The organism is Chromobacterium aquaticum (assembly GCF_021129195.1).
GTDB lineage: Bacteria > Pseudomonadota > Gammaproteobacteria > Burkholderiales > Chromobacteriaceae > Chromobacterium > Chromobacterium aquaticum.
The window spans coordinates 1-46,540 of sequence record NZ_JAJOHW010000102.1 but is presented as its reverse complement, the minus strand read 5'-3'; the positions used below and the strand labels follow the sequence as shown (position 1 = coordinate 46,540).

At 61.9% G+C, this 46,540-nt stretch carries 40 protein-coding genes; 18 read left to right on the top strand and 22 right to left on the bottom strand.

Annotation, left to right across the window (positions count from 1 at the left end; translation table 11 throughout):
• From LQT98_RS16280 to LQT98_RS16240, 9 genes are all read right to left on the bottom strand, one after another.
• On the bottom strand, positions 1-305 hold a 305-nt coding region (locus LQT98_RS16280), incomplete at its 3' end, for a biotin/lipoyl-containing protein (protein WP_231463555.1).
• 52 nt (positions 306-357) lie between these two features.
• Positions 358-3,186, bottom strand: a complete 2,829-nt coding sequence (locus LQT98_RS16275) for a 2-oxoglutarate dehydrogenase E1 component (RefSeq protein ID WP_048411384.1) — start codon at positions 3,184-3,186, stop codon at positions 358-360.
• A 198-nt stretch (positions 3,187-3,384) separates the two neighbouring features.
• Positions 3,385-4,677, bottom strand: a complete 1,293-nt coding sequence (gene gltA, locus LQT98_RS16270; RefSeq protein ID WP_048411383.1) for a citrate synthase — start codon at positions 4,675-4,677, stop codon at positions 3,385-3,387.
• A 53-nt stretch (positions 4,678-4,730) separates the two neighbouring features.
• Positions 4,731-4,979, bottom strand: a complete 249-nt coding sequence (locus LQT98_RS16265) for an FAD assembly factor SdhE (RefSeq protein ID WP_048411382.1) — start codon at positions 4,977-4,979, stop codon at positions 4,731-4,733.
• Positions 4,976-5,686, bottom strand: a complete 711-nt coding sequence (locus tag LQT98_RS16260) for a succinate dehydrogenase iron-sulfur subunit (RefSeq protein ID WP_048411381.1) — start codon at positions 5,684-5,686, stop codon at positions 4,976-4,978. The genes LQT98_RS16265 and LQT98_RS16260 overlap by 4 nt, the downstream gene beginning before the upstream one ends.
• Before the next feature lie 13 nt (positions 5,687-5,699).
• Positions 5,700-7,472 (bottom strand): succinate dehydrogenase flavoprotein subunit, encoded by a 1,773-nt coding sequence (gene sdhA, locus LQT98_RS16255; RefSeq protein ID WP_048411380.1) that lies wholly within the window; start codon positions 7,470-7,472, stop codon positions 5,700-5,702.
• Positions 7,472-7,816, bottom strand: a complete 345-nt coding sequence (sdhD, locus tag LQT98_RS16250) for a succinate dehydrogenase, hydrophobic membrane anchor protein (RefSeq protein ID WP_231463553.1) — start codon at positions 7,814-7,816, stop codon at positions 7,472-7,474. Before sdhD ends, sdhA begins: the two co-directional genes overlap by 1 nt.
• Positions 7,810-8,184: a succinate dehydrogenase, cytochrome b556 subunit gene (sdhC, locus tag LQT98_RS16245; protein ID WP_048411378.1), complete on the bottom strand. Its 375-nt coding sequence runs from the start codon at positions 8,182-8,184 to the stop codon at positions 7,810-7,812. The genes sdhD and sdhC overlap by 7 nt, the downstream gene beginning before the upstream one ends.
• Positions 8,185-8,420: 236 nt before the next feature.
• Positions 8,421-9,155: a GntR family transcriptional regulator gene (locus tag LQT98_RS16240; protein WP_231463551.1), complete on the bottom strand. Its 735-nt coding sequence runs from the start codon at positions 9,153-9,155 to the stop codon at positions 8,421-8,423.
• Positions 9,156-9,365: 210 nt separating this feature from the next.
• Here LQT98_RS16240 and LQT98_RS16235 point away from each other — a divergent pair, with 210 nt between their 5' ends.
• The 3 genes from LQT98_RS16235 (at position 9,366) to lysS (ending at position 13,149) form a co-directional block, all read left to right on the top strand.
• On the top strand, positions 9,366-10,346 hold the full coding sequence (locus LQT98_RS16235) for a malate dehydrogenase (RefSeq protein WP_048411376.1): 981 nt from the start codon (positions 9,366-9,368) through the stop codon (positions 10,344-10,346).
• 116 nt (positions 10,347-10,462) lie between these two features.
• Positions 10,463-11,567 (top strand): peptide chain release factor 2 gene (gene prfB, locus LQT98_RS16230; RefSeq protein WP_231463557.1). Its coding sequence is split into 2 segments (ribosomal slippage): positions 10,463-10,543 and positions 10,545-11,567, totalling 1,104 coding nucleotides; the frame shifts between segments, so codons are not numbered across the junction.
• A gap of 76 nt (positions 11,568-11,643) precedes the next feature.
• Positions 11,644-13,149, top strand: a complete 1,506-nt coding sequence (gene lysS / locus LQT98_RS16225) for a lysine--tRNA ligase (protein ID WP_231463550.1) — start codon at positions 11,644-11,646, stop codon at positions 13,147-13,149.
• Between the two features lie 119 nt (positions 13,150-13,268).
• Here the strand turns inward: lysS and LQT98_RS16220 are convergent, their stop codons facing one another.
• Positions 13,269-13,601, bottom strand: a complete 333-nt coding sequence (locus LQT98_RS16220) for a monooxygenase (RefSeq protein WP_231463548.1) — start codon at positions 13,599-13,601, stop codon at positions 13,269-13,271.
• Positions 13,602-14,169: 568 nt separating this feature from the next.
• Between LQT98_RS16220 and LQT98_RS16215 the strand changes: the two genes are divergently transcribed.
• Positions 14,170-14,643: a hypothetical protein gene (locus LQT98_RS16215; protein ID WP_048411373.1), complete on the top strand. Its 474-nt coding sequence runs from the start codon at positions 14,170-14,172 to the stop codon at positions 14,641-14,643.
• A gap of 148 nt (positions 14,644-14,791) precedes the next feature.
• Here LQT98_RS16215 and LQT98_RS16210 read toward each other — a convergent pair whose 3' ends face one another.
• Positions 14,792-15,781, bottom strand: coding sequence for an aldo/keto reductase (locus tag LQT98_RS16210; protein WP_231463546.1), 990 nt, complete (start codon positions 15,779-15,781; stop codon positions 14,792-14,794).
• A gap of 103 nt (positions 15,782-15,884) precedes the next feature.
• Between LQT98_RS16210 and LQT98_RS16205 the strand changes: the two genes are divergently transcribed.
• The gene (locus LQT98_RS16205; protein WP_231463544.1) at positions 15,885-16,796 is read left to right on the top strand and encodes a LysR family transcriptional regulator; all 912 of its coding nucleotides are present in this window, start codon (positions 15,885-15,887) and stop codon (positions 16,794-16,796) included.
• A 22-nt stretch (positions 16,797-16,818) separates the two neighbouring features.
• On the opposite strand, the gene LQT98_RS16200 is transcribed toward LQT98_RS16205, so the two are convergent.
• Positions 16,819-19,629: a bifunctional diguanylate cyclase/phosphodiesterase gene (locus LQT98_RS16200; RefSeq protein WP_048411370.1), complete on the bottom strand. Its 2,811-nt coding sequence runs from the start codon at positions 19,627-19,629 to the stop codon at positions 16,819-16,821.
• Positions 19,630-19,873: 244 nt separating this feature from the next.
• On the opposite strand from LQT98_RS16200, the gene LQT98_RS16195 reads away from it, so the two are divergent.
• The 3 genes from LQT98_RS16195 (at position 19,874) to LQT98_RS16185 (ending at position 23,061) form a co-directional block, all read left to right on the top strand.
• Positions 19,874-21,193, top strand: coding sequence for a TRZ/ATZ family hydrolase (locus LQT98_RS16195; protein WP_048411369.1), 1,320 nt, complete (start codon positions 19,874-19,876; stop codon positions 21,191-21,193).
• A gap of 2 nt (positions 21,194-21,195) precedes the next feature.
• Entirely contained in the window at positions 21,196-21,894 is a 699-nt protein-coding gene (ubiG, locus tag LQT98_RS16190; RefSeq protein ID WP_231463542.1) for a bifunctional 2-polyprenyl-6-hydroxyphenol methylase/3-demethylubiquinol 3-O-methyltransferase UbiG, read from the top strand.
• A 498-nt stretch (positions 21,895-22,392) separates the two neighbouring features.
• A complete protein-coding gene (locus tag LQT98_RS16185) occupies positions 22,393-23,061 on the top strand; it encodes a GntR family transcriptional regulator (protein WP_048411367.1) in 669 nt (222 codons plus the stop codon).
• Here LQT98_RS16185 and LQT98_RS16180 read toward each other — a convergent pair.
• A complete protein-coding gene (locus tag LQT98_RS16180) occupies positions 23,044-23,949 on the bottom strand; it encodes a LysR family transcriptional regulator (RefSeq protein ID WP_231463540.1) in 906 nt (301 codons plus the stop codon). The two genes, LQT98_RS16185 and LQT98_RS16180, sit on opposite strands and share 18 nt — an antisense overlap.
• A gap of 87 nt (positions 23,950-24,036) precedes the next feature.
• Here LQT98_RS16180 and mdtH point away from each other — a divergent pair, with 87 nt between their 5' ends.
• Positions 24,037-25,239, top strand: coding sequence for a multidrug efflux MFS transporter MdtH (gene mdtH / locus LQT98_RS16175; RefSeq protein ID WP_231463538.1), 1,203 nt, complete (start codon positions 24,037-24,039; stop codon positions 25,237-25,239).
• Positions 25,240-25,324: 85 nt separating this feature from the next.
• On the opposite strand, the gene LQT98_RS16170 is transcribed toward mdtH, so the two are convergent.
• The gene (locus LQT98_RS16170; RefSeq protein ID WP_011137214.1) at positions 25,325-25,528 is read right to left on the bottom strand and encodes a cold-shock protein; all 204 of its coding nucleotides are present in this window, start codon (positions 25,526-25,528) and stop codon (positions 25,325-25,327) included.
• A 230-nt stretch (positions 25,529-25,758) separates the two neighbouring features.
• Between LQT98_RS16170 and clpS the strand changes: the two genes are divergently transcribed.
• Positions 25,759-26,067 carry an ATP-dependent Clp protease adapter ClpS gene (gene clpS, locus LQT98_RS16165; RefSeq protein WP_048411364.1) on the top strand — a complete coding sequence of 103 codons (309 nt, stop codon included), beginning with the start codon at positions 25,759-25,761 and terminating at the stop codon, positions 26,065-26,067.
• Entirely contained in the window at positions 26,067-28,343 is a 2,277-nt protein-coding gene (gene clpA, locus LQT98_RS16160; protein WP_048411363.1) for an ATP-dependent Clp protease ATP-binding subunit ClpA, read from the top strand. The genes clpS and clpA overlap by 1 nt, the downstream gene beginning before the upstream one ends.
• A gap of 201 nt (positions 28,344-28,544) precedes the next feature.
• Here clpA and xerD read toward each other — a convergent pair whose 3' ends face one another.
• Entirely contained in the window at positions 28,545-29,429 is an 885-nt protein-coding gene (gene xerD / locus LQT98_RS16155) for a site-specific tyrosine recombinase XerD (protein ID WP_231463536.1), read from the bottom strand.
• 637 nt (positions 29,430-30,066) lie between these two features.
• Here xerD and LQT98_RS16150 point away from each other — a divergent pair.
• Positions 30,067-33,999, top strand: coding sequence for a non-ribosomal peptide synthetase (locus LQT98_RS16150; RefSeq protein WP_231463534.1), 3,933 nt, complete (start codon positions 30,067-30,069; stop codon positions 33,997-33,999).
• Positions 33,983-34,180: an MbtH family protein gene (locus tag LQT98_RS16145; protein WP_231463532.1), complete on the top strand. Its 198-nt coding sequence runs from the start codon at positions 33,983-33,985 to the stop codon at positions 34,178-34,180. The genes LQT98_RS16150 and LQT98_RS16145 overlap by 17 nt, the downstream gene beginning before the upstream one ends.
• Before the next feature lie 79 nt (positions 34,181-34,259).
• On the opposite strand, the gene LQT98_RS16140 is transcribed toward LQT98_RS16145, so the two are convergent.
• From LQT98_RS16140 to LQT98_RS16115, 6 genes are all read right to left on the bottom strand, one after another.
• On the bottom strand, positions 34,260-34,730 hold the full coding sequence (locus LQT98_RS16140) for a methylated-DNA--[protein]-cysteine S-methyltransferase (protein ID WP_231463531.1): 471 nt from the start codon (positions 34,728-34,730) through the stop codon (positions 34,260-34,262).
• Between the two features lie 206 nt (positions 34,731-34,936).
• A complete protein-coding gene (gene rplS, locus LQT98_RS16135) occupies positions 34,937-35,305 on the bottom strand; it encodes a 50S ribosomal protein L19 (protein ID WP_048411359.1) in 369 nt (122 codons plus the stop codon).
• A 4-nt stretch (positions 35,306-35,309) separates the two neighbouring features.
• The gene (gene trmD / locus LQT98_RS16130) at positions 35,310-36,077 is read right to left on the bottom strand and encodes a tRNA (guanosine(37)-N1)-methyltransferase TrmD (RefSeq protein ID WP_231463530.1); all 768 of its coding nucleotides are present in this window, start codon (positions 36,075-36,077) and stop codon (positions 35,310-35,312) included.
• A complete protein-coding gene (gene rimM / locus LQT98_RS16125; protein ID WP_231463528.1) occupies positions 36,077-36,559 on the bottom strand; it encodes a ribosome maturation factor RimM in 483 nt (160 codons plus the stop codon). Before rimM ends, trmD begins: the two co-directional genes overlap by 1 nt.
• Before the next feature lie 59 nt (positions 36,560-36,618).
• The gene (gene rpsP, locus LQT98_RS16120) at positions 36,619-36,867 is read right to left on the bottom strand and encodes a 30S ribosomal protein S16 (protein ID WP_019102878.1); all 249 of its coding nucleotides are present in this window, start codon (positions 36,865-36,867) and stop codon (positions 36,619-36,621) included.
• 107 nt (positions 36,868-36,974) lie between these two features.
• Positions 36,975-39,650: a bifunctional acetate--CoA ligase family protein/GNAT family N-acetyltransferase gene (locus tag LQT98_RS16115; protein WP_231463526.1), complete on the bottom strand. Its 2,676-nt coding sequence runs from the start codon at positions 39,648-39,650 to the stop codon at positions 36,975-36,977.
• Positions 39,651-40,099: 449 nt separating this feature from the next.
• Here LQT98_RS16115 and nadA point away from each other — a divergent pair, with 449 nt between their 5' ends.
• From nadA to rpoS, 5 genes are all read left to right on the top strand, one after another.
• Positions 40,100-41,017 carry a quinolinate synthase NadA gene (nadA, locus tag LQT98_RS16110; protein WP_231463524.1) on the top strand — a complete coding sequence of 306 codons (918 nt, stop codon included), beginning with the start codon at positions 40,100-40,102 and terminating at the stop codon, positions 41,015-41,017.
• Between the two features lie 128 nt (positions 41,018-41,145).
• On the top strand, positions 41,146-41,892 hold the full coding sequence (gene surE, locus LQT98_RS16105) for a 5'/3'-nucleotidase SurE (RefSeq protein ID WP_048409315.1): 747 nt from the start codon (positions 41,146-41,148) through the stop codon (positions 41,890-41,892).
• Positions 41,874-42,545 (top strand): protein-L-isoaspartate(D-aspartate) O-methyltransferase, encoded by a 672-nt coding sequence (locus LQT98_RS16100; protein WP_048409314.1) that lies wholly within the window; start codon positions 41,874-41,876, stop codon positions 42,543-42,545. The genes surE and LQT98_RS16100 overlap by 19 nt, the downstream gene beginning before the upstream one ends.
• Positions 42,458-43,729 (top strand): peptidoglycan DD-metalloendopeptidase family protein, encoded by a 1,272-nt coding sequence (locus LQT98_RS16095; protein WP_231463522.1) that lies wholly within the window; start codon positions 42,458-42,460, stop codon positions 43,727-43,729. Before LQT98_RS16100 ends, LQT98_RS16095 begins: the two co-directional genes overlap by 88 nt.
• Before the next feature lie 49 nt (positions 43,730-43,778).
• Complete coding sequence (gene rpoS, locus LQT98_RS16090) at positions 43,779-44,726, top strand: RNA polymerase sigma factor RpoS (RefSeq protein ID WP_048409312.1); 948 nt, start codon at positions 43,779-43,781, stop codon at positions 44,724-44,726.
• A gap of 48 nt (positions 44,727-44,774) precedes the next feature.
• Here the strand turns inward: rpoS and LQT98_RS16085 are convergent.
• The coding region (locus LQT98_RS16085; RefSeq protein WP_231463521.1) for a transglutaminase family protein at positions 44,775-46,540 on the bottom strand (1,766 nt) is incomplete at its 5' end.

Sequence of the window (46,540 nt, the reverse complement as noted above, 5' to 3'; positions counted from 1 at the left end):
GCGGGTGCCGGGGCGGCGGCAGGAGCCGGAGCGGCTGCAGCGGCCGGAGCCACGTCACCGGCCTTGGCGGCGGTGTCGATCTTGGCGATCAGTTGGCCGGACACCACGGTGGCGCCGTCTTCCACGATGATTTCAACGATCACGCCTGCCTGGGGCGCCGGCAGTTCCAGCACCACCTTGTCGGTTTCCAGGTCGATCAGGTTCTCGTCGCGGCTGACGGCTTGGCCAACCTTCTTGTGCCAGCTCATCAGCGTGGCTTCGGATACGGACTCGGGCAGTTGCGGGACGGTGACTTCAATCAGCATGTTCTTCTCCATGTAGAGGCAGCCCTCCGGCTGCCTCGAACTCATTCAGTGGTTATTTGGCGACCGACATGGCTTCTTCAACGAAAGCCTTGAGTTGGGCGACGTGTTTGCTCATATAGCCTACGGCCGGGGAAGCGGACGACGGACGACCGGCGAAGGACAGCGACTGCTTGGCGCCCAACAGGCCTTCCAGACGATGGCGGATCTGATACCAGGCACCCTGGTTGCGCGGCTCTTCCTGCACCCACATCACTTCGCGAGCCTGCGGGAAGCGCGCCAGTTCGGCGGCCACTTGCTCGGTCGGGAACGGATACAGCTGCTCGATGCGCACGATGGCGATATCGTCCTCCAGGCCGCGCTCCTTGCGGGCGGCGGCGAGGTCGTAATACACCTGGCCGGCGCACAGCAGCACGCGCTTGACCTTCTTGGCATCCTGCACCACCGCGTCGCCGATCACCGGGCGGAAGCTGCCATTGGTGAACGCTTCGATCGGGCTCATCGAATCCTTGAAGCGCAGCAGGCGCTTGGACAGGAAGATGACCAGCGGCTTGCGATACGGGCGCAGCACCTGGCGACGCAGCATGTGGAACATCTGCGAGGCTTCGGACGGCATCACCACCTGCATATTGTGCTCGGCGCACAGTTGCAGCCAACGCTCCAGGCGCGCGGACGAGTGTTCCGGGCCCTGGCCGTCGTAGCCGTGCGGCAGGATGGTGGTCAGGCCGCACAGACGGCCCCACTTGGTCTCGCCGGAGGAAATGAACTGGTCGATGGCCACCTGGGCGCCGTTGGCGAAGTCGCCGAACTGGGCTTCCCAGATCACCAACTGATCCGGAGCGGAACAGGCATAGCCGTATTCATAGGCCAGCACCGCTTCTTCGTTCAGGATGGAGTCGATCACCAGGAAATCGGCCTGGTTGTCGGACATATTGCGCAGCGGCACATAGCTGCCCTGGTCCCAGCTCTCGCGGTTCTGGTCGTGCAGCACCGAATGGCGGTGGGAGAAGGTGCCGCGGCCGGAGTCTTCGCCGGACAGGCGCACGCCGAAGCCGTTGGTCACCAGGCTGGCGTAAGCCAGGGTCTCGGCCATGCCCCAGTCCGCGTTCTGCTCACCGGCGGCCATCGCCTTGCGCGCGGTCAGCACTTTCTGCACCGTCGGGTGCAGCTTGAAGCCTTCCGGCAGCGAGGTGAACTTGTCGGTCAGGCGCTGGATGTCGGCCTGCGGCAGCGAGGTGTCGGTCGGATGCGCCCAGTGGGTGCCCAGGTACTGGCTGAAGTCCAGCGCGTGTTCGCGCTTGTAATTGGTCAGCGCGGTCTGCTCTACGTGCTCGCCCTTGTCCAGCGCGTCGCGGTAGGCCTGGATCTGCGCGTCGGTTTCTTCCGCCTTCAGCACGCCTTCCTGCACCAGGCGCTCGGCGTACATCGCGCGCACGCCCTGATGCTTGGCGATCTTCTTGTACATCATCGGCTGGGTCAGGAACGGGTCGTCGCCCTCGTTGTGGCCCAATTTGCGATAGCACACCAGATCGATGACCACGTCCTTCTTGAAGGTCATCCGGTAGTCCAGCGCGGCCTGCATCACATAGCAGACGGCTTCCGGATCATCGCCGTTGACGTGGAAGATCGGCGCTTCGATCATCTTGGCCACGTCGGTGCAATACATGGTGGAGCGGATGTCGCGGGTGTCCGAGGTGGTGAAGCCCACTTGGTTGTTGATCACGATGTGTATCGTGCCACCGGTGCCGTAGCCGCGGGTCTGCGACAGGTTGAAAGTGCCCTGGTTGACGCCCAGGCCGCCAAAGGCGGAGTCGCCGTGGATCAATACCGGCACCGCGGTCTTGCGTTCCGCGTCCTTGCGGCGTTCCTGACGCGCGCGCACCGAGCCTTCCACCACCGGGTTGACGATTTCCAGGTGCGAGGGGTTGAACGCCAGCGACACATGCATCGGACCGTCGGCGGTCGGGATGTCGGAGGAGAAGCCCATGTGGTACTTCACGTCGCCGGAGGCCATTTGCTGGGCGGCCTTGCCTTCGAATTCAGCGAACAGATCGCGCGGCAGCTTGCCCAGGGTGTTGACCAGCACGTTCAGACGGCCGCGGTGGGCCATGCCGATGATCAGTTCCTGCACGCCCTGACCGGTGGCGTTCTGGATCAGGTGATCCAGCGCGGCGATGGCGGATTCGCCGCCTTCCAGCGAGAAGCGTTTCTGGCCGACGTATTTGGTGTGCAGATAGCGTTCCAGCGTCTCGGCGGCGGTGATCTGCTTCAGGATACGCTGCTTCTTGGCCGCGTCGTAACGCGGCGTGGACAGATCGCCCTCGAAGCGTTTTTGCACCCAATGCTTTTCATCCGACTTGGTGATGTGCATGTACTCGACGCCGATATTGCCGCAGTAGGTCTGCTTCAGGCGCGCCAGAATGTCGGACAGCGGCATTTTCTGCGGGCCCACCAGCGAGCCGGCGTTGAACTGCACCGCCATGTCGGCGCCGGTCAGGCCGTGGGTAGCCGGGTCCAGTTCGCGCACCAGTTCCTGATCCATGCGCTTCAAGGGGTCCAGGTTGGCCTGGCGGCTGCCCAGCACGCGGTAGGCGGAAATCAGTTTCAGCACCCCCACCTGCTTTTGCATGGTCTCCCATTCCGCCCCGCTGCTGGCGCGCTGGCCGGCGGCCGGCTTCTTGGCCAGCTGAATGAAGGATTCCTGGATCGGCATGTGCGGCACATCGCGTTCGGCAGCGCCGGGCGCTTGCGCCAGCTTGTCGAAATAGTCGCGCCACTCATTCGGAACGGAATTGGCGTCAGCGAGGTACTGTTCGTACAGCTCCTCGATGAACGGTGCATTCCCACCGAACAGGTAAGAATGGCTGTACATGGATTGCATCATGGGGCTACCCTTTGTCGTTTCTGTGCGGAATCCGGCCAGCTACGCCCTGGCGCGAACTCCCTGTTGCTGCATGGGGAAAACGCTATCGGAAAAACTTGTTGTTGTGCTTCCCATAACATTCTGCCCTTGACCGGCCCTGGCTTCGGGCCGGAAAAAAAGGCTGGCTGAAGCCCTGCTCCAGCCAACCCTCGTTCCTGCTTACTTGCGTTTCTCCACCGCAGTGAAGTCTCGGCGCGGAGCGCCGGTGTACAACTGGCGCGGGCGGCCGATCTTCATCGCCGGGTCGGAGATCATTTCGCTCCAGTGAGCGATCCAGCCCACGGTGCGGGCCAGCGCGAAGATCGGGGTGAACATCGACACCGGGATGCCGATCGCCGACAACACGATGCCGGAGTAGAAGTCCACGTTCGGGTACAGCTTGCGCTCGATGAAGTAGGGATCGGACAGCGCGATCTTTTCCAGTTCCATCGCCAGCTTGAACTTGGGATCGTTGTGCAGGCCCAGCTCGTTCAGCACTTCGTCGCAGGTCTGCTTCATGATGGAGGCGCGCGGGTCCATGTTCTTGTACACGCGGTGGCCGAAGCCCATCAGCTTGTAACGCTTGTCCTTCACGCCCTGCATGAAGTCGGCCACGTTCTCCACGCTGCCGATCTCGTCCAGCATCTTCAGCACGGCTTCGTTGGCGCCGCCATGGGACGGGCCCCACAGGCAGGCGATGCCGGCGGCGATACACGCGAACGGGTTGGCGCCGGAAGAGCCGGCCAGACGCACGGTGGAGGTGGAGGCGTTCTGCTCGTGGTCGGCGTGCAGGGTGAAGATGCGATCCAGCGCGCGCGCCAGCACCGGGTTCACCTTGTACTCTTCGCACGGAGTGGAGAACATCATGTGCAGGAAGTTTTCCGCGTAGGTCAGGCCGTTTTTCGGGTAGGAGAACGGCAGGCCCTTGTTGTAGCGGTAAGCTTGCGCGGCGATGGTCGGCAGCTTGGCCACCAGGCGATGCGCGGAAATGCGGCGATGCTCAGGATTGGAGATGTCCAGCGAGTCATGGTAGAAGGCGGACAGCGCGCCCACCACGCCCACCATCACCGCCATCGGGTGCGCGTCGCGGCGGAAGCCCTTGAACAGGCTCATCAGCTGATCATGCAGCATATTATGACGCATGATGCCCCTCTCGAAGTCCTTGCGCTGCGCCGCGGTCGGCAGTTCGCCGTTCAGCAGCAGGTAGCAGACTTCCAGATAGTCGCTCTTCTCGGCGAGCTGCTCGATCGGGTAGCCGCGGTAGTAGAGCTGGCCCAGGTCGCCGTCGATGAAGGTGATGCCGGACTCGCAGCTGGCGGTGGCCAGGAAACCCGGGTCAAACGTGAACATGCCGGTTTTGGAAAAGGTGCGGATGTCGACAACATCCGGCCCCAAAGTGCCACTCTGGACCGGCAGATCCAGAGTGTCCTTACCCTCGTTGTATGTGAGCGTTACTTTGCGATCAGTTTCCACAGCAATACTCCCAGTCGGTTTATGGTCGTTGTAATTGGGGTGATGCACAGCCGTCAGAGCGAGCGGAGGATCGCCACGATGGCCATTTCTTCCGGATCGTCCAGATCGGCCTTGCCGCTGACGACATCCAGAAAATCGGTATCGGGCAAATCCAGCAACCGCCGATAAGCCTCAATCTCGACGGGGGTCAGCTGATCGAAGGGACCGGCGAAGAATTTCTCCAGCACCAGGTCCAGTTCCAGCAAGCCCCGCCGCGACCGCCAACGGATCCGCTTGAGTTCAATCGGATCGTAGGCGCTCATACTGCACGCTTGACCATCAGGTCCTTGATCTTGCCAATCGCCTTGGTCGGGTTCAGGCCCTTAGGACACACGTCCACGCAGTTCATGATGGTGTGGCAGCGGAACAGACGATACGGGTCTTCCAGGTTGTCCAGGCGCTCCTTGGTGGCTTCGTCGCGGGTATCCGCGATGAAGCGATAGGCGGCCAACAAGCCGGCCGGACCGACGAACTTGTCCGGGTTCCACCAGAACGACGGGCAGGAGGTCGAGCAGCACGCGCACAGGATGCACTCGTACAAACCATCCAGCTCCTTGCGGTCTTCCGGCGACTGCTTGCGTTCGCGTTCCGGCGGCGGCGTGTCGTTGACCACATAGGGCTTGATCGAGTGGTACTGCTTGAAGAACTGGGTCATGTCCACGATCAGATCGCGGACCACCGGCAGGCCCGGCAGCGGACGCAGCTCGATCGGCTGTTTCAGATCACGGAAGTCGGTCAGGCAGGCCAGACCGTTCTTGCCGTTGATGTTCATCGCGTCGGAACCGCAGACGCCTTCGCGACAGGAGCGGCGGAAGCTCAGCGTGTCGTCCTTCACCTTCAGCTTGACCAGCGCGTCCAAGAGCTTGTGCTCGGTGGAGTTCATGTCCACGCTGATGTCCTGCATATACGGCTTGGCATCGGTTTCCGGGTTGTAGCGGTAGATGCGGAATTTGACGGTTTCGGTAGTCATCTTGATGGCACCCTTAGTAGGAGCGGGTCTTCAGCGCGATCGTATCGACCGACAGCGGCTTCAGATTGACCGGCTTGTAGTCCAGACGGTTGGCTTCGCGATACCACAGCGTGTGCTTCAGCCAGTTCTTGTCGTCGCGGCCGTTCGGGGTTTCCTCGGTGTCCTTGGCATCGTCGCGCACATGGGCGCCACGGCTCTCGGTGCGGGCATTCGCCGAGATCATCGTGGCCTTGGCCACTTCGATCAGGTTCTCCAGCTCCAGCGCCTCGATGCGGGCGGTGTTGAAGACATTGGACTTGTCGGAGATTTCGGTGCGCTGCACCATCTTCTCCACTTCCAGAATCTTCTCCACGCCTTCGGCCAGCATGTCCTTGAAGCGGAACACGCCGCAGTGCGCCTGCATGGTGCGCTGCATCGCCTCGCGCGCGTCATTGACTTGCACACCGCCGGTCTGAGTGTTCAGGCGCTCGACGCGGGCGACGGAGCGCTCGACATCGGCCAGCGCCAGTTCCGGCAGATCCTCCGGATGCTGCTTGATGTACTCGATCATCGAGTTGGCCGAGCTCTTGCCGAATACCAGCAAGTCCAGCAGCGAGTTGGTGCCCAGGCGGTTGGCGCCGTGCACCGACGCGCACGCGCATTCGCCAGCGGCGTAGAAGCCCTGCACTTTTTCGCCATGCACCACCACTTCGCCGTGGTAGTTGGTGGGAATGCCGCCCATCTGGTAATGGCAGGTCGGCACCACCGGAATCGGGGCCTTGATCGGGTCCACGCCGGCGAACTTGATCGAGATCTCGCGGATGCCCGGCAACTTGGACATGATCACTTCCGGATCCAGGTGGGTGATGTCCAACAGCACGTGATCCTTGTTCGGGCCACAGCCGCGGCCTTCGTTGATCTCGGTCACCATCGCGCGCGACACCACGTCGCGGGACGCCAGGTCCTTGGCGTTGGGCGCGTAGCGCTCCATGAAGCGCTCGCCCTGCGCGTTGCGCAGAATGCCGCCTTCGCCGCGCACGCCTTCGGTGATCAACACGCCGGCGCCGGCCACGCCGGTCGGGTGGAACTGCCAGAACTCCATGTCTTCCAGCGGGATGCCGGCGCGGGAGGCCATGCCCAGGCCGTCGCCGGTATTGATGAAGGCATTGGTGGACGAGGAGAAGATGCGGCCGGCGCCGCCGGTGGCGAACAAGGTGGCCTTGGCCTGGAACACGACGATTTCCGAGGTTTCCATTTCCATGGCGATCACGCCCTGGACATTGCCTTCGGCATCGCGGATCAGATCCAGCGCCATCCATTCAACGAAGAAATGGGTGTTGGCACGCACATTGCGCTGGTACAGCGCGTGCAGCATGGCGTGACCGGTGCGGTCGGCGGCGGCGCAGGCGCGGCGCACCGGCTTCTCGCCGAAATTCGACATATGGCCGCCGAACGGGCGCTGGTAAATGGTGCCGTCGGCGTTGCGGTCGAACGGCATGCCGAAGTGCTCCAGCTCCACCACCACCTTGGGCGCTTCGCGGCACATGAATTCGATGGCGTCCTGGTCGCCCAGCCAGTCCGACCCCTTGACGGTGTCGTACATATGCCAGTGCCAATGATCTTCCTCGGAGTTGCCGAGCGAAGCGGACACGCCGCCCTGGGCGGCCACGGTGTGGGAACGGGTCGGGAACACCTTGGACAGCACCGCTGTCTTCAGGCCGGCCTCGGACAATTGCAGGGCCGCGCGCATGCCTGCTCCGCCTGCCCCAACGATAACGGCGTCGAAATGACGAACAGGAATACCCATTACAGCCCCCAGACCACTTTAACGGAATAGATAAAACAGGAAACCAGCCAGACGATGGTGAACACATGCAGCGCCAGACGGGTGCCCGCCGGCTTCACGTAATCCATCCACAGATCGCGGATGCCCACCCAGACGTGCAGGAACAGCGCGGTCAGGGTCACTTGGGTCAGCACCTGCACCCAGACCTGGCCGAAGAACGCTTTCCAGCCTTCGTAGCCGGACGGCATGGTCAGCAGGAACAAAGCCAAAGCCACGGTATAGATCAGCATGATCACCGCGGTCACGCGCTGCATAATCCAATCGCGCAGACCATAGCCGGCGCCGACGACATTGCGATTTACCATAGAGCGACTCCCAGAACCACGGTCAGCGCCAGGCTGACGGCCACGACGGTCTTGGCGGTGGCGCGGGCGGTTTGCAATTCGAGGCCCTTGTGAATATCAAGGAACAGGAAACGGATACCGGCACAGAAGTGGTGCATATAAGCCCACAACAGGCCCAGCAGCACCAGCTTCATCAGCGGGTGGCCGACCACGGCGCGGTAGGTTTCGAACGATTCGGCCGAACTCAGCGAACCGTGCAGCAGGTAAATCAACAGTGGGAGAGAAAAGAACAGCGCAACACCGCTGATCCGGTGCAAGATCGAGACGATGCCGGGAATCGGCAATCTGATCTTGGCCAGATCCAGGTGCTTTGGACGTTGCTTCTGCATATGGCTTCCTTGGATGTTTTTAGAACCAAGAGGTTACACAACAGACGGTCCGCTTCGAGACCGCCCGCTTGAGGGGCTCCGTTGTTGTTATGGCTGGATGCCCATCATTACCGCTCATGCCGCACCAGGAATATCGCGGTGCAATATGACCCGGGGATTCTAGCAAAACTAGACCGGCCGCGGCCCGTTTTTTGCCGCGCGCCAGTCTGGCGATACTGCTTCAAAAGCCCGCCGCTTCAAGCTCGGCGGGCGGTATAGGCCCAATTGTGGGTCAGACAATAACGTTGCCGCCACTCCAGCGGCGCTCCATCCATGGAGCCGGAAATACGCACCAGGCTCAAAGCCGGTACCTCGGCCACCATGCCGGTCACACCCAGCAGCGCGCTCTCCTCGCGCGGCAGCATCACCGCGCGAAACTGCTCGCACAACACCTTCAGGCGGATGCCGAAACGCTGCTGCAGCGCCTGGTACACGCCGGACGAACCGCGCAGCCAGCGCGCGTCCAGTCCATCGAACTCATCCGCCGGCAGAAAGGCCTCGTCCACCGCCACCGGAATGCCGTGCCAGCGCCACAGCTGCCGAACTCTCAGTAAAGGCGCCGCGCGCCGCATCCGCAACGCCGCCGCCATATCATCGCTGGCATTGCCGCGGGAAATACCCAGAAATTCTCGCGCCAGATCATCCGGCGGCTCATTGAACAGGCCCGGCGTCAGCATCAGGCCATCGCCCCACTCGCTGGGCGCCGGCGCCACGAAAGTGCCCTTGCCCTGCTCGCGATACAGCAGGCCGTCGACCACCAGCTCGCTCAAGGCCTTGCGCACGGTGCCCTGGCTTGCGCCCAGCTCGGCGGCCAGCTCCCATTCGCTGGGCAGCGCATCATTTTCCTGCCACTCGCCATCACCGATCCTGCGTTGCAGCAACTGCCGAATCTGGCTGTACAGCGGCTGTCTACGCAGCGGTCGATCTGTCATGTTCTCTGTTGTATCACCAAACAAATCAAGCGTAAATACAAGTCTTATATAAGACATAAGACTTTGAAGCGGCTATCAGCTTTTCTGATGAGGATTACACCCCCACATTGGCTATACTCCGTGATACACTCAGCCGCACAAAAGCATTCAATGCTGCAGAGCAATATCTGCCTATCATCATTATCGGATACATCAAAGGAGAGTCCGCCAATGAAAGCTCCCGTTCGCGTTGCCGTTACCGGCGCAGCCGGCCAGATCGGCTACAGCCTGCTGTTCCGCATTGCCAGTGGCGAAATGCTCGGCAAGGACCAGCCGGTCATCCTGCAATTGCTGGACCTGCCGCAAGCCCAGACCGCGCTCAAGGGCGTGATGATGGAACTCGAAGACTGTGCCTTCCCGCTGCTGGCCGGCATGGTCGCCACCGACGATCCGAACGTTGCTTTCAAGGACGTCAAGGTCGCGCTGCTGGTGGGCGCCCGTCCGCGCAGCAAGGGCATGGAACGCAAGGACTTGCTGGAAGCCAACGGCGCCATCTTCACCGTGCAGGGCAAGGCGCTGAACGACCACGCCGCCCGCGACGTGAAAGTGCTGGTGGTGGGCAACCCGGCCAACACCAACGCCTGGATCGCGATGAAGTCCGCTCCGGACCTGAATCCGAAAAACTTCACCGCCATGTTGCGTCTTGACCACAACCGCGCGCTGTCCCAGATCGCCGCCAAGACCGGCAAGCCGGTGGCCGCCATCGAAAAGCTGGCGGTATGGGGCAACCACTCGCCGACCATGTACGCCGACTACCGCTTCGCCAGCATTGATGGCCAGCCGGTCAAGGCCATGATCAATGACGAAGCCTGGAACCGCGATGTATTCCTGCCCACCGTGGGTAAGCGCGGCGCCGCCATCATCGAAGCGCGCGGCCTGTCTTCCGCCGCCTCCGCCGCCAACGCCGCCATCGACCATGTGCATGACTGGGTGCTGGGCAGCCAGGGCAAATGGGTGACCATGGGCATTCCGTCCGACGGTTCCTACGGCATCCCGGAAGGCGTGATGTACGGCTTCCCGGTTGTATGCGAAAATGGCGAATACAAGATTGTGCAAGGTCTGGAAATCGACGAATTCAGCCGCGAGCGGATGAACTTCACCCTGGCCGAACTGGAAGAAGAGCGCGCCGCCATCGCTCACCTGTTTGGCTGATCCATCCCAAGTCTTTTCAGCAAAAGCGCACCTTACGGTGCGCTTTTTTGTCTTTGATCAAGACCCGATTTCCCGACTGCCTATATTTAACAGACTGCCATTTGGAGTTGAGCATGATTGAAGTCGAAGTACTGAACCAAATCGCGGCCAAGATAGACGACCTGGCCACCCGTGGCGCCGACATCCGGGGGTATCTTTGACTACGACGGTAAAAAAGACCGTCTGGAAGAAGTATCCCGCCTGACCGAAGACCCGGATATCTGGAATGACCCCAAGCGCGCCCAGGAACTGGGCCGCGAGCGCAAACAGCTGGAAGACGTGGTGCTGGTGATCGACGAGATCAGCGCCATGGTCGGCGATAGCGCCGAGCTGTTCGAAATGGGCCGCGCCGAAAACGACGACGACACCATCCTGGCCGTGCAGGCCGATCTGGAAACCGCCGAAGCCAAGCTCGCGCAGCTGGAATTCCGCCGGATGTTCCACGACCCGATGGACCCGAACAACTGCTTCCTGGACATCCAGGCCGGCGCCGGCGGCACCGAGGCCCAGGACTGGGCCGGCATGCTGCTGCGCATGTATATCCGCTACGCCGAACGCAAGGGCTTCAGCGTGGAAGTGCTGGAAGAGTCCGAAGGCGAAGTGGCCGGCATCACCAGCGCCACGCTGAAGATCAGCGGCGAATACGCCTATGGCCTGCTGCGCTCGGAAGTGGGCGTGCACCGCCTGGTGCGAGTGTCGCCGTTCGACTCCAACGCGCGTCGCCACACCTCCTTCTCCTCGGTCTTCGTCTATCCGGAAGTCGACGACAGCTTCGAGATCGACATCAATCCGGCCGATCTGCGCGTCGACACCTACCGCGCCTCCGGCGCTGGCGGTCAGCACATCAACAAGACCGACTCCGCCGTGCGCATCACCCACAATCCCACCGGGATCGTGGTGCAGTGCCAGAACGACCGCTCCCAGCACCGCAACCGCGACGAAGCGATGCAGATGCTGCGCGCCAAACTGTACGAGCTGGAACTGAAAAAGCGCAACGAGGCCAAGCAGGCGCTGGAAGACACCAAGACCGATGTGGGCTGGGGCCACCAGATCCGCTCCTACGTCTTCGACCAGTCCCGCATCAAGGACCTGCGCACCAGCTACGAAGTGGGCAATATCAAGGGCGTCATGGATGGCGACCTGGACGGCTTTATCGAAGCCAGCCTGAAACAGGGCGTTTGAACCTAAAACCCGCTTAACCCGGCCGCCGTCGCCCGCGCGGCGGCCAACAGCCATTGCATTGAACTACGGAGTGAACATGTCTGAACACGAGCAAGCATCGCCCAGCCAGGACGAAAACCAGATCATGGCGGAACGCCGCCAAAAGCTGAAGAGCATCCGCGAACAGCGCATCGCCTTCCCCAACGACTTCAAGCGCAGCCACTTCGCGCAAGTCCTGCAGGACGCGCACGCCGGCAAGGAAAAGGAAGCGCTGGAAGCCGAAAAGATCGAGGTTGCCGTCGCCGGCCGCATGATGTTGAAACGTGTGATGGGCAAGGCCAGCTTCGCCACGCTGCAAGACGGCAGCGGTCGCATCCAGGCCTATATCTCCAATGACGGCGTGGGTGAAGAACAACACGCCGAGTTCAAGCACTGGGACCTGGGCGACATCGTCGCCATCAAGGGCGTGCTGTTCAAGACCAAGACCGGTGAACTGACGGTGCAGGCCAGCGAAGTGCGCCTGCTGTCCAAGAACATCCGTCCGCTGCCGGAGAAATTCCACGGCATCACCGATCAGGAAACCAAGTACCGTCAGCGCTACGCCGACCTGATCATGAACGAGGACAGCCGCCAGACCTTCATCAAGCGCTCCAAGATCATCCAGAAGGTGCGCGACGTGATGGTGGGCGAAGGCTATCTGGAAGTGGAAACCCCGATGATGCACCCGATTCCGGGCGGCGCCGCGGCCAAGCCTTTCGTCACCCACCACAATGCGCTGGACATGCCCTTGTACCTGCGCATCGCACCTGAGCTGTACCTGAAGCGCCTGGTGGTCGGCGGCCTGGAGCGCGTGTTCGAGATCAACCGCAACTTCCGCAACGAGGGGATGAGCACGCGCCACAACCCCGAGTTCACCATGATCGAATTCTACGAGGCTTACAGCGACTACCAGCGCATGATGGAGATGACCGAAGCCATCATCCGCGAATGCGCGCTGGTATCCTGCGGCTCCACCACCGTCAGCTATCAAGGCAAGGAAGTGGACCTGGGCAAACCCTTCGACCGCTTCACCATCGTCGGCGCGATCAAGCACTACAACCCGCAATACAGCGACGAGCAACTGGCCGACGCGGCCTGGGTGACCGGCGAGATCAAGCGCCTGGGCGGCAAGCTGCCGCCGGCGCCTGGCCTGGGCAGCCTGCAGCTGGCGCTGTTTGAAGAGTGCGCCGAAAGCCTGCTGTGGAACCCGACCTTCATCATCGACTACCCGGTGGAAGTGTCCCCGCTGGCGCGCGGTTCCGACAGCAAGCCGGGCCTGACCGAACGCTTCGAGCTGTTCATCGTCGGCCGCGAGCACGCCAACGGCTACTCCGAGTTGAACGATCCGGAAGACCAGGCCGCGCGCTTCCTGTCCCAGGTGGCGCAGAAGGACGCCGGCGACGACGAAGCGATGCACTACGACGCCGACTACATCCGCGCGATGGAATACGGCCTGCCGCCGACCGGCGGCTGCGGCATCGGCATCGACCGCCTGGTGATGCTGCTGACCGACGCGCCGTCCATCCGCGACGTCATTCTGTTCCCGCAGATGCGTCCGGAATAAGCGCCTAAAGCCTCCGGCACGATAAAGCCGCCCGCCTTTCGGCGAGCGGCTTTTTCTTTTTCCCCTCTGCCGTACCCTGCTTTTCAAACGCAGACAAGGACCTCGGCACGAGCTCTCGGCTACTCAGCCCCAAGCGGCTCCGGCCCGCGCGCAAAGCCCGCATGGTTGAGCTCGCTGAGCGCCACGTTCACATCAAAAATCCGGCCGCTCACCTCGGAAACGCCCAAGGCCTTCAGTCTGGCGCTGTGCATGCGCAGATAAGCTTGTGCCGTTTCTTCGCTGGCAAACAGATAGATGCCGCCAGCCTCTCGCCTATCCTGATTCTCCGTCCATATTTTCCAAATGAAACCGGGCTCCTGATTGATGGATGCCGCCAGCTCCCGCAACTGGCTGCTCATGGCCTCCCCGAAAGGTCCGGAGAAATCGAAGTGGATTTGCAGAAGTTTTTGCATGAAAGCGTTTCCTGTGGGACGTAAGAACCTGTTCATAGTCTGCTGCGCATCGGAGGGATGGATAGAAATGGGCGTTGAAACCGGCTTCGAAATGCTCATGTACCGTATGTACACTCCGCTTTCTCAGCCGTTTTCACCTTGTCTCACCTTAGAACCTGTTCAAAGTCTGCTGCGCTTCGGCGATACGGCGTTGAAACCAAGCTCAAAATGCTCATGTACCACGAGTACATTCCGCTTTTTCGCTCGTTTTCGCCTTGTCTCGCCCTTGCTCGCGAGACTTTGAACAGGCTCTTAGCTCGCGAGATCGTAAACAGGTTCTTAAGAGGTGTTTGAGACCTGGGCAGCGCGCCACCTCCTCAAACAGGGGAAATGCAGGGGCTCCTCCAATGGATCATCGGGCTTTTCGCTCTCGCGCGCCGTCAAGATCGGAAAGTTTTTGCGTTTGTTTGCAAAACCCCCTTTCCCGCCAACAATATACATAATTCATCTGTTGAAATTCGCGCATGCGCAATAGTGATGGACGATATTGGCAGTACAACACTCGCTTGTACTACAAAAGGACATTGCCATGAAACGCTTATTCGTCTTCGCTGCGCTCAGCGCCTCCGCCTGGCTCAGCGCCATGCCGGCCCAGGCCGGCGTATCCATCAGTGTCGGAGAGCCCGGCTTTTACGGCCAGCTGAATATCGGCGGCTTTCCGGTGCCGGAACTGATCTCGCCGCAGCCGGTGATCATCCAGCCCGCCCCCGTGGCCATCGCGCCGATCTATCTGCGCGTGCCGCCTGGGCATATCAAGCAATGGGGCCGCTACTGCGGCCGCTACAACGCCTGTGGCCGGCCGGTCTACTTCGTCCGCGACGACTGGTACCAACGGGTCTATGTGCCGCATTACCAGGACATCCACCGCGGCCATGAACATGAGCGCGATAAGGGCCGCGACAAGAACCACGACAAGGATCGCGATCACCGCGACTGGCATGACGAGCACGACCATGGCCACGACCATGAGCGGGATCGCCAGGACTGGCGGCGCGACCACTAAGAGCCTGTTCACGATCCGCTGCGCGTCGTCGGATGTGACGGGGTGAGCGCGTCTTCAACCGCAAGGCCTTGCCTCGCCCCCGCCCCATGATCGTGGACTCGCGCCCAACCCGGCGGCGGTCCCGTCTCTGCGGCGGGGCCTCGCGCGCTCAGCGCTGCACCATGGTCATCACGGTTTCGGCATAGCGAAGCCCGCTGACCGCGTCCGGCGGAAACACCGCGTCGATAGCCGCCAACTCCGCCGGGCTCAGACTCAGCTCCAAAGCCCCCAGATTGTCATCCAGATTGCGCTGCCGGCGCGCGCCGGGTATCGCGACGATATGCTCGCCATGCGCCAACACCCAGGCCAGCGCCAATTGCGCCGGACTGCAGCCCTTGTCCGCGGCCAGCGCCTTCACCTTGTCCACCAACGCCAGATTGCGCCGGAAATTGTCGCCCTGAAAGCGCGGGCTGCCGCGCCGGTAGTCATCGGCGTCGAAATCGTCCGGGCTCCTGATCGCTCCGGTCAAGAAACCACGCCCCAGCGGGCTGTAAGCGACGAAACCGACACCCAGCTCCCGACACAAGGCCAGCGCCTGCTGCTCCGGGTCTCGTGTCCACAAGGAATACTCGCTTTGCAGCGCATGAATGGGATGGACCGCGTGCGCGCGGCGCAAGGTGTCGGGCGCGGCCTCGGACAGGCCCAGATAACGGACCTTGCCGGCGCGAACCAGCTCCGCCATCGCGCCCACGGTATCTTCTATCGGCACCTCTGGATCGACCCGGTGCTGGTAGTAGAGATCGATGACATCGACGCCCAGCCGCTTGAGACTGCCTTCGCAGCTGCTGCGCACGTATTCCGGCCGGCCGTTGACGCCGCGTGCCGCCGGATTGGCCGAGTCCATCACGATGCCGAACTTGGTCGCCAGCACCACCTCGCTACGGCGTGACTTCAGCAGCTGCGCCAGCAATTCCTCATTGCGGTAAGGGCCGTACATATCGGCGGTGTCCAGCAGATTGACGCCGCGATCCAGCGCGTGATTGAGCGTGCGCAGCGATTCGGCGTCGTCGTGCGCGCCGTAGAAAGCGCTCATGCCCATGCAGCCCAGGCCCAGCGCGGAAACGGAAGGGCCGTTACGGCCCAGCATGCGTTGCTTCATGTCAGTCATCCTTGGTGGTCGGAGAAGATGCCTGAAGCATAGACGCTTGCCTCCCACGGAAAAATGGGCTTAATCTGCATTCATTGCGTAGAAAATCTTCATAATGAGCCAAGCCTCACTGCATGCCTTGCAAGCCTTCCGCCTGATCGCCCGGCACGGCAGCTTCACCCGCGCCGCCGCGCAGCTGGAGATCAGCGCTTCGGCGCTGAGCCAGACGCTGCGCCAACTGGAAGCGCAACTGGGCGTGCGCCTGTTGAACCGCACCACTCGCCGGGTGGGTCTGACCGAAGCCGGCCAGGCGCTGCTGGCACGGGTAACACCCTTGCTGGAACAACTGGACGGCGCGCTCGACGATGCGCGCCAATGGCAGGGCCAGGCCAGCGGCACGCTGAAACTGACGCTGCCGCACACCGCTGCCGCCCTGCTGCTGTATCCGCTATTGCCGGGCTTTATGCGCGCTTATCCGCAAGTGAAGCTGGAGCTGGATGTGAACAACAGCTTGGTGGATATCGTCGCCCACGGTCTGGACGCAGGGCTGCGTTTTGGCGAAAGCCTGCAGCAGGACATGCAGGCGGTAGCGGTCAGCCCGCCCATCCGCTTTTGCGTGGTGGCCAGCCCCGGTTATCTGCAAGCCAGGGGCGTTCCCGCCCATCCGGCCCAGCTGCAGCAGCATGACTGCCTGCGCTACCGTTTCTCCGGTAGCGGCCAGGTGTATCGTTGGCAGTTCGTCGAGGCCGGCCGGCCGCTGGAGGCGGCGGTGCAAGGACCGCTGACCGCCAACGACAGCCTGGCGGCGCTGCACGTCGCGCAGGCTGGACTGGGGCTGGCGTATCTGCCACAACCCATGGCCCAGCCCTATCTGGCGGATGGCCGCCTGAACGCGGTATTGGAGGAATGGATGCCTCCGGCTGAGGCGTTTTACCTGTATTACCCGCACCATCTGCATCAGCCGGCCAAGCTGCGGGTATTCATCGACTATCTGAGACAAGCCGCCGCGGCACAGCGCGGCGGATGAGACGCATGGCGCGCGGCCGGCCTTATTCCTGCGGCAGCAGGCTGTCCTGCGCCAACAGTTTGACGAACTCGTCCGCCGGCAGCGGCCGGGCAATCAGATAGCCTTGCACGTATTCGCAGCCCTCGCGCTGCAGGAAGTGCCATTGCTCTATCGTCTCCACCCCTTCCGCCACCACTTTCATGTTCAGGTTCTTGGCCATATTGATGATGGCGCGGGCAATGGCGGTATCGTCGGCGTCGTGCGGAATGTCACGCACGAAGGAGCGGTCGATCTTCAGCTTGTCCGCCTTGAAACGCTTCAGATAGGACAAGCTGGAATAGCCGGTGCCGAAGTCGTCGATCGACAGCTTCAAGCCCATATTCTTCATATTGTCTATCGCCTGGATGGTGGCTTGCGCGTCTTCCATCACCACGCTTTCGGTCACCTCGATGTCCAGCGCATGGCCGGGCAAGCCATTGACGGCCAGCGCCGAGGTGATCTGATCCGCCAGGTCGGACTGGCGGAACTGCAGCGCGGACAGATTGATGGCCAGCGTCAGCTCCGGCAGGCCCTGGCTGCGCCAGGCCGCCAGTTGGCGCGTGGCCTCCCCTATCACCCAATTGCCGATCTGCACGATGAAGCCGCGCTCTTCCGCCACCTCGATGAAGCGCACCGGCCCCAGCACGCCCAGCGACGGATGGTTCCAGCGGATCAGCGCCTCGGCGCCGATGATGCGGCCGCTGGCCATTTCCACTTGCGGCTGGTAATGCAGCACGAATTCCTCGCGCTCCAGCGCGAAGCGCAGCTGGCTTTCAATCGCCAGGATTTCACGGGCGCGGGCATTGAGGTCGGCGGTGTAGAACTTGTAGCTGTTGCGACCGGAGGATTTGGCGTGATACATCGCCGCGTCGGCGTTACGTACCAGGGTTTCGTAATCGCGGCCGTCGTCCGGGTAGACGCTGATGCCTATCGACGGTGTGATGGTGATCACATGGTTATGCAGCTCGATGGAGGCGGAGAAGGCATCGCGGATGCGCTCCGCCGCCAGCGCCGCTTCGCCGGGATCTGAAATCACCGGCAACAATACGATGAATTCGTCGCCGCCCTGGCGCGCCAGCATCTCGCCCGGCCCCAATACCCCCTTGATGCGATCCGCCGCCACTTGCAGCAGGGTGTCGCCAGCGGTATGGCCCAGCGACTCGTTGACGGTCTTGAAGCGGTCCAGGTCCAGCAGCAGCAAGGCCAGCCGCTCATTATCGCGGCCGGCGTTGTGGATCGCCAGTTCCACCCGGTCCTGCATGTGCACGCGGTTGGGCAGGCTGGTCAGCACGTCGAAATGCGCGAGGAACTGGATACGTTCGTCGGCGGCCTTGCGTTCGGTCAGATCGCTGAAGATGGCCACGTAATGGGTGACTTCACCCAGGCTGTTGCGCACCGCATTGATCGCCAGCCACTCGGGGAACACTTCGCCGTTCTTGCGGCGGTTCCACAATTCGCCCTGCCAGGAGCCGTGGTCGGCGATCGATTGCCACATCTGCTCATAAAACGGCTGGTCGTGACGGCCGGAGGACAAGACGCTGGTCTTTTGCCCCAATACCTCGTGCTGGGTGTAGCCGGTGATTTCGGTGAAGGCGCGGTTGACGCTGCGGATGCGCTTGTCGGCATCGGTGATCATGATGCCTTCCACGGTGTTCTCGAACACCTTGGCCGCCAGTTGCACCCTCTCCTCCGCCGCGCGCTTCTCGGAGATGTCACGCACCATGCGCCATACCGCATTGATGCGGCCGAAGGCGTCGCGCATCGCCACGGTCTTGACGCTGACCGGCACCGGATTGCCGAAGCGGTTGATGTAAGTGGCCTCGAACTCGTCGCAATAGCCGAAGCGCAGCACCTTGTTGTCCAGATTGAAGCGCTCCAGCGCCTCGCTCTCCTGTCCCACCAGGGTCCAGAAATTCTGTAGCTTGAGCTGGTCCAGGCTATAGCACATCAGATTGAGGAAGGCCGGATTGGCGTCTATCACCTGGCCGTCCAAGGAACTGATCACGATGCCATCGAGGTTGGACCAGAACAACTCGCGGTATTTGTTCTCGGAACGGCGCAGCGCGTCCTCCACCTCGCGACGGCGGGAAATGTCCGCCTCCAGCGCCAGGGTCTTGGCGCGCAATTCGTCCAGCAAGCGCTTGAGCTCGGCGCGCGTCCATTCCAGGTGCTTGCCGAGGTGGCCGATCTCGTCGCGGCGCTGCCATTCGAACGGCCGGTCCAGCTTCAACTCCGCCAGCAGCCGCGCCTGCTCGGTCAGCGCCTTCATCGGGCTGAGGAAGCGCGAATGCAGAATGCTCATGATCAGCAGGATGGACAACACCAGCTGCGCCACCAGAATCATCAAGATGTTCTTGATCTGATTATTCAGCGCGATCGCGAGGTGTTCATTGTCGAATTCCAGCGTCACCTGGCCGATTTCCTCGCCGCGGTAAATCACCGGCTTTTCCACGAAGGACACGCTGCCGATGCGGCGCTCGGCGCGCACCGATGACAGGAAGATCTGATTGGACTGGGTATCGGTGACGCGGATGGACACCACGCGGGCATCTTCCATCACCGAGGCGATCAGCGGATTGCCGGCCTGGCGGCTCAGATTCCACAAGGGCTCCTGCATGCCCAGCGCCACGATGTCCAGCAAGCGCTTCTGGTCGGTTTCCAATTGCGCGGTCAGCGCGTCCCGTTGAATATTGAAGCTCAGATAGCTAATGATGGACGCGGGAATCAGCAAGCCCAGCACCACGGCGATGAGAAAGACAGCCCTAAGGGAAAGGCCGGTACTGGCTGTGGATTTATCGTCAGCGTGGTGTGCCATGTTTGCGTTTATTATCGCTCGCCATTAGCCGCAGGCAATTTGAGCCCATGCGTCAGTTGTTCATATTTTCAAAAGTATACACCGGATAATCACCGCAAAATGCTGGAATATTCACTAGTCATCGCGATGTCAAGCCCGGTTGAAACAAGCCTTGCGTCTGCCTTGCGCGACGGCTTGCATCATTGCCTTGCCATTAGCCTCGGCCTACAATCCACCACACTTCAAATCGCGCCAGGATTGCCCCATGTCCCAGTCCCGTTATGACAAAATTATCACCGCCCGCTGGATTATCACTGTAGAGAAAGATGGTGAAATCCTGGAAAACCACGCCATTGCTTTGAAGGATGGCAGGATTGCCGCGATTATTCCAGCTAACCAAGCCAGCGCGCTGGAAGCGGATCAGCGCGTGGACTTGCCCAATCATGTGCTGATGCCGGGCCTGATCAATCTGCATGGCCACTCCGCGATGACGCTGTTGCGCGGCATGGCCGACGACAAGGCGTTGATGGACTGGCTGACCAACCATATCTGGCCGGCCGAGGGCAAGCACGTGCGTGACGACTTCGTGTTCGACGGCGCGCTGCTGGCAATGGGGGAAATGATCCGCTGCGGCACCACCACCATCAATGATATGTACTTCTATCATGGCGCGATGGCGCGTGCCGGCCTGGCCTCCGGCATGCGTACCTTCGTCGGCTGTTCCATCCTGGAGTTCCCCACCAACTACGCCAGCAATGCCGACGACTACATCAGCAAATCACTGGCCGAGCGCCGCCAATTCCTGGGCGAGGAGCTGATCACCTTCACGCTGGCGCCGCACGCGCCCTATACCGTATCGGACGACACCTTCGCCAAGGTGGTGACGCTGGCGGAACAGGAAGACATGCTGATCCACTGCCACATCCACGAAACCGCGGACGAGGTCGGCAACAGCGTCAAGGAACACCATCAGCGCCCGCTGGCGCGCCTGCAGCAACTGGGCCTGCTGTCGCCGCGGCTGGTGGCCGCCCACATGGTGCACCTGAACGATGAGGAAATCGAACTGGTGGCCAAGCATGGCGTGTCGGTGGCGCATAACCCGTCGTCCAATATGAAGCTGGCCTCCGGCATCGCTCCCATTCCCAAGATGCTGCAAGCCGGCATCGCCGTGGGCATAGGCACCGACGGCGCCGCCTCCAACAACAAGCTGGACATGCTGGCGGAAACCCGCCTGGCTGCGCTGCTGGCCAAAGTGGGCACGCTGGACCCCACCTCGGTGCCGGCGGCCACCGCCATCCGCATGGCCACCCTCAACGGCGCGCGCGCGCTGGGCATCGACGACAAGGTCGGCTCCATCGTCGCCGGCAAGCAGGCGGACCTGATCGCCATCGATCTGTCCGCCATCGAAACCGCGCCGGCCTTCGACCCCATCTCCCACGTGGTGTACGCGGCAGGCCGCGAACAAGTCAGCCATGTCTGGGTCAAAGGCCAGGCCCTCTTGGAACAACGCCAACTCAAGACCCTGGACGAAGCCGCGCTCAAGGCCCGCGCCGAAGACTGGCGTCACCGCATCCTGGCTAAATAATCATGATCAATGTAGACGAAACCGAAATCGATAAATTCAGCCAGCTGGCGCACAAATGGTGGGATATGAGCGGCGAATTCAAGCCGCTGCATGAAATCAACCCGCTGCGTCTGGACTTCATCGACAGCCGCGCCGCCATCGCCGGCAAGCAAGTGCTGGACGTGGGCTGCGGCGGCGGCATCCTGGCGGAAAGTATGGCCGTGCGCGGCGCCGGCGTCACCGGCATCGATCTGGCCAAGAAGTCGCTGAAAGTGGCGCAATTGCACAGCCTGGAATCCGGCGTGACGGTGGATTACCGCTGTGTGGCGGTGGAAGAGCTGGCGGCGGAAGCGCCGGCCAGCTTCGACGTGGTCACCTGCATGGAAATGCTGGAACACGTGCCGGACCCGCAAAGCGTGGTGCGCAGCTGCGCCAGCCTGGTGAAGCCTGGCGGCTGGGTGTTCTTCTCCACCTTGAACCGCAACGCCAAATCCTACTTGCTGGCGGTGATAGGCGCCGAATACGTGCTGAACATGCTGCCGCGAGGCACCCATGAATATGCGCGCTTCCTCAAGCCCTCCGAATTGTCGCGCATGGCCCGCAACGCCGGCCTGGAACTGGAAACGGTCTGCGGCATGGGCTACAACCCGTTGACGCGCATCTACGCGCTGGGCGAGGACACCGACGTCAATTATCTGATGGCCTGCCGCCGCCCCGAATAAACCGCAAGAAAAAAGGCCTTCGCCAATGGCGAAGGCCTGAATCACACTCCCGGTTCCACACCGGACACAACCCGCTTGAGTTCGCGAATGCCGCGCCTGCTCCCAGCGCCCCGCCGGATGACCCGCTTGGCGGCGTGAACGGCTTGCGCCTTTCATCACCTGCGAGCTGCTGTTCCAGCGCGGACCAGCGCCTGCCGGCTCCGCAAGACGACGCCGCGAAAACCCGCCGCCGCCTTTTGCTTATTTGAGATAGCCCCTCTCGTGTCAGCCATTTAAAACAAGCGTTTTAATCGTATGATTGATATGATGAATGCGCAAGTAAAAACTTCCCGATGCCCGATATGTGCGGCAAGTTGACAACAGTTTGCGCCGAAGTTATTGATAATGTTTTGACTATAACAATCTGTCGGACAAACTACTGCCAGACAAACATCACGGTTTGATTGCCGCCCGATATCAAACATAGGAAAATAATAATATTCTATTCCGGAGAGCAAGATGACGTTCAAGGCGAACGACTCACTGACTGAACAAATCGCCCAATACCTGGGCAAACAAATCATACAAGGTACGATGCAAGCCGGAGAGCGCATCCAGGAATTGCGCATTGCGTCGGAACTGGAAGTCAGCCGCGGGTCCGTGCGCGAAGCTTTGCTGATCCTGCAACGCCGCCACCTGGTGGAGATTTTCCCGCGCCGCGGCGCGGTGGTGTCCAGCATCACCGGCGACGATGTGCGCCACTTCTTCGAACTCTGGTTCCTGCTGCTGGACCAGGCGGTCTGTAATCTCGCCACCTCCTGGCAAAACGACGACCTGGCCCACTTCTTCGAAGTCACCACCCAGTTGGCCGAATGCAACCGCCGCGATGATCTGCAAGGCTTTTACGAACACGGCGTCGACTTTCTCGACACCTTGTACCGCTATGCCGGCAATCGCTATCTGGAGAGCACGCTGAAGGATCTGCTGCCGCTGACTCAGCGCTGCCTGTTCGCCATTCTGCGCGCCGGCAAAAGCCAGATGGACCAGACCCAGCAGTTCCTGGAAAACCTGCTCAAGACCATCATCGCCCGCGACACCGCCAAACTGCGCCAGATGGTGGCGGCCTTCGGCCAGCAATACAGCTTGCTGGCACAAGGCGCCGCCGAATCGCTAAGCGGCCGCCATTGACGCCCAGCGCTCTGCCAGCGCCCGGGCGGCTCGCAGCACCAATTCCTTGCCTGCATCCCGCCGTTTGCCGGTCCGCCATGCCATGGTGACCTCCCACTGCCAGGCCGGCAGATCGGCAATCCTCACCCTGCGCAGCACACCCTCGGCCAGATCGGACTGAATAGACAACTCCGGCAGGAAACACAGAAAGCCATGGCGCATGGCCAGCTCCCTGGCCGCCGACGCCGGCTGTACCGCATGAATGGGCTGCGCCACCGTGCGCGCCAGCCGCAGCCGGCGTATCAACTCATCACACTCCACGCCCCAGTATTGAGGCGCAATCCGGTAAGACGCCACTTCCTCCAGGCGCAGCGGCTGTTCCTTCTCCGCCAGCGGATGCCCGGCGGCCACCACTGCCACGATGGGCGAACGCCATAGTGTTTCCATCTGTATGCCCGCCATCGCCGGGCAGCGCAGCACAAAACCGACCTGCACCAGGCCGGACAACAGATTCTGCATGATCTGCTGCGAGTGATCGGTATCACAGCGGATTTCCAGCGGCGCCTCCGCCAGCGCCAGCAACAGCGGGCCGAACACCGATGAAGTCAGCGACGGCAAACAGGATAAGCGCAAGCAAGGCAGGGCCGGCGTGCCTTGCAGGATTTCCCGCCCCTGTTCCAAGGCCGACACCGCTTGCCGCGCCGATGGTAGAAAGGCCAGGCAGGCCGCGGTCGGCTCCGCGCCGCGGCGATGGCGCTGGAACAAGCCGATATTCAACTCCTGCTCAAGTTGCTGCACCCGCTGGCTGACCTGGGGCTGCGACCAGCCGCGCTTGGCCGCGGCCTGACTGAAGCTGCCAAGCTCGGCGATATCAAGCAACAGGCACAAATCGGCAAAAGAAATAGACATAATGAAATCCAATATTAACTATTACGGATTAGTCTCTTACACAATATCAGGGCGCCTCATAGAATGACATGAAAATAAGGAGATTTCATGGCGCTGCTAAAGCGGGCCCGGACCTTGGGCAAGGGCTTCATCCTGCTGGACAACCTGATTGTGGTATTTGGATTCTTCATGGTATTCCCGCTGATCAGCCTGCATTTCGTCGATCAATTGGGGTGGAGCGCCGCCGCGGTGGGCCTGGGTCTGGGCCTGCGACAATTCACCCAGCAAGGGCTGGGACTATTTGGAGGCTCGCTGGCCGATCGCTTCGGCGCCAAGCCGCTGATCGTCGCCGGCATGTTGATGCGCGCAGCCGGCTTCGCCACCATGGCGCTGGCGGACACACCCTGGCAATTGTGGCTGTCCTGCCTGCTGTCCGGCCTGGGCGGCACTCTATTCGATCCGCCGCGCTCCGCCCTGGTGGCCAAGCTGACCCGCCCGCGCGAACGCAGCCGCTTCTACTCGCTGCTGCTGATGCAGGACAGCGCCGGCGCGGTGGGCGGCGCCTTGTTTGGTTCCTGGCTGCTACAGTTTGATTTCCGCTGGGTGGGACTGGGCGGCGCGGTGGTGTTTCTGGCGGCGGCAGCAGCGAACGCCTGGCTGCTGCCCGCCTATCGGGTGGCTACTCGTCGCGCACCGGCATGGAACGCAATCCGCCTGGTGCTGGGCGACCGCCGCTTCCTCAAGCTGGTGCTCACCCTCAGCGGCTATTATCTGCTCAGCGTGCAGATCATGCTGCTGGTGCCCATCGCCATCAAGCACCTGACCGGCTCCGCGCAAGCCGTTGGCTGGATGTATGGGCTGGAAACCTTGCTGTCCTTGACCCTGCTCTACCCGCTGGCGCGCATAGGCGAGCGCCATTTCCGCCTGGAAACCCGGGTACTGGCCGGTCTTGCGCTGATGAGCCTGAGCCTGGCCTGCATGGCCGTGGTGCGGCAGCCCGCGTCCGCCTTCCTCGTCCTTGGGGTCTTTTTCCTCGGCACCATCATCACCGAGCCGGCGCGCGAAACCCTGGTGGCCAGCCTGGCGAAACCGGACGCGCGCGCCAGCTATATGGGCGCCAGCCGGCTGGGACTGGCCCTGGGTGGCGGCATCGGCTTTTTCGCCGGCGGCTGGCTGTACGACTTCGCCCAGCGCCAGCAGCAAGCCGGCTTGCCCTGGCTGCTGCTCTCCATCATCGGCGCCATCACTTTCATCGCCTTGGCGCGCCAGTTCGGCGTCTCCATGCCGCAGGCGGCCAAGCAAGCGGCCTGACAACAACAAAAGCCCGCCGGATGGCGGGCTTTTCATCAATCAGCTGGGCTGTTTGCCTTGCGGCAAGCAGACAGTAAAACCGGTATTACGCGTTCTGAATATTAGACGCTTGCTTACCCTTCGGACCGGACACCACTTCAAAGCTTACACGTTGACCCTCTTTCAGGGTTTTGAAGCCTTGCATGTTGATGGCCGAGAAGTGAGCGAACAAGTCTTCGCCGCCTTCGTCCGGAGTGATGAAACCAAAGCCCTTAGCGTCATTGAACCACTTAACGGTACCAAATGCCATTCTTACTTCCTTGCAAAAAAAGGCTGGTGAAGCCGACCAACTTAGAGCTTAATAGAGCTGTCGGGCCTGCCAAGCGCAAAAAAATGCCAAACAGTTAAGCCAAGCACCAGCTGCATTTCTACGCAAGCCGCAGCGCATCGTCAAGTGATAGAGGAAAAGTGCCAGTCCCCTTGAAAAAAACTCTTGGGGAACCCAAATTGAAGTAAGACGCAGATTCCACGAAAGCCGACATGTCTACGCAGTTCAAGGACGATGCCATACAAGAGGCGTCCCGGGTAAAGGACACACCGCCCGCGATGTATAAGGTCTTGTTATTGAACGATGATTTCACCCCTATGGATTTTGTGATCCAGGTCTTGCAGCAGTTCTTCCATATGAACCGCGAAAAGGCCACCCACATCATGCTGCAAGTCCACACGCAAGGTCACGGCGTGTGTGGCGTTTATACCAAAGACGTGGCTGCAACAAAGGTCGAGCAGGTGTTGCAATATGCGAAAGCACACCAGCATCCGCTCCAGTGCGTTATGGAGGAAAACTGATGATTGCCCAGGAGCTTGAAGTAAGCCTGCACATGGCGTTCATGGACGCAAGGCGCAAGCGCCACGAGTTCATCAGCGTGGAGCATCTGTTACTCGCGATGACCGATAACCCGTCGGCCGCCGAAGTACTGCGCGCATGTGGAGCCAATATCGACCAACTGAAAAAACAGTTGGGCGACTTCATCGATGAGCACACCCCCACCGTGCCAGGGGAGGCAGAGGTGGAGACTCAGCCCACGCTAGGATTCCAGCGCGTGATACAGCGCGCCATCCTGCACGTGCAGTCTTCCGGCAAGAAGGAAGTCACCGGAGCCAATATCCTGGTGGCCATCTTCGGCGAGAAGGATTCCCACGCGGTCTACTACCTGCATCAGCAAGGCATTTCGCGGCTGGATGTGGTCAACTTCATCTCCCACGGGATCACCAAGCAGCGCTCGCAGCAGCCGCCGCAGGAACCCCGCGACAGCAATAACGAGGCGGAGAGCGAAGAGCAGGCCACCGGTCCGGGCGGGGCGCTGGAGAACTACACCCAGAACCTCAACCAACAGGCGCGCGACGGCAGGATAGACCCGCTGATCGGCCGCGAGCCCGAACTGGAGCGCACGGTGCAGATTCTCTGCCGCCGCCGCAAGAACAACCCGCTGCTGGTCGGCGAGGCCGGCGTGGGCAAGACCGCCATCGCCGAAGGACTGGCGCGCCGCATCGTCAACGGCGAAGTGCCGGAAATCCTGGCCAAGTCCACCGTCTACGCGCTGGACATGGGCGCGCTGCTGGCCGGCACCAAGTATCGCGGCGATTTCGAACAGCGGCTGAAAGCGGTGATCAAGCAACTGACCGAGGACAGCAACGCCATCCTGTTCATCGACGAAATCCACACCCTGATCGGCGCCGGCGCGGCCTCCGGCGGCACGCTGGACGCGTCCAATCTGCTGAAGCCGGCGCTGTCCAACGGCAGCCTGCGCTGTATCGGGGCGACCACCTACAACGAATACCGCAGCATCTTCGAGAAGGACAACGCGCTATCGCGCCGCTTCCAGAAGATAGACGTCAACGAGCCAACGGTGGAACAGACCGTGGAGATCCTCAAGGGGCTGAAATCGCGCTTCGAGGCCCACCACGGCGTCAAGTACACGCAGTCGGCGCTGTCCACCGCGGCCGAACTATCCGCGCGCTTCATCAACGACCGCCACCTGCCGGACAAGGCCATCGACGTGATTGACGAAGCCGGCGCGGCGCAGAAGATTCTGCCCAAGTCCAAGCAGAAAAAGGTGATCAACAAGACCGAGATCGAGGACATCGTCGCCAAGATCGCGCGGATTCCGCCCAAGACCGTGTCCTCCGACGACAAGAACGTGCTGAAGAACCTGGAGCGCGATCTGAAAAACGTGGTGTTCGGTCAGGAAAAAGCCATCGAAGGGCTGGCCAGCGCCATCAAGATGACACGTTCCGGCCTGGGCAATCCGCAAAAGCCGATCGGTTCCTTCCTGTTCTCCGGCCCCACCGGCGTCGGCAAGACCGAAGTGGCGCGCCAGTTGGCCTACATCCTGGGCGTGGAGTTGATCCGCTTCGACATGTCCGAGTACATGGAACGGCACGCGGTGTCGCGACTGATCGGCGCGCCTCCGGGCTATGTGGGCTTCGAACAGGGCGGCCAGCTGACCGAGGCGGTCAACAAGCATCCGTACGCGGTGGTGTTGCTGGATGAGATCGAGAAAGCCCATCCGGACATCTACAACGTGCTGTTGCAGGTGATGGACCACGGCACGCTGACCGACAACAACGGCCGCAAAGCGGACTTCCGCAATGTGGTGATCATCATGACCACCAACGCGGGCGCCGAGTCGCTGTCCAAACCGACGCTGGGCTTCACCCAGACCAAGGTGACCGGCGACGAGATGGGCGACATCAAGAAACTGTTCAGCCCGGAATTCCGCAACCGCCTGGATGCCATCATCCCGTTCAAGATGCTGGACGAGCAGATCATCCTGCAGGTGGTGGACAAGTTCCTGATGCAGCTGGAGCAGCAACTGGCGGAGAAGCGGGTGGACATCCACTTCACCGACGAGCTGCGCCGCTACTTGGCGAAGAACGGCTTCGACCCGCTGATGGGCGCCCGGCCGATGGCGCGCCTGATTCAGGACACCTTGCGCAAGGCGCTGGCGGACGAGTTGCTGTTCGGCCGCCTGGTCACCGGCGGCGATGTCACCATCACCGTGATCGACGACAAGGTGGAACTACAGTTCGATCATCAGGCGCTGGCGCCCGAACCGGCCTGACACTCGTCTTGTCATCCATGACGCCCGCGCAAGCGGGCGTTTTTCTTTCTCGTTCTCAGAGCCTGTTTACGATCTCGCGAGCTAGGACAAGACAAGGCGAAAAAGAGCGAAAAAGTGGAATGTACTCGTGACACATGAGCATTTTGAGTTCGTACTCACCGTTCAACGCTTCACGAAGCGCAACAGACTTTGAGCAGCTTCTCAGCCACGCGGATGGTGTTTGGCGTGCAGCTGCTTCAGCCGCTCGCGCGCGACGTGGGTATAAATCTGGGTCGTGGAAATATCCGAATGCCCGAGCAGCAATTGCACCACACGTAAATCGGCTCCGTGGTTGACCAGATGGGTGGCGAAGGCATGGCGCAACACGTGAGGGCTCACCGCAGGCAAACCCTGACGCTTGGCGTATTGCGAGATCAGATACCAGGCCATCTGCCGCGTCATGCCAGCCTTGCGCTGGGTCACGAACACCATGTCGCACACCGCTCCCGCCAGCAACAGCGGCCTGGCCTCCGCCAGATAGCGCTGCAGCCATTCCTGAGCCAATTCACCCAGCGGCACCAACCTCTCCTTATTGCCCTTGCCCATGGTCTTGACCAGGCCATCCAGCAGATTGAGCTGTTGCAGTGTCAGCCCCACCAATTCCGACACCCGCAGACCGCTGGCGTACAACACCTCAAGCATCGCCCGGTCGCGCAGCCCCAGCGGCGTACCCACATCCGGCGCGGCCAACAGCGCCTCCACATGCCGCTCGGACAGCGACTTGGGCAAGCGCAGCCCCAGCTTGGGCGCACGCAAGCGGGCGCAGGGATCATCGTCGCGCAGCCTGGCTTGCGCCAGGTACTGGTAAAAACGCTTCATCGCCGACACCATACGCGCCCGAGTGGCCGGCTTTTCGCTATCCACGCCCAGCAACAAGGCCTGCTCCAGTTGCTCCAGATTGGCCTCTACCATGCGCGCGCCGCCAGCCTCCAGCCGAGCAGCCAGCTTGTCGAGGTCGCGCCGATAGGCGGACAAGGTGTTCTTGGACAAGCCGTCACTAAGCCATAGCTGATCCAGGAATCCGTCTATGGCATCCCTCGCCGCCATCCTCTCCTCGCTTATCGCTTCTCTCTCCATCATCACCAGATAATACCCACGTCATTAATGCCAGTTGCGGCAGCATGCAACTCTTAACGCCGTCCACGCCAATTTGCAATCCATTTCTACGCCGACTTGAAAAACAAGCATTTACTTCTCCCAATCCGGCGCACTTCAACGCGAACTTATTGCACCGCAAAAATCATATTGAATAAACAGATACACTTAAAACATCATTTGTCATATTATCCCGCCAAAATTAAATCAACAAAGAAGCCCTTCGCGGCCTAGCGGCTGATCGTGAAGCGCTTCCAGGAACCTGTTCGCCAGCTTGCGAGCAAGAGCGAGACAAGGCGAAAACGAGCGAGAAAGCGGAATGTACAAGTGGTACATGAGCATTTTGAGCTTGTTTTTAACGCCGTATCGCCGAAGCGCAGCAGACTTTGAACAGGTTCTAAGAAGTAAATACAGCATTAGCTCACCCACCTACAGAAACGACCCGGCAGCAGTGGCCCCCCGCCCTACCGGCAGGGGTCCTATTGCGCTCGATTTTCCGACGCCAGCGCCCAAGACACGCGGCGCCAGCCAGGGTCGATGCGCGGCAACGCACTTGGACTCGCTATATTACATTCGCTAGGAGTGACCCATGAGCAACACACCAGCATTGCGCCATCCGCTGACTTCGTCCCAGGCGGAGGTCTGGCTGGCCCAGACCCTGCTGGGCGACAGTTCAGCCTACAATCTGTCCGACTATATCGAAATCCATGGCCCGGTGGACGCCACCATCTTCGAAGCCGCATTGCGCCAGATGCTGACGGAAACACTCGCTTTAGGCGTCGCGTTCAAAGCTGACGCGCTCGGCGTCAGCCAGCAGCCAATCGAATGGCAATCCTGGCGGCTGCCATGCCTGGACTTCAGCCAGGCCGAGAACCCAAGCGTGGCCGCCGAACAATGGATGCAGCAGGACTGCAATCAGCCTTTCGAGCAGGAAGCCGGCCCGCTGTTTCGCTACGCGCTGCTCAAAATCTCGGAACAACATTATTTCTGGTACCAATGCCTGCCCCATATCGCGATGGACGGCTGGGGCAATGGCTTGTTGGTGCAGCGCGTCGCCCATCTCTATACCGCAATGAGCGAAGGCTGCGAGCCCGCCGCCAGCCCCTTCGGCGACTTTGGCCGCCTGGCGCAAATTGACGCCGACTACCGCGCGTCCAGTGCTTTTCAGGAAGACCGCGCCTTCTGGCTGGAGTATTGCGCGACGCTGCCGCCACCGGCCAGCCTCAGCCCACGTCAGGAGCCTATGCGCGGCCTGAGGCGCCATCGCCTGCGGCTGAGCGGCCCCATTGTCCAGCGCCTGCGCGACAGCGCCAAGACCTTGGCCATTCCACTGCCCCAGTTGCTGATTTCCATCATCGCCGCCTATTTGCAGCGCATCAGCGGTCAACAGGAGCTGAGCATAGGCATCCCGGTCGCCGCGCGCAGCCAGCGCGAGCAACGCGCGATTCCCGGCATGCTGGCCAATGCGTTGCCGATGCGGCTGCAAGTGCGGCCGGACATGACCATCGGCGAAGTCGCGCGTCAGGTCAGCCGCCAGGTCCGCCAAAGCCTGCGCCGCCAACAATACCGCTATGAAGACATGCTGCGCGACCAGCAAGGCCAGACCGGACGCGGCCACCTGTTCACCACCACCATCAATGTGGTGCCCTACGATCACGACCTGCGCTTCGCCGGCCACGGCACCACGCCGCACAACCTCGCCAACGGCCCGGCGGTCGACCTGGGTTTCGACATTTTCGACCGCAGCGACGACAAGGCGCTGGAGATAGGCTTCAACGCCAACGCCGCCCATTACGACGCGCCAGCGCTGGAGCGTCATATGCAGCGCCTGCTGCAACTGATGCGAGCGCTGGGAGATAATCCAACGCAAATGCTGGGCGATATCGAACTGCTCTCCGACGCGGAACGCGAGGCCTTGCTGGCGACCTCGCGCGGTCCCGAACTCGCTGTCGCCGCAGGCACCCTGCCCGCCTTGTTCGAACGTCAAGCCGTCCACGCCGCGCACAGCATCGCGGTCCAGCATGGCGAGCTCAGCATCAACTACGCGGAGCTGAATGCGCAGGCCAACCGGCTGGCCCATCAACTGATCGCCGATGGCGTCGGCCCCGAAGACATCGTCGCCTTCTGCCTGCCGCGCTCGCTGCGACAAGTCGTCGTGCTGCTCGCCATCGCCAAGGCTGGCGCCGCCTACCTGCCGCTGGACCCGCGCTACCCGCCCGAGCGTCTGCGGCTGATGCTGGAAGACGCGCAGCCGCGTCTGTTGTTGAGCGATGGCGACTGGAGCGGCGAGCGGCCGGCCGGCCTTGCGCAGCAGAACCTGGATCAGCCGGAATTCCAGGCCGCGCTCCAGTTGCGCAGCGCCGCCGACCCCGACGACGGCGCACGCCGCGACGCCTTGGGCCCGGCCAATATCGCCTATGTGATCTACACCTCAGGCTCCACCGGTCAGCCCAAGGGCGTACTGGTGTCCCATGCCGGCATCGCCAACCTGGCCGCTTTTCAGAGCACCACACTGGAAGTGGGCCCCGGCAGCCGAGTGCTGCAATTCAGCTCCATCAGCTTCGACGCTTCGTTCTGGGAAATCGCCATGGCGCTGCTGTCCGGCGCCACCCTGGTCATGGCCGATCACGAGGAGCAATTGCCGGGACCGGCGCTGGAACGTCTGCTGCGCCAACAGGAGATCAGCCACCTGACCCTGTCCCCCAGCGCCTTGGCCAATCTGTCGGTGGAAGCGCTGCCACAACAGCTGCGCTTGATCGTGGCCGGCGAGGCTTGCCCACCGGCGCTGGCCGGCCTGTTCGGCCTGCAGCGCAAAATGTTCAACGGCTATGGCCCCACCGAAGCGACGGTTTGCGCCACGCTGAGCCAGCTGGACGGCGACGGCAGCGCCCCGATAGGCACGCCGCTGCCCAATGTGCAGGCCTATGTGCTGGATGCCAAGCTGCAACCGCTGCCGGTCGGCGTTGCCGGCGAGCTGTATATCGCCGGCGTCAGCCTGGCGCGCGGCTATCTGAACCGTCCGGCGCTGACCGCCGAGCGCTTCATCGCCAACCCCTTCGAGCCGGGCGAGCGCATGTACCGCACCGGCGACCTGGCGCGCTGGACCGACGACGGCCGGCTGGAACACCTGGGCCGAGTAGACCAGCAAGTGAAAGTGCGCGGCTTCCGCGTGGAGCTGGGCGAAATCGAAGCCGCGCTGGCGCAGCACCCGACAGTGGCCAGTGCCGCCGTCATCCTGCACCCGCAGCCAAGCGGCTATCAGGCCCTGGCCGCCTATGTCGTGGCCCAGGCCGACGCGCGGGCGGAACCCGCTCAGTTGCGCCAATACCTGGCGCAAATACTGCCGGATTATATGGTGCCCTCGTCGATCACCCTGCTGGACAGCATGCCGCTCAGCCCCAATGGCAAGCTCAACCGCCAGGCGCTGCCCGAGCCTGCGCAAGAAAGCGGCCGCGATTATCGGGCGCCGCGCACGCCGCCGGAGGAAATCCTGTGCGGGCTTTACGCCGAAATCCTCGGCTTGAACGCCGTAGGCATAGACGACAGCTTCTTCGAGCTGGGCGGCCACTCCCTGCTCGCCACCCGGCTGATCAGCCGGATCCGTTCTATTTTCCAGCTTGAGCTCGGCATCCGCAGCCTGTTCGAAGCGCCCAGCGTCGCCGCTCTGGCGCAACGCATCAGCCAGGCACAGCCGGAAAATTCCTTCGCCATCCTGCTGCCGCTGCAACCCAAAGGCGAGCGCGCGCCGCTGTTCTGCATCCACCCCGCCGGCGGCCTGGGCTGGCCCTATGCCGGCCTGATCCGCCACCTTCCCGGCGATCAACCGCTATACGCGCTGCAGGCGCGCAGCCTGTCGCAGATGGAAACCCGTCCAGAGTCGGTGGACGAAATGGCGGCCGACTACCTGCGCCAGATTCGCGCGGTCCAGCCCCAGGGTCCCTATCATCTGCTCGGCTGGTCCTTCGGTGGCCATATCGCCCATGCGATGGCCATCTTGCTGCAGCAGCAAGGCGAACGGGTGGCGCTGCTGTCCATGCTGGACAATTACCCCCAGCCCTCGCGCCTGTTCCAGCCGGAAAACCAGATCATCCAGCAGCGGCTGATGAGCGCGCTGTCGGACGGCGCGGTGGCGCCGGGCGAAGACTACGTGGCGCGCGTGCGCGAACATCTGGGCATGTCAGGTCTGGACGCCGGCCTGTTCGACGCCATCCTGCGCGAATTCAAGGCCGCGCCGGTCTTGATGAACGCCCACGACTTCCAGTGCTTTGACGGTGATCTGCTGTTCTTCCGCGCTAGCGAGGACCCACTGCGCGATGAGTTCCAGACGCCGGAAGCGTGGCAGGCCCATATCGGCGGCGACATCGTCGTCCATGCCATCGCCTGCCTGCATGAAAAAATCATGCGCCCGGAAGCGCTGACTCACATCGGCCCGGTGCTGGCCGCAGCGCTGCGCCAGGCTCAGGAAGCCGCCAATCCTCATCCACCCCAGAACCAGGAGCCCAATGATGTCGAACTTGTTTGATTTGCCGGACGGCGAATTCATGGTATTGCGCAACCAGCAGGGCAGTCACTCGCTCTGGCCAGGCGCGATCGCCGTCCCCGCCGGCTGGAGCGTCGCGCATGGCCCCGCGCCGCGCCAGGATTGCACCCGCTATATCGAGACCAGCTGGCGCGATATGCGGCCGGAGCACATTGCAGCCTGATGCCGGCTCGGAATTCCGCCGATGACTCGCAAAAAAAGCGCAAGACGATGTCTTGCGCTTTTTCCTGAGCCCCCAAGCTTCAGCCGAACTCGAACTCATGCGCCAGCAACCACTGCTTGATGTCCACCGTCTCCCGCCCCAGGGAACGATTGAACCCACCCAAACTATTACGCGCCACCACGCGGTGACAGGGCACGATGATGGGCACCGGGTTGCGGCCGCAGGCATTGCCCACCGCCCGCGCCGACGACGCCAACGCCGTGGCGATATCCTGATAACGCAAGGTTTGGCCGCTGGGTATCTGCGCGATGGCGTGCCATACCTGCAACTGGTGCTCGCTGCCCGACAAACGGTACGGCACGCTGAAATGGAAGCGAGGGTCCGCGTAATAGGCGTCCAGTTGCTGGACGAGCTCCCGCTCCAGGCTGCCCGGAGCCGGCGGCAACAGCGGCTGGCGCTGGGCCAGAAACTCCAGCCGCAGCAAAAAGCCGTCCCGGCATACCATGCCCAATTGCCCGAACGGCGCGTCGATCACCGCAGAATAATCCATGCCGCCTCCGCCATCATGCCAAGAATCCACTCACAGTCTAGTGAAGCAGTACGACGCAAGGCGTTTGTATCGCCCGCTGCGTGAACCAGCGCTTATCGCTCAAGGTGTGTGGGACGCTCAGCCAACTTTGAACCGCCAAGAAAAAAGCGCAAGGCATCGCCTTGCGCTTTGAACTGTCATCAGGTCCAGGCCTGACTCGGCCAGGCTTAGCCTTGCTTGCGAGCCGGCAGCTTTTCCTTGATGCGTGCGGATTTGCCGGTACGGCCGCGCAGGTAGTACAGCTTGGCGCGACGCACGTCACCGCGGCGCTTCACTTCAACGGAAGCCACCAGCGGGGAGTAGGTCTGGAAAGTACGCTCAACACCTTCACCAGCGGACATCTTGCGCACGGTGAAAGCGCTGTTCAGGCCTGCGTTCTTCTTGGCGATAACCACGCCTTCGTAAGCCTGCAGACGTTCGCGGTTGCCTTCCTTAACCTTTACCTGCACCACAACGGTGTCGCCCGGAGCGAATTCCGGCAGGGTTTTGCCCAGGCGGGCGATTTCTTCTTGCTCGAGTTTCTGGATCAGATCCATGAGATTACTCCTGGTTTTTCTGGAGATCTTGTTCCTGCTGGTACTCCGCCAGCAGCCGAGATTCCTGTTTTGTCAAAACGCGGCCTTGCAGCAAATCCGGGCGACGTTGCATCGTCCTGCCCAGAGCCTGTTTCAGCCGCCATTTAGCGATCAGCGCATGATTACCGGACAACAGCACATCCGGCACCCGCATGCCCTGATAGTCTTCGGGTCGGGTATAGTGCGGACAATCAAGAAGCCCGTCCACAAATGAATCTTCGTAAGCCGACTGAACATCGTTCAGCACGCCCGGCAGCAAACGCACCACCGCGTCCATCAGCACCATCGCCGGCAGCTCGCCGCCGGACAACACGTAGTCGCCGATGGAAATCTCCTCGTCGACCTCGCGCTGGATCAATCTTTCATCCACGCCTTCGTAACGGCCACACAGCAGGATCAGGCCCGGCTGCTGCGACAGTTGCTCCGCTTTCGCGTGCGTCAAAGGGCGGCCTTGCGGCGAAAGATAAATCACATGGCTGCGCTCGGCGCCGGCTTGCGCCTGCCTGGCCCTGGCCGCCGCGATGGACTGCGCCAGAGGCTCGATCTGCATCACCATGCCGGGGCCGCCGCCGTAAGGACGGTCGTCTACCCGGCGGTAGTTGTCATGCGTGAAATCGCGAGGATTCCAGGCCTGAAACCCCCAGATGCCCAAGTCAAGCGCCCGCTGGCTGACGCCAAAGCGGGCGATGGAATCGAACATCTCCGGAAACAGCGTTACCGCGTCGATCTGCATCAGTAGTCCAGACCCCAGTCCACCTGGATCTTGCCAGCGGCAAGCTGGACTTCCAGCACATACTGATCCACAAACGGAATCATGCGCTGCGCGTCCGCGCCCTGCACCACCAGCACATCGTGCGCGCCGGTTTCCATCAGCTCGCTCACCTTGCCCAGCGTTTCGCCTTGCAGATTGACGACTTCCAGACCGATCAGATCGGCCCAGTAGTATTCGCCCTCTTCGGCGGCGGGCAATTCAGCGCGCGGAATGGCAATTTGCTTGCCGCGCAACGCTTCCGCGCCATCACGGTCTTCCACGCCTTCCAGCTTGGCGACCAGCGCCTTGGGCTGGAGAGCGCCATTTTCAAATGTGTACGGCTTCCAGTCGTTCTCCTGACCCAGCCACCAGACCGGGTAGTCGAACAAACCGTCAGCGTATTCGGTGTCGGCCTGGATCTTGATCCAGCCCTTGACACCAAAGGCGCCACGCACAAACCCCATTAATACGAGATCTTCCTTGCGCATGCGCCTAGTCCGTCCGATATGAAATCAACGAACGCTTAGGCAGCGGCCTTCTGCTCTTTCAGCAGCTTGGCAACAGCGTCGGAAACTTGAGCGCCAACACCTACCCAGTGGTTCAGGCGGTCCATGGTGAAACGGACGCGCTCTTGCTTCTCATTGGCAACCGGGTTGTAGAAGCCAACGCGCTCGATGAAGCGACCGTCACGACGGTTACGGGAATCGGTCACCACGATGTTGTAGAACGGACGGTTCTTGGCGCCGCCACGTGCCAGACGAATCACTACCATTGTCGATTGTCCTTGAATAAAAACGGTATGTAGAAAAGCCCACGATTTTAGGTCAGTTTTCCCTTATCTTGCAAGCGCTTAATGCAAGACGGCTGTCAAGCCCACCGTTACAGGCTCTTGGACACCATGGTCAGAGCCCGGTCTTCCGGGTGCGGCTCCACTGAAAATCCCAGTTTATGCATCAATTTCAGCATGCCTTTATTGCCGGCCAGCACCTCGCCACGCATCACTTTCAAGCCCTGCTCCCGCGCCGCGTCGAACAAGGCGCTCATCAATAGATAGCCTATGCCCTTGCCCTGCCAGCGGTCCGCCACCTCCAGCGCGAACTCGCAGCCCTCGTTGTCCGGATCGGTGATGAAGCGCGCCACCGCCAGCATCTCCTCGCCGTCCTTGTGCTCGCGCGTCATTGCCAGCGCCATCTCGCGGTCGTAGTCCAGCTGAGTGAAGCGCACCAACATGCTTTGCGACAATTGCTTGATGCTGGACAAGTAGCGGTTGTAGCGGCTTTCTTCAGACAGATTGCGCACGAACTCCTGTTGCATATCCGCATCTTCCGGACGCACCGGACGCACCATCACATTGGTGCCGTCATTCAATTTGGCGCACACCACCATGTGACTGGGGTAAGGCATGATCGCCATATGGCCGTAGCGCTTCAAGTCCGGCCGCGGCGGACACACGATGATGCGGGCGTCCAGCGCGATCACGCCCTGCTCGTCGGCGATCAGCGGATTGATGTCCATTTCGCGCAACTCCGGCAGCTCGCACACCATCTCCGACACATGCAGCAGCACATCCGCCAGCTCGTCCTGATCCACCGCCGGCAGGTTCTTGAACGCGCCCAGCAATTGGCCGATGCGGGTATGGCGGATCATGCTGGCCACCAGATAGTCGTTGAGCGGCGGCAGGGACAGCGCGCGGTCGTGCATCACTTCCACCGCGATGCCGCCGGCGCCGAAAGTGATCACCGGGCCAAAGGCCTCGTCGTGGGTGACGCCCACCATCACTTCGCGCGCGAAGCGGCGCTTGCGCATCGGCTGCACCGACACCCCGTCGATGCGCGCCTCCGGCCGCGCCTGTCGAGTGCGGCGGATGATGCCGTCGAAGGCCTCGCGCAATGTCGCCTCATTGCTGATGTTCAGTTCCACGCCGCCAACATCGGACTTATAAATGATGTCCGGCGAATCTATTTTCAGCACCACCGGATAGCCGATCTTGTCGGCCAGCTTCACCGCCTCGTGCGCGGAGCGCGCCAGCTTGGTCGGATTGACCGGGATATGAAAAGCGGCCAACACCTCCTTGGATTCGCGCTCGGACAGAATCTCGCGGCCGTCCTTCGCCGCCGCGGCGATGACCTTGCGTGCCTTGGCCACGTCGGGATCGGCGCGCTTGCCCTCCAGCGGCCCCGGCGTCTGCAGCAGCAATTGCTGGTTGCGTTGATAGGCCGCCAGATTGCGGAACACCTCAATGCCGTATTCCGGCGCGCGGAAATGCGCGCACTTGGCCTTGGAGAACAGCTCGCGGCTCTCCGACACCTTGGCATCGCCCAGCCAGGACAAGAACAGCGGCTTGCTGCTCTCGCGCTGCAAGCCGATCATCAATTGCGCCGTGGTCAGATGATCAGTGCCAGCCTGCGGCGTGAAGATCACCATCACGCCATCCACATTGGGGTCGTCCAGACAGGCTTTCACCGCGGTGCGGAAACGCGCCGGACTGGCGTCGCCTATGATGTCCAGCGGATTGCCGCGTGACCAATTGCGCGGCAGCACCCCATTGAGCAACTCCAGCGTGTCATCGGACAGCTTGGCCAGCTCGACCCTATTGGAATAGGCGCTGTCGGCGGCCAGCACGCCTGGGCCGATGCCGTTGGTGACGATGGCCAAGCGCTTGCCGCCCACCCGGTAATTGGCGGCCAGCACCTTGGCCGCGGTGAACAATTGGGCGATGGTGTCCACGCGCAGTACGCCGGCGCGCGCTAGCGCGGCGTCGAACACATCGCCGCTTTCCACCAGATTGCTGGAGTGCGTAACCCCGGTGACCGCGTCTTCGTAGCGGCCGGACTTGATCACCACCACCGGCTTGGTGCGCGCCGCCGCGCGCAAGGCCGACATAAAGCGGCGCGCGTCGTGAATGTGGTGGACATGCAACAAGATGCCCTGGGTGAAATTGTCCGCCACCAGGTAATCCAGAATTTCGCCGAAACCGACATCCAGCGCATTGCCCACCGAAATCACGCTGGAAAAGCCTATGCCCTTGCTGTCCGCCCAATCCAGCATCGCCGTGCACAAGGCGGATGACTGCGACACCAGCGCCAGATTGCCCGGCCTGACCTTGCTGGTGTAATTGCTGGCGTTGAAGCCCGCCACCGGCCGCATCAGGCCCAGCACATTGGGCCCCAGGATGCGGATGCCGAAATGGCGGCTGATCGACAGCGTCTCGTTGATGATCTCGCGCTCCAGCTGCTCGCTGTCGGCGAACTCCTTGGCCAGCAGCACCGCCTTGATGCCCTTCTTGCCGCAATCCTTCATGATGGCCGGCAGAGTCCGGGTCGCCGTCACCACCACCGCGATATCCACCGGCTCATTGATCTGGCGCACCGAGGCCACGGCGGGAATCCCGGCCACCACCTTGTGATTGAGGTTGACCGGGAACAGCTTGCCCTGGAAGTTGCCCGCCAGCAGATTGGCGAACACCGCCTGCCCTATTGAGCCCGGCGTGTCGCTGGCGCCGACCACGGCAACGCTGCGCGGCGAAAACAACGGAGTCAGGTAATGCGGCCTCATTAGATGCTCATCCTTGGAAATAGTGATAACCGGCGCAAGGCCGGCGCTGCGCGCGCAAAGCCCGTCCTCCCTGTCCCGGCCAAAGCCCCATCATGCCGGCGGGATCTCAAGCCCATCTTGACCTCAGGCAAGCCCGAGTTTATCCCTTAGAACCTGTTTACGATCTGCTGCGCGTCGGCGATACGGCGTTGAAACCGAGCTCAAAATGCTCATGTACCACCTATACATTCCGCTTTTTCACTCGTTTTCGCCTTGTCTCGCCTTAGCTCGCGAGATCGTAAACACGTTCTTCGCGCCGTCAGGCGATGCCTGCGCGAATGGACTGGCGCGGACACTACAATATTGTTAACCTTTATTGTTTAGCAATAGCTCTTTACTGCACCGCACAAAGTCGCCATGCGCTCCTCTCGGAAAAGAAGGAAGGGAATGGCGGCGGGAGTCGATCCATCATGACGAAACGCGTCGTCACGCTTGCCCATTACTATACCCAACCCGAAATCCAGCAGATGGCCGACAAGGTTGGCGACAGCCTGGAGCTTTCTTTGTACGCCAAGGAAGCCAATGCCGACATCATCGTGTTCGCCGGCGTTCGCTTCATGGCCGAAACCGCGAAGATACTCAACCCCCAGGCAGAAGTGATCCTGCCCGACGCCGGCTCCACCTGTTCGCTGGTGACCCAGACCGACGTGGCCGCGCTGGCCAAATGGCGCAAACAACACCCCGATCACGTACACGTTTCCTATATCAACTCCAGCGCCGAGCATAAAGCGCTGTCCGACTGGATCGTCACCAGCCGCAACGTCGACGACATCATTGCCCACCTGTACGCCGAAGGCAAAAAAGTGATCTTCTCGCCGGACCGCAATATGGGCGGCTACCTCAACTACCAATACGGCTACGACATGCCGCTGTGGTCGGCCGTGTGCGAAGTGCACGACAAATTCAATGAAGCGGCGCTGGACGAAGCCTTTGCCGCCGCCGGCGCCGAGAAATACCTGATTGCCCACCCGGAAAGCCCGCTGCCGGTGCTGAAGAAAGCCGACTACGTCGGCTCTACCTCCGGCATGCTCAACTGGGTCAAACAGTTTGACGGCAGCCCCGACGCGGTGATCTTCGTCGCCACCGAGGACGGCATTCTTTACAATATGGGCCTGGCGCGCCCGGACCTGGACTTGCGCCAGGCTCCGATCTACGCCGGCTGCCAATGCAACTCCTGTCCTTATATGAAGATGAACAGCGTGGCGGCGGTCAAGCGCGCCCAGCAAGGCGAGGGCCTGCGCATAGATTATCTGAGCCCGCAGCAGATGGACGCGGCGCGGCTGCCGATCGAGCGCATGCTGGAATTCAGCCAGCGTTACTACGCCTGAGCCACCGCCAAACCCGCCCACCGGCGGGTTTTGTTTGTCAGCCGCCGACGCCGGACTTTTCCGCGTCATCGATGCGGCGCTACAATCAGCCCACCCTGTATGCCGGCCCCCTATACAAGAAAGACAGCATGAAGTTTCTCATCAGCAATGACGACGGATATTTCGCCCCCGGACTGGCCATGTTGGCGCAGACCCTGTCCCGGCACGGCGATGTCGTCGTCGTCGCGCCGGAACGGGACCGCAGCGGAGCCAGCAACTCCTTGACGCTGGATCGTCCGCTGACCGTGCGCACCGCCGCCAGCGGCTTCCATTACGTCAACGGCACGCCCACCGACTGCGTGCACCTCGCCGTCACCGGCCTGCTCGACTTCAAGCCGGACATGGTGTTCAGCGGCATCAACCACGGCCCCAACCTCGGCGACGACACGCTCTACTCCGGCACCGTGGCCGCCGCGACCGAAGGTTTCATGCTGGGCATCCCCTCGGTCGCGGTTTCGCTGGCCGGCTATAGCGGTCAGCACTTCGCCAGCGCCGCCGTGGTGGTGGATCAATTGGTGGAACGCTGCAAACGGACGCCGTTTCGCGAGCCGGTGCTGCTCAACGTCAACGTGCCCGACATCGCGCCGGAAGCGCTGGGCCAACTGACGGTGACCCGCCTTGGCCGCCGCCACTGCGCGCAGCCGGTGATCAAATCTCAGAATCCACGCGGCGAGACGATATACTGGGTGGGACCGGTCGGCAATGTACAGGATGCCGGCGCGGGCACGGACTTCGGCGCGCTGGCCAACAACGATATTTCGGTGACGCCGCTGATGCTGGATCTAACCGCCTATGGCCAACTGGACGGAATCAAGACATGGCTACACCACAGCTGACGCCGGGCCAACCGGCCTACGGCATGCTTTCCGACCGCACCCGCCGCCGCATGGTCGAACGGCTGCGCCAAAACGGCGTGGCCGACGAACGCGTGCTGAGCGCGATGTCGGAAGTGCCGCGTCACCTGTTTGTCGACCAAGCGCTGGCCACGCGGGCCTATGACGACGTCTCGCTGCCGATAGGCCATGGACAGACCATCTCCCAGCCCTTCACCGTGGCGCGGATGACGGAAATTCTGCTGAACGGCAAGGCGCCGGGCAAGGTGCTGGAAATCGGCACTGGCTGCGGTTATCAAACCGCGGTGCTGCTGAAAACCGGCGCTGAGGTCTATTCGATTGAACGCTTGGGTGTCATTCTTGACAAAGCCAGACGCAATTTGCGCGCCGCCAAGCAAGTGCATGCCCGCCTGGTGCATGGCGACGGTCATTTCGGCCTGGCCGAAGCCGCCCCTTTCGACGGTATCATCATGACTGCCGCCGCGCGCAACATCCCCCAGGCCCTGGTTGAACAGCTCAGCGACGGCGGCCGCATGATCATGCCGATAGGCGAAGAGGAACAGTACTTGTGGCTGATAGAGAAAACCGCGCAAGGCCTGCAGAAAAGCCGGCTGGACCCGGTGAAATTCGTACCCTTGCTTGCCGGGCGCAGTTAAAACTGCAAAAACACAACAGTTTCTTTGTCCGACAATTTATCAAATCACTTAAACAGACTATAAAAAACAAAAGTATGCTAAAAATGCATTGCAGCTATGCATATATATTCACGGCTTCGATCGGCATCGCCCTGAGCGGATGCACCAGCATCGCCCAACAAGCGGCCCCAGTGGAAAGCGGTGCGTCGGCCGCCACGCATAGCGCGCCGTCCCCCGCGCCGGTTTCCACACCTGCGGCAACGGGCGGCGGTGCCGCGGTAGCAACGCCGTACCAGGATAACGGAGGAGTGTCCGCCGCGCCGATAGGCTCCGCCACGGCGGCAGGCGTGACAGCAAAAGAAAAGACCCATGTGGTCCAGCCGGGGGAGAACCTGTTCCGCATCTCCTTGAATAACGGCTTGAAATACAAGGATGTTGCCGAGTGGAACAAGCTGCCGGACAACAATATCAAAGTAGGACAGGTATTGCGTTTGACGCCTCCCGGCAGCGATACCGCCGTGGCAGCGCCGGCCGCCGGCGCCAGCCAGCCGGCCACAACCCCGGCTCAGCCCAGCGCGCCGGTAGAGAGCGCCACCAACCGTCAAGGCGGGATCAAGACCTACCCCAAGGCCTTGAAACTGCCGTATAGCGCAGAAGCAGCAAAATCCCTGTCCGCTCAGAGCGAGGGCGGACCGGGCAACAACAAGAACGCTCAAGCCCCGATCAACTCCGCCAGTACGGCGGCGGCAAGCGCTCCGGCCAAGGCTGAAGCGCCGGCAGCAACAACGCCCAGCGCCAAGCCGGAGGCCAGCAAGCCCGCGGCGAAGGCCGACGAGGACGCGGTGCCGTGGCTGTGGCCGACCGAAGGCAAGATGATCAAGGGCTATTCCGACAGCAGCAAGGGCATAGACATCAGCGGCCGCAACGGTCAGCCGGTGCTGGCGGCGGGGGATGGCAAAGTGGTGTACAGCGGCACCGGCCTGCGTGGCTATGGCAAGCTGATCATCATCAAGCACAACAAATCCTTCCTGTCCGCCTACGCCCACAACAGTCAGTTGCTCGTAAAGGAGGGCCAGTCTGTCAAGCGAGGGCAGAAGATTGCCGAAATGGGCAATTCCGACGCCGACCAAGTGAAACTGCACTTTGAGATCCGCCGCTTCGGCAAGCCGGTGGACCCGATGCAGTACCTTGACCATAAGTCCTGACGGGCGGCCGGGGCCCCCGTCCAGGATCAGAAAGAGACGGGGGTAGAACATGAGTAGCGAACTCGACATTCTCGAAGAGCAAGAAATTCTCGATGAGGACAGCAATGAGGAAGCCGTTGCCGAAGTGGAGGCAGAGGAAGTCGGCGAAGCGCAGCCGGTATACGAAGAAGTTGCCGACGTCACCCAAATCTACCTCAACGATATCGGCAACAATGCCCTGCTGACGCCGCAGGAAGAACTGGCGCTGGCCCGCCGCGTGGTGGCCGGCGAGTTCGAAGCGCGGCAGAAGATGATCGAACACAATCTGCGGCTGGTGGTGAACATCGCCAAGCACTATATCAACCGCGGACTGGCGCTGCTGGATCTGATCGAGGAAGGCAATATCGGTCTGATGCACGCGCTTGAAAAGTTCGACCCCGAGCGCGGTTTCCGCTTCTCCACCTATGCCACCTGGTGGATACGCCAGAGCATAGAACGCGCGATCATGAACCAGTCGCGCACCATCCGCCTGCCGGTGCACGTGATCAAGGAGCTCAACGTCTATCTGCGCGCGTCGCGCCATCTGGAAAGCCAGATCGGCCGCGAGCCAACGCTGGACGAGATCGCTCACCTGGTTGGCAAGCCGGTGGACGATGTGCGCAAGGTGATGAACCTGAACGAGCGCATGGCCTCGCTGGACGCGCCGCTGGACATCGACCCCATGCTGTCGATTGGCGAATCCATCCCCGACGAGCAGCATGACGAGCCGGAAATCCAGCTGCACAACAGCCAGCTCGAACACTTCGTCCACGACTGGCTGGGCCAGTTGAACGAAAAGCAGAAGCTGGTGATCGAGCGCCGCTATGGTCTGAACGGCTATGAAATCTGCACGCTGGAAGAGCTAGCCGCCGCGCTGAGCCTGACCCGCGAGCGGGTGCGCCAGATCCAGATCGAAGGACTGGAGCAACTGCGCCGCATCCTGCGCCGCAAGGGAATCTCCAAGGACTTCCTGTTGTAGCGAGCGGCGGCGTCAGTCCCTACAGCCCCCGGCACACCGGGGGCTTCGTTATTTGCGCGCCAGCCGAAAACGACGACTGCGACGCAACCATTCCCGCTGCCGGGCTTCCGCGCTGTCCCGCGCGCGATAGCGCAAGGCAACGTATTCCTGCACCAAGGCCTTCAACTGCCGGTACTCCGCCTCCGCCAGCCGGGGCTTGGCGCTACGCAGCAGTTCCAGCGGGCCGTCGCAAGGCCCGACCGCGACCCGCCGACGCTGCAGCTGCGCCAGCAGCAGCCGCCAGCCCTGCGCCATCGGCTCTTCGTTCAAACCTCGGCGCCACCACCACCAGAGCAGCGGCAGGCAGGCCAGCGCCAGTCCATACAGCAAGGCCCGTAACACGCTGCCCACGCTGACGCTCTCGCCCAGCCCCAGACGCTGGAACAGGTTTTGCTGACGCGCCGCATCGTAGCCCACCACCCATTGCTGCCAGGCAAAACCGGCCGCCTGCCAGTTCTGACGCAAATTGCGCAGCCATGCCGGCGGCAGGCCGGCCAGCCCCTGCTCGCGCAAGGCTGGCACGCTTTGCTCGGCGCCATCCGCCAGCCGCAGCGGCGCCACCGCGCTGGTGGGGTCGACGCGCAGCCATTGCCCGCTATCCGCCAGCCAGATTTCGACCCAGGCGTGCGCATCCGACGATTTGACCTGCCAGAAACGCCCCACCGGATTGTATTCCCCACCCTGATAGCCGACGACGATGCGCGCCGGCAGGCCCGCGGCGCGCGCCATGAAGGCCAGCGCCGAAGCATAGTGCTCGCAAAAGCCCTGGCGGCTGGCAAACAGGAATTGATCGATGCCGTCTTGCTGATCCAGCAAGGGCGGACTCAAGGTATAACGGAAACCTTGGCTGCGGAACGCTTGCAGCGCCTGACGCACGAATGCGCGCGATCCGCCGGCCGCCAGCTCGCGCGCCCAGGCGCGCGCGCGCGGATTGCCCGGCGGCAAGCGCTGGTAGAACGCCTGTTCCCCGGCGGGCAGCGCCGACGCATAAACCCCGCCGACACGGCTGGCGGCCTGAAAGCGCAGGGTCTTGTTTTCCTTGCTGTCACCACGCAATAGCAAGCCGTAGCGCTGCCGCGCATCCTCATCGTCCGGCTGCGGCACATCCAGCGCCGGCAAACGCCCCTTGTCCGGCTCCAACGTAATCGCATACGCGACGACGGCGCCGCCGCTCAAACGCTCGCCGCCCCGCGCCGGAGGCTCGCCGCTGGCGCGCCAACTGCTGCCGTCGAAACGGTCCAGCAGCATTACTCGCCAGTACATCTCCGCCCGCGGCGGTGGCGCCTGTTCGAACACCGCGGCGAATGCCGGCTCCTGACTCAGGATCAGCCGGCTGACGCTGCCGGGTTCCAGGCTATCGCCCAGGCCGCTGACCGCCTGCCGCCCCGGCGCGCTGGGCATGCTCCACAAAGGGCCGGATAGCCGCGGCATGATCACGAACAAGACCAGCATCAAGGGCAAGGCCAAACCCAGCGCCGACGCGGCCGAGCGCAGGCTACCGCGCCACGGCGCGCCTTCCAGCGCCGCCATCGCGCCGGTCAGCGCCAGCAGGCTCAAGGCCAGCCAGACCGCCGCCGCCGGCGACTGATCGAACAATAGCGGCATCGCGACCAGAAACACACCCAGCGCGATCAACACCCGCCAATCCCGCAGCCGCTCACACTCCAGCGCCTTGAAGCCCAGCAGCACCAGCAGAATGCTGCCCCCCCCCTCCCGCCCCACCAGCGTGCCCAGGCTGCGCCAGCACAACCAGCCCGCCAACGCCAGCGCGGGCA

Coding starts and splice junctions, on each gene's coding strand:
- clpA (WP_048411363.1), top strand. CDS start 26,067: ATGATTGCCCAGGAGCTTGAAGTAAGCCTGCACATGGCGTTCATGGAC.
- LQT98_RS16180 (WP_231463540.1), bottom strand. CDS start 23,949: ATGTCTATTTCTTTTGCCGATTTGTGCCTGTTGCTTGATATCGCCGAG.
- LQT98_RS16185 (WP_048411367.1), top strand. CDS start 22,393: ATGACGTTCAAGGCGAACGACTCACTGACTGAACAAATCGCCCAATAC.
- sdhC (WP_048411378.1), bottom strand. CDS start 8,184: ATGCAGAAGCAACGTCCAAAGCACCTGGATCTGGCCAAGATCAGATTG.
- LQT98_RS16100 (WP_048409314.1), top strand. CDS start 41,874: ATGGCTACACCACAGCTGACGCCGGGCCAACCGGCCTACGGCATGCTT.
- surE (WP_048409315.1), top strand. CDS start 41,146: ATGAAGTTTCTCATCAGCAATGACGACGGATATTTCGCCCCCGGACTG.
- LQT98_RS16145 (WP_231463532.1), top strand. CDS start 33,983: ATGTCGAACTTGTTTGATTTGCCGGACGGCGAATTCATGGTATTGCGC.
- LQT98_RS16200 (WP_048411370.1), bottom strand. CDS start 19,629: ATGGCACACCACGCTGACGATAAATCCACAGCCAGTACCGGCCTTTCC.
- rplS (WP_048411359.1), bottom strand. CDS start 35,305: ATGGATCTGATCCAGAAACTCGAGCAAGAAGAAATCGCCCGCCTGGGC.
- LQT98_RS16235 (WP_048411376.1), top strand. CDS start 9,366: ATGAAAGCTCCCGTTCGCGTTGCCGTTACCGGCGCAGCCGGCCAGATC.
- nadA (WP_231463524.1), top strand. CDS start 40,100: ATGACGAAACGCGTCGTCACGCTTGCCCATTACTATACCCAACCCGAA.
- LQT98_RS16240 (WP_231463551.1), bottom strand. CDS start 9,155: ATGACAGATCGACCGCTGCGTAGACAGCCGCTGTACAGCCAGATTCGG.
- LQT98_RS16115 (WP_231463526.1), bottom strand. CDS start 39,650: ATGAGGCCGCATTACCTGACTCCGTTGTTTTCGCCGCGCAGCGTTGCC.
- rpsP (WP_019102878.1), bottom strand. CDS start 36,867: ATGGTAGTGATTCGTCTGGCACGTGGCGGCGCCAAGAACCGTCCGTTC.
- LQT98_RS16140 (WP_231463531.1), bottom strand. CDS start 34,730: ATGGATTATTCTGCGGTGATCGACGCGCCGTTCGGGCAATTGGGCATG.
- rimM (WP_231463528.1), bottom strand. CDS start 36,559: ATGGGGTTTGTGCGTGGCGCCTTTGGTGTCAAGGGCTGGATCAAGATC.
- sdhD (WP_231463553.1), bottom strand. CDS start 7,816: ATGGTAAATCGCAATGTCGTCGGCGCCGGCTATGGTCTGCGCGATTGG.
- LQT98_RS16260 (WP_048411381.1), bottom strand. CDS start 5,686: ATGACTACCGAAACCGTCAAATTCCGCATCTACCGCTACAACCCGGAA.
- ubiG (WP_231463542.1), top strand. CDS start 21,196: ATGATCAATGTAGACGAAACCGAAATCGATAAATTCAGCCAGCTGGCG.
- LQT98_RS16150 (WP_231463534.1), top strand. CDS start 30,067: ATGAGCAACACACCAGCATTGCGCCATCCGCTGACTTCGTCCCAGGCG.
- rpoS (WP_048409312.1), top strand. CDS start 43,779: ATGAGTAGCGAACTCGACATTCTCGAAGAGCAAGAAATTCTCGATGAG.
- xerD (WP_231463536.1), bottom strand. CDS start 29,429: ATGGCGGCGAGGGATGCCATAGACGGATTCCTGGATCAGCTATGGCTT.
- clpS (WP_048411364.1), top strand. CDS start 25,759: ATGTCTACGCAGTTCAAGGACGATGCCATACAAGAGGCGTCCCGGGTA.
- LQT98_RS16220 (WP_231463548.1), bottom strand. CDS start 13,601: ATGCAAAAACTTCTGCAAATCCACTTCGATTTCTCCGGACCTTTCGGG.
- LQT98_RS16205 (WP_231463544.1), top strand. CDS start 15,885: ATGAGCCAAGCCTCACTGCATGCCTTGCAAGCCTTCCGCCTGATCGCC.
- LQT98_RS16215 (WP_048411373.1), top strand. CDS start 14,170: ATGAAACGCTTATTCGTCTTCGCTGCGCTCAGCGCCTCCGCCTGGCTC.
- LQT98_RS16170 (WP_011137214.1), bottom strand. CDS start 25,528: ATGGCATTTGGTACCGTTAAGTGGTTCAATGACGCTAAGGGCTTTGGT.
- LQT98_RS16265 (WP_048411382.1), bottom strand. CDS start 4,979: ATGAGCGCCTACGATCCGATTGAACTCAAGCGGATCCGTTGGCGGTCG.
- trmD (WP_231463530.1), bottom strand. CDS start 36,077: ATGCAGATCGACGCGGTAACGCTGTTTCCGGAGATGTTCGATTCCATC.
- LQT98_RS16210 (WP_231463546.1), bottom strand. CDS start 15,781: ATGAAGCAACGCATGCTGGGCCGTAACGGCCCTTCCGTTTCCGCGCTG.
- LQT98_RS16195 (WP_048411369.1), top strand. CDS start 19,874: ATGTCCCAGTCCCGTTATGACAAAATTATCACCGCCCGCTGGATTATC.
- LQT98_RS16275 (WP_048411384.1), bottom strand. CDS start 3,186: ATGATGCAATCCATGTACAGCCATTCTTACCTGTTCGGTGGGAATGCA.
- sdhA (WP_048411380.1), bottom strand. CDS start 7,472: ATGGGTATTCCTGTTCGTCATTTCGACGCCGTTATCGTTGGGGCAGGC.
- lysS (WP_231463550.1), top strand. CDS start 11,644: ATGTCTGAACACGAGCAAGCATCGCCCAGCCAGGACGAAAACCAGATC.
- mdtH (WP_231463538.1), top strand. CDS start 24,037: ATGGCGCTGCTAAAGCGGGCCCGGACCTTGGGCAAGGGCTTCATCCTG.